Annotated in this window: 53 protein-coding genes and 1 pseudogene (2 of these 54 running past the window's edge); 22 read left to right on the top strand and 32 right to left on the bottom strand. The window is 51.5% G+C overall.

Annotated elements, in window-relative coordinates; translation table 11 throughout:
• Both HB631_RS05475 and HB631_RS05470 read left to right on the top strand, forming a co-directional pair.
• Positions 1-701: the end of an FAD-linked oxidase C-terminal domain-containing protein gene (locus HB631_RS05475; RefSeq protein ID WP_213990114.1), read on the top strand. 709 nt of this gene lie to the left of the window's left edge; 701 of the gene's 1,410 nt are visible here — the last part of the coding sequence; the start codon falls outside the window, past its left edge; it ends in the stop codon at positions 699-701.
• A complete protein-coding gene (locus tag HB631_RS05470; RefSeq protein WP_213990113.1) occupies positions 688-2,022 on the top strand; it encodes a (Fe-S)-binding protein in 1,335 nt (444 codons plus the stop codon). Before HB631_RS05475 ends, HB631_RS05470 begins: the two co-directional genes overlap by 14 nt.
• A 201-nt stretch (positions 2,023-2,223) precedes the next feature.
• Here the strand turns inward: HB631_RS05470 and HB631_RS05465 are convergent, their stop codons facing one another.
• Positions 2,224-2,454 carry a DNA polymerase V gene (locus HB631_RS05465; protein ID WP_213990112.1) on the bottom strand — a complete coding sequence of 77 codons (231 nt, stop codon included), beginning with the start codon at positions 2,452-2,454 and terminating at the stop codon, positions 2,224-2,226.
• 60 nt (positions 2,455-2,514) lie between these two features.
• Positions 2,515-2,679 (bottom strand): ribbon-helix-helix domain-containing protein, encoded by a 165-nt coding sequence (locus HB631_RS05460; RefSeq protein WP_213990111.1) that lies wholly within the window; start codon positions 2,677-2,679, stop codon positions 2,515-2,517.
• A gap of 269 nt (positions 2,680-2,948) precedes the next feature.
• Here HB631_RS05460 and HB631_RS05455 point away from each other — a divergent pair, with 269 nt between their 5' ends.
• The gene (locus tag HB631_RS05455) at positions 2,949-3,239 is read left to right on the top strand and encodes a hypothetical protein (RefSeq protein WP_213990110.1); all 291 of its coding nucleotides are present in this window, start codon (positions 2,949-2,951) and stop codon (positions 3,237-3,239) included.
• A 387-nt stretch (positions 3,240-3,626) separates the two neighbouring features.
• Here the strand turns inward: HB631_RS05455 and HB631_RS05450 are convergent, their stop codons facing one another.
• Positions 3,627-4,394: an alpha/beta hydrolase gene (locus HB631_RS05450; protein ID WP_213990109.1), complete on the bottom strand. Its 768-nt coding sequence runs from the start codon at positions 4,392-4,394 to the stop codon at positions 3,627-3,629.
• Positions 4,395-4,669: 275 nt separating this feature from the next.
• Between HB631_RS05450 and HB631_RS05445 the strand changes: the two genes are divergently transcribed.
• Positions 4,670-5,815 (top strand): helix-turn-helix domain-containing protein, encoded by a 1,146-nt coding sequence (locus HB631_RS05445; RefSeq protein ID WP_213990108.1) that lies wholly within the window; start codon positions 4,670-4,672, stop codon positions 5,813-5,815.
• Entirely contained in the window at positions 5,815-6,048 is a 234-nt protein-coding gene (locus HB631_RS05440) for a hypothetical protein (protein WP_255556818.1), read from the top strand. The genes HB631_RS05445 and HB631_RS05440 overlap by 1 nt, the downstream gene beginning before the upstream one ends.
• 2 nt (positions 6,049-6,050) lie before the next feature.
• On the opposite strand, the pseudogene istB reads toward HB631_RS05440, so the two are convergent.
• Positions 6,051-6,746: pseudogene (gene istB / locus HB631_RS05435) on the bottom strand (IS21-like element helper ATPase IstB).
• Between the two features lie 105 nt (positions 6,747-6,851).
• Between istB and HB631_RS05430 the strand changes: the two are divergent.
• A complete protein-coding gene (locus HB631_RS05430; RefSeq protein ID WP_213990107.1) occupies positions 6,852-7,727 on the top strand; it encodes an NmrA family NAD(P)-binding protein in 876 nt (291 codons plus the stop codon).
• On the opposite strand, the gene HB631_RS05425 is transcribed toward HB631_RS05430, so the two are convergent.
• Together HB631_RS05425 and HB631_RS05420 are read right to left on the bottom strand one after the other, a co-directional pair.
• Complete coding sequence (locus HB631_RS05425; RefSeq protein ID WP_213990106.1) at positions 7,722-8,069, bottom strand: hypothetical protein; 348 nt, start codon at positions 8,067-8,069, stop codon at positions 7,722-7,724. The genes HB631_RS05430 and HB631_RS05425 overlap by 6 nt on opposite strands.
• Positions 8,070-8,165: 96 nt before the next feature.
• Positions 8,166-8,870 (bottom strand): HAD family phosphatase, encoded by a 705-nt coding sequence (locus tag HB631_RS05420; RefSeq protein WP_213990105.1) that lies wholly within the window; start codon positions 8,868-8,870, stop codon positions 8,166-8,168.
• 246 nt (positions 8,871-9,116) lie between these two features.
• Between HB631_RS05420 and HB631_RS05415 the strand changes: the two genes are divergently transcribed.
• On the top strand, positions 9,117-9,983 hold the full coding sequence (locus HB631_RS05415) for a LysR family transcriptional regulator (RefSeq protein ID WP_213990104.1): 867 nt from the start codon (positions 9,117-9,119) through the stop codon (positions 9,981-9,983).
• Between the two features lie 95 nt (positions 9,984-10,078).
• Here HB631_RS05415 and HB631_RS05410 read toward each other — a convergent pair whose 3' ends face one another.
• Together HB631_RS05410 and HB631_RS05405 are read right to left on the bottom strand one after the other, a co-directional pair.
• A complete protein-coding gene (locus HB631_RS05410; protein ID WP_213990103.1) occupies positions 10,079-10,642 on the bottom strand; it encodes a hypothetical protein in 564 nt (187 codons plus the stop codon).
• Positions 10,643-10,781: 139 nt separating this feature from the next.
• Positions 10,782-11,873: a LacI family DNA-binding transcriptional regulator gene (locus HB631_RS05405; protein WP_213990102.1), complete on the bottom strand. Its 1,092-nt coding sequence runs from the start codon at positions 11,871-11,873 to the stop codon at positions 10,782-10,784.
• A 439-nt stretch (positions 11,874-12,312) separates the two neighbouring features.
• On the opposite strand from HB631_RS05405, the gene HB631_RS05400 reads away from it, so the two are divergent.
• The 5 genes from HB631_RS05400 (at position 12,313) to HB631_RS05380 (ending at position 17,397) form a co-directional block, all read left to right on the top strand.
• Positions 12,313-13,053 carry a glucosamine-6-phosphate deaminase gene (locus tag HB631_RS05400; protein ID WP_213990101.1) on the top strand — a complete coding sequence of 247 codons (741 nt, stop codon included), beginning with the start codon at positions 12,313-12,315 and terminating at the stop codon, positions 13,051-13,053.
• Between the two features lie 190 nt (positions 13,054-13,243).
• Complete coding sequence (locus tag HB631_RS05395; protein ID WP_213990100.1) at positions 13,244-14,422, top strand: extracellular solute-binding protein; 1,179 nt, start codon at positions 13,244-13,246, stop codon at positions 14,420-14,422.
• 68 nt (positions 14,423-14,490) lie between these two features.
• Positions 14,491-15,561, top strand: coding sequence for an ABC transporter ATP-binding protein (locus HB631_RS05390; protein ID WP_213990099.1), 1,071 nt, complete (start codon positions 14,491-14,493; stop codon positions 15,559-15,561).
• Positions 15,558-16,457, top strand: a complete 900-nt coding sequence (locus HB631_RS05385; protein ID WP_213990098.1) for an ABC transporter permease subunit — start codon at positions 15,558-15,560, stop codon at positions 16,455-16,457. Before HB631_RS05390 ends, HB631_RS05385 begins: the two co-directional genes overlap by 4 nt.
• A gap of 100 nt (positions 16,458-16,557) precedes the next feature.
• Positions 16,558-17,397 (top strand): ABC transporter permease subunit, encoded by an 840-nt coding sequence (locus tag HB631_RS05380; RefSeq protein WP_213990097.1) that lies wholly within the window; start codon positions 16,558-16,560, stop codon positions 17,395-17,397.
• A gap of 102 nt (positions 17,398-17,499) precedes the next feature.
• Here HB631_RS05380 and HB631_RS05375 read toward each other — a convergent pair whose 3' ends face one another.
• Entirely contained in the window at positions 17,500-18,303 is an 804-nt protein-coding gene (locus HB631_RS05375) for an SDR family oxidoreductase (protein WP_213990096.1), read from the bottom strand.
• Positions 18,304-18,607: 304 nt separating this feature from the next.
• Here HB631_RS05375 and HB631_RS05370 point away from each other — a divergent pair, with 304 nt between their 5' ends.
• Together HB631_RS05370 and HB631_RS05365 are read left to right on the top strand one after the other, a co-directional pair.
• Positions 18,608-19,252 (top strand): TetR/AcrR family transcriptional regulator, encoded by a 645-nt coding sequence (locus HB631_RS05370; protein WP_213990095.1) that lies wholly within the window; start codon positions 18,608-18,610, stop codon positions 19,250-19,252.
• Complete coding sequence (locus HB631_RS05365; RefSeq protein WP_213990094.1) at positions 19,239-19,376, top strand: hypothetical protein; 138 nt, start codon at positions 19,239-19,241, stop codon at positions 19,374-19,376. Before HB631_RS05370 ends, HB631_RS05365 begins: the two co-directional genes overlap by 14 nt.
• Positions 19,377-19,385: 9 nt before the next feature.
• Here HB631_RS05365 and HB631_RS05360 read toward each other — a convergent pair whose 3' ends face one another.
• The 9 genes from HB631_RS05360 to HB631_RS05320 all read right to left on the bottom strand — a co-directional run bounded on the left by HB631_RS05360 (position 19,386) and on the right by HB631_RS05320 (position 29,921).
• The gene (locus HB631_RS05360; RefSeq protein WP_213990093.1) at positions 19,386-20,552 is read right to left on the bottom strand and encodes a metallophosphoesterase; all 1,167 of its coding nucleotides are present in this window, start codon (positions 20,550-20,552) and stop codon (positions 19,386-19,388) included.
• Positions 20,553-20,681: 129 nt separating this feature from the next.
• On the bottom strand, positions 20,682-21,224 hold the full coding sequence (locus HB631_RS05355; protein ID WP_213990092.1) for a chorismate mutase: 543 nt from the start codon (positions 21,222-21,224) through the stop codon (positions 20,682-20,684).
• 201 nt (positions 21,225-21,425) lie between these two features.
• Entirely contained in the window at positions 21,426-23,525 is a 2,100-nt protein-coding gene (locus HB631_RS05350; protein ID WP_213990091.1) for a peptidase domain-containing ABC transporter, read from the bottom strand.
• Positions 23,513-24,706, bottom strand: coding sequence for an HlyD family efflux transporter periplasmic adaptor subunit (locus HB631_RS05345; RefSeq protein WP_213990090.1), 1,194 nt, complete (start codon positions 24,704-24,706; stop codon positions 23,513-23,515). The genes HB631_RS05350 and HB631_RS05345 overlap by 13 nt, the downstream gene beginning before the upstream one ends.
• A gap of 18 nt (positions 24,707-24,724) precedes the next feature.
• Positions 24,725-25,525, bottom strand: a complete 801-nt coding sequence (locus HB631_RS05340) for an aspartyl protease family protein (protein ID WP_213990089.1) — start codon at positions 25,523-25,525, stop codon at positions 24,725-24,727.
• A 4-nt stretch (positions 25,526-25,529) separates the two neighbouring features.
• On the bottom strand, positions 25,530-26,717 hold the full coding sequence (gene xyeB / locus HB631_RS05335; protein ID WP_213990088.1) for a cyclophane-forming radical SAM/SPASM peptide maturase XyeB: 1,188 nt from the start codon (positions 26,715-26,717) through the stop codon (positions 25,530-25,532).
• Between the two features lie 78 nt (positions 26,718-26,795).
• Positions 26,796-26,933, bottom strand: a complete 138-nt coding sequence (locus HB631_RS05330; RefSeq protein ID WP_213990087.1) for a hypothetical protein — start codon at positions 26,931-26,933, stop codon at positions 26,796-26,798.
• Between the two features lie 761 nt (positions 26,934-27,694).
• Complete coding sequence (locus tag HB631_RS05325; protein ID WP_213990086.1) at positions 27,695-29,305, bottom strand: SulP family inorganic anion transporter; 1,611 nt, start codon at positions 29,303-29,305, stop codon at positions 27,695-27,697.
• A 325-nt stretch (positions 29,306-29,630) separates the two neighbouring features.
• Positions 29,631-29,921 (bottom strand): CsbD family protein, encoded by a 291-nt coding sequence (locus HB631_RS05320; protein WP_213990085.1) that lies wholly within the window; start codon positions 29,919-29,921, stop codon positions 29,631-29,633.
• A gap of 126 nt (positions 29,922-30,047) precedes the next feature.
• On the opposite strand from HB631_RS05320, the gene def reads away from it, so the two are divergent.
• Positions 30,048-30,554, top strand: coding sequence for a peptide deformylase (gene def, locus HB631_RS05315; protein WP_213990084.1), 507 nt, complete (start codon positions 30,048-30,050; stop codon positions 30,552-30,554).
• 82 nt (positions 30,555-30,636) lie between these two features.
• Here def and HB631_RS05310 read toward each other — a convergent pair whose 3' ends face one another.
• Both HB631_RS05310 and HB631_RS05305 read right to left on the bottom strand, forming a co-directional pair.
• Complete coding sequence (locus HB631_RS05310; protein ID WP_213990083.1) at positions 30,637-30,762, bottom strand: YmiA family putative membrane protein; 126 nt, start codon at positions 30,760-30,762, stop codon at positions 30,637-30,639.
• Positions 30,763-31,398: 636 nt separating this feature from the next.
• Positions 31,399-31,551, bottom strand: coding sequence for a hypothetical protein (locus HB631_RS05305; protein WP_213990082.1), 153 nt, complete (start codon positions 31,549-31,551; stop codon positions 31,399-31,401).
• A gap of 488 nt (positions 31,552-32,039) precedes the next feature.
• Here HB631_RS05305 and HB631_RS05300 point away from each other — a divergent pair, with 488 nt between their 5' ends.
• The gene (locus HB631_RS05300) at positions 32,040-33,062 is read left to right on the top strand and encodes a hypothetical protein (RefSeq protein ID WP_255556817.1); all 1,023 of its coding nucleotides are present in this window, start codon (positions 32,040-32,042) and stop codon (positions 33,060-33,062) included.
• Between the two features lie 53 nt (positions 33,063-33,115).
• Here HB631_RS05300 and HB631_RS05295 read toward each other — a convergent pair whose 3' ends face one another.
• Together HB631_RS05295 and HB631_RS05290 are read right to left on the bottom strand one after the other, a co-directional pair.
• Positions 33,116-33,721 (bottom strand): NIPSNAP family protein, encoded by a 606-nt coding sequence (locus HB631_RS05295; RefSeq protein WP_213990081.1) that lies wholly within the window; start codon positions 33,719-33,721, stop codon positions 33,116-33,118.
• Between the two features lie 99 nt (positions 33,722-33,820).
• The gene (locus HB631_RS05290; RefSeq protein WP_213990080.1) at positions 33,821-34,165 is read right to left on the bottom strand and encodes a YciI family protein; all 345 of its coding nucleotides are present in this window, start codon (positions 34,163-34,165) and stop codon (positions 33,821-33,823) included.
• A gap of 122 nt (positions 34,166-34,287) precedes the next feature.
• On the opposite strand from HB631_RS05290, the gene HB631_RS05285 reads away from it, so the two are divergent.
• Positions 34,288-35,190 carry a LysR family transcriptional regulator gene (locus HB631_RS05285; protein WP_213990079.1) on the top strand — a complete coding sequence of 301 codons (903 nt, stop codon included), beginning with the start codon at positions 34,288-34,290 and terminating at the stop codon, positions 35,188-35,190.
• Here the strand turns inward: HB631_RS05285 and HB631_RS05280 are convergent.
• Positions 35,150-36,184 (bottom strand): LacI family DNA-binding transcriptional regulator, encoded by a 1,035-nt coding sequence (locus tag HB631_RS05280; RefSeq protein ID WP_213990078.1) that lies wholly within the window; start codon positions 36,182-36,184, stop codon positions 35,150-35,152. The two genes, HB631_RS05285 and HB631_RS05280, sit on opposite strands and share 41 nt — an antisense overlap.
• Positions 36,185-36,643: 459 nt before the next feature.
• On the opposite strand from HB631_RS05280, the gene ascF reads away from it, so the two are divergent.
• Together ascF and HB631_RS05270 are read left to right on the top strand one after the other, a co-directional pair.
• A complete protein-coding gene (gene ascF, locus HB631_RS05275; RefSeq protein ID WP_213990077.1) occupies positions 36,644-38,110 on the top strand; it encodes a PTS cellobiose/arbutin/salicin transporter subunit IIBC in 1,467 nt (488 codons plus the stop codon).
• 44 nt (positions 38,111-38,154) lie between these two features.
• Positions 38,155-39,588, top strand: coding sequence for a 6-phospho-beta-glucosidase (locus HB631_RS05270; RefSeq protein WP_213990076.1), 1,434 nt, complete (start codon positions 38,155-38,157; stop codon positions 39,586-39,588).
• A gap of 327 nt (positions 39,589-39,915) precedes the next feature.
• Here the strand turns inward: HB631_RS05270 and ppk1 are convergent, their stop codons facing one another.
• On the bottom strand, positions 39,916-41,994 hold the full coding sequence (gene ppk1 / locus HB631_RS05265; RefSeq protein WP_213990163.1) for a polyphosphate kinase 1: 2,079 nt from the start codon (positions 41,992-41,994) through the stop codon (positions 39,916-39,918).
• Between the two features lie 654 nt (positions 41,995-42,648).
• On the opposite strand from ppk1, the gene HB631_RS05260 reads away from it, so the two are divergent.
• Positions 42,649-44,475, top strand: coding sequence for a methyl-accepting chemotaxis protein (locus HB631_RS05260; protein WP_213990075.1), 1,827 nt, complete (start codon positions 42,649-42,651; stop codon positions 44,473-44,475).
• Between the two features lie 118 nt (positions 44,476-44,593).
• Here the strand turns inward: HB631_RS05260 and HB631_RS05255 are convergent, their stop codons facing one another.
• Positions 44,594-45,502, bottom strand: a complete 909-nt coding sequence (locus HB631_RS05255; protein WP_213990074.1) for a hypothetical protein — start codon at positions 45,500-45,502, stop codon at positions 44,594-44,596.
• A gap of 160 nt (positions 45,503-45,662) precedes the next feature.
• Positions 45,663-48,977, bottom strand: a complete 3,315-nt coding sequence (locus HB631_RS05250) for a DEAD/DEAH box helicase (protein WP_213990073.1) — start codon at positions 48,975-48,977, stop codon at positions 45,663-45,665.
• A gap of 548 nt (positions 48,978-49,525) precedes the next feature.
• Here HB631_RS05250 and HB631_RS05245 point away from each other — a divergent pair.
• Together HB631_RS05245 and HB631_RS05240 are read left to right on the top strand one after the other, a co-directional pair.
• Positions 49,526-50,827 (top strand): MFS transporter, encoded by a 1,302-nt coding sequence (locus HB631_RS05245; protein ID WP_213990072.1) that lies wholly within the window; start codon positions 49,526-49,528, stop codon positions 50,825-50,827.
• A gap of 21 nt (positions 50,828-50,848) precedes the next feature.
• Positions 50,849-52,021, top strand: coding sequence for an AGE family epimerase/isomerase (locus tag HB631_RS05240; RefSeq protein ID WP_345945689.1), 1,173 nt, complete (start codon positions 50,849-50,851; stop codon positions 52,019-52,021).
• A gap of 155 nt (positions 52,022-52,176) precedes the next feature.
• Here HB631_RS05240 and HB631_RS05235 read toward each other — a convergent pair whose 3' ends face one another.
• The 6 genes from HB631_RS05235 to HB631_RS05210 form a co-directional block, all read right to left on the bottom strand.
• Positions 52,177-53,220, bottom strand: coding sequence for a LacI family DNA-binding transcriptional regulator (locus HB631_RS05235; protein ID WP_213990070.1), 1,044 nt, complete (start codon positions 53,218-53,220; stop codon positions 52,177-52,179).
• Between the two features lie 211 nt (positions 53,221-53,431).
• Positions 53,432-54,394, bottom strand: a complete 963-nt coding sequence (locus tag HB631_RS05230) for an isoaspartyl peptidase/L-asparaginase (protein WP_213990069.1) — start codon at positions 54,392-54,394, stop codon at positions 53,432-53,434.
• A gap of 126 nt (positions 54,395-54,520) precedes the next feature.
• Entirely contained in the window at positions 54,521-55,513 is a 993-nt protein-coding gene (locus tag HB631_RS05225; protein WP_213990068.1) for an oligopeptide/dipeptide ABC transporter ATP-binding protein, read from the bottom strand.
• Between the two features lies 1 nt (position 55,514).
• Positions 55,515-56,540: an ABC transporter ATP-binding protein gene (locus HB631_RS05220; protein ID WP_213990067.1), complete on the bottom strand. Its 1,026-nt coding sequence runs from the start codon at positions 56,538-56,540 to the stop codon at positions 55,515-55,517.
• Positions 56,541-56,558: 18 nt separating this feature from the next.
• Positions 56,559-57,410, bottom strand: coding sequence for an ABC transporter permease (locus tag HB631_RS05215; protein ID WP_213990066.1), 852 nt, complete (start codon positions 57,408-57,410; stop codon positions 56,559-56,561).
• Positions 57,407-57,671: the 3' end of an ABC transporter permease subunit gene (locus HB631_RS05210; protein ID WP_213990065.1), read on the bottom strand. The gene runs 674 nt beyond the window's last position; the window shows 265 of its 939 coding nt (coding positions 675-939); the start codon falls outside the window, past its right edge — the gene reads right to left on this strand; the stop codon is at positions 57,407-57,409. The genes HB631_RS05215 and HB631_RS05210 overlap by 4 nt, the downstream gene beginning before the upstream one ends.

Below are 57,671 nucleotides of genomic sequence, written 5' to 3'. Positions count from 1 at the left end.
CGGTTTCCGGTATTATCAAGGCGCAGGTTATTCCCGCCACCCTGGAAATTATGGATAACATGACTATCCGCACGGTGGAGGATTTTGCCCATGTCGGATTGCCCACGGATGCCGCGGCCTTGCTGTTGATTGAGGTTGACGGCATGGCCGAACAGGTGGTGGCGCAAGAAGCCGACGCGGTGATAAGAATTGTCGAAGAAAACCACGGTACCTTGCATATCGCCAATTCGGATGAAGAGCGTGACAATCTCTGGTCCGCGCGACGGGCGGCATTGCCGGCGTTGGCGTCACTTAACAATACGGTGGTGCTGGAAGACGCGACCGTGCCGCGCAGTCGCGTCACCGACATGCTGCTGGCGTTGGCGGAGATCGGGCGCAAGTACCGGCTGGTGCTCGGCACCTTTGGTCACGCCGGCGACGGGAATCTGCATCCCACCATCCTTGCCGATAAATATAACGCTGACGAGATGTCCAGGGTGCATCAGGCCGTCGAGGAGATCTTTGCCACCGCCATCAAGTTAGGCGGCACCTTATCGGGCGAGCACGGCATAGGCATTGCCAAAATGCGTTTTTTAGGCAATGAGATAGGCGATTCAGGCCTCAAACTCATGCAAACCATCAAAAATGCCTTGGATCCCACCCATATGTTAAATCCTGGCAAGCTCGTTCCCAGGGAAGAGAAAACGCATGTTTCCCGTTGAAAAGCTCATCCCGGTCCAGACCGTATACGACGACCTGGCCGCCATCCAGACCGAACTGGATAAGTGTATGCACTGTGGTTTCTGCATGGCCGTTTGTCCGATTTATAAAACCACTAAAACCGAATCCGGTGTGGCGAGGGGAAAGATCGGCGTTGCTGAAGCCATCCTGGCCGGCAGTTTGCAGATCGAGGATAAAGACGTCGTCGATATGCTGTTCAATTGCCTGGTTTGCAAGTCCTGTATGCAAAATTGCCCCACCAAGGTTGATTTTGGCCGGATCATTCTGGCGCTGCGGTGTGCCGTGGTGCGGGAGAAGGGCTTACCCTGGGTCAAAAAGGCGATATTCAGCACCCTGAAACGTCAGGGAGTATTTGACCTGGGCATGAAAACCGGCGCGCGGCTAAGCGGCGTGTTATTTCGTCAGGCCGGACAACAGGCCATCGCCCCCCGCGCTCCGTTGGCGTTGTTGGGAAAATCGGCGGGCTTTGACCAAAACCGGCGACTGCCGGCGTTAGCCAAAAAGCCGCTACGGGATCGCCTGCCTGATGTCCTTCCTATGGAAAATCCTGTTGCCAGGGTGGCTTTTTTTACCGGGTGTTCGTTTAATTATTTGTACCCTGAGGTGGGTGAAGATCTGGTGTCGGTTTTGCAAGAAAATAACATAGCAGTGGTGATTCCCCGGGAGCAGGGGTGCTGTGGCGTGCCGGTGTTGGTCCATGGAGATATAGAATCCATTCGCCAGCTTGGCCGAAAGAATATTGACGCGATGGATAGCAGTGACGTTGATTATATCGTTACCGGTTGCGGTTCCTGCGGGGGCGCCTGGCAGCATGATTACCCGGAAATATTCAAACTCGATCCGGTGTATGGGCCAAGGGCGGATTTTTGGCGCAGTCGCACTTTTGATATTTCAACGCTGCTGACTGACGTCATCGGCTATCGCATCCCGAAAGGTCAAGTAGATGCCGTCTTAACCTATCACGATCCCTGCCACCTGAAAAAAGTAATGAAGGTTTCCCGTGAACCCCGGGAGATCCTGAAAAATATACCAGGGGTGATATTCAAGGAAATGGCCAGGGCTGACGCTTGCTGCGGCAGTGGCGGTTCGTATGTATTAACGCATTTTAAAACCTCGGTAGCCATCGCCGAAAGAAAAATTAACGATGTCAATCAAACTGGCGCGGAGACTATTACCACCGGTTGCCCGGCCTGCATGATGCAATTATCCGATAACGTCAATCGCTTCGGTCACCAGCAAAAAGTCAGGCATTACATTTCTATTCTTGCTGAATCGTACCGCAAAGAGAAAGAGACGGGTTGATGTGTGGACAGAGGGCAAGGTTAAATTTCAGAAAATTGAGGGGACACTCTGTGGACTCTGATTTCCGATAGGGCGCAGGCCACTACATTCTGCTCCATGGCGGCGGACCAAGCTGCTAGCTCATCGAGATATAGCCTAGAATATTATCCAGGAATAAAAAAGCCCGGCGCGTGGGCAGGCCGTTAGAATCGGGGCAGGGGCTTAGTTTGGGTTGAATCGGGTGTAGACGTTAAAACCGTTCTCGCCTTCTTCATGCAGGCGCCAACCGGATTTGTAGTGGGCAATCCAGTCGTTGGCCTGGCGGGGCGAGAAATGGTGATTCACTTTCTCTAGTTCGTGGACAAAGTCAAGAATTGAACCGGTATAGCGCCCTTGCTTGTCGCGGGTCATGGTGTTTTCGAACGCGGCGGGTAAATCGTACATCCGTGGCATAGTGCATACTCATAGACTTTCATGCCTGGAGTATACCAACTGATGTATATAATTACAGTATCATTCTTTAGATTTATGCTTTTTCAGTAAATCCTCGATGGCCTCATCCAGCAGCCTGCTTTTCGGAATACGCGTTTTTTGCGCCAACTCATTAAAAAGTGGCACTAATTTATTGTCTAGGGAAGAGGTAAACCGTGTTCTGTTTTTCAAAAAAGGCTCAGCCATAACCAACCCTATATGTCTGCTAAAAACCATAGTGTAAACAGCTACCAGATAGATTAAACTGGTTTAAGATAGTGCCTATATAGTGTTTATTAACTTGCGGGCGCTGGTAAGCCTACTGACAAAAATAGGGTTAGCTCTTTTTTAGCAAGATTGATTATTTCACTGAGTGATCACAGTTTTTTCAAATTATTAATTTTGCTATTAAATTTTTTCACTGTTAATTGTTGATTTAAATATAGGTTATATAATTAATATATGGATATACAAATATGTGCCATTACAAATTAACCGGCGAATCATCTCTGGGACCCGTTGAAGTTCTGATAGGCTGGAATCCTGCATTTTCTTTTTTCTATATGTTTATAGAAATCAGTTATTGCCCACCGCTTTATTCCTGTATTGATGATGAGGATTTGGGGTCGGGCGCGCTTGAGCACTATCAAATGGTGCTTGATAGTTTCGGTATAAATAATATCAGTTTGACAAGAGGTAGTGAGCTATACGATAAGCTCATTTTGGATAGCGTGAAAATTGATCTGTTACCAGACGCAGGAGGATGACTTCAGACAATGCGGCCAGTCATATCGGCACCCGCTCATAATTCGTGCCGTGACTGGCTTACACCCCAAATCATTGAGCCAGACCAGCACATGGGGACACAGAGATGCCGTAACCAAATAGATAAATTAAAATTGAGAGCTGTTATTTGTTGATCGCCGAAAAAGAATAGTATTGTTAAATAATGCCCTCGAATATTTACCGAGAATAAAATTATTTATCAAAGACCGATACAGAAATGTGCTCTGAATTAAATCCTTCTGGGATCTTTCGAACGAATGGTCGCAAATGCGGGCAAGACGTTTTGATTACATGTTTGTTGTTCCGGCCTTTCGTCGTTTAGCAACAAACATCCAGCGGCATATCAAATATCTTGCCCAGACCTAGGATTATTTCTGCGCGTTATTCGCCGCCAGTTCGATAAGTTTAGCAACTTTGGGCGCTTGGGAGAGATAAGCAACATGGCTGGACTTCACGTCGATGGTGGTACTGCCGGCGCGCTTGGTCATAAAGCGTTCGAGATCGGGGGAAATCATGCGGTCGGCCGTGGCGACCAAGGCCCAACTCGGCTTGGTCTTCCAGGCAGCGGTGGTAATCGGCGTGCCAAATGTTTGCCCGTTTGGCATGACTTGGGAAGCCGCCATGAAACGGGCCTCGGCGGCGGGAATATCAGCGGCGAAATCCGCATGGAAACTCTTCGGATCGATATACAGAAAACCGTCGGCGGTGGGCTTGATGGCTTGACTCGCGGAGGGAATTTTTTTCGCTAAATCCATCGCGCTTTCGCCGGCATCCGGTTCGAATGCGGCGATATAGACCAATCCGGCCACCTTCGGGTCATTGCCCGCCTCTGTTATCACGGCGCCGCCATAGCTGTGGCCCACCAGGATACTCGGGCCATCATGGGCGTCGACCACGCGGGTTGTGGCTTTCACATCATCCGCGAATGACGTTTCCGGTTCTTGCACCACCGAGACGGTATATCCGTCATGGGATAATATATTCGACACGGCTTGCCACCCTGACCCATCGGCAAAGTAGCCGTGGACCAGCACGATGTTTTTCACCGGGGCGGCGCTCGCCGCGGTGGAACCGAAAGCAACGAGGGAGAAGGTGATGGCTGAAGCGATACGGGTAACGGTCGAAGAAAGTTTCATGTGAATCTCCTGAGGTGGGTCGCCCAATGATGTCGTTGTGAAGCGATGTCGCCATCCCGTGAGTAGGGTGGTTGCTCAAAAATTATCAGAAAATGATTCCCAGGAATCCTCAACATCCGGAAATTAACAATTTTTAACGAATTTTTAACGCAGCTACAAAAAAGTAAAAGTGTAATGCGTACTGACTCGTACTCTATATCTCTTTCTGGGAGGTTTTGAAAATCCAGCCTTGAAGTCAAACTTGACAAAACTTGACTGCTGTATATACTTAGTGCATGCAAAAAAGACTAAATACTGATAAAGCGCAGCAGGCAATCGACAGGGCTGGTCTGACACAGACTGCCGTGGCTGATGCTTTAGGCGTAACCAAAGAGGCTGTTTCCCAGTGGCTTTTGCACAAGTCTTTTCCTCGTCCCAATAAGCTTCTTCACTTAGGCAAGTTACTGAATCTTTCTTTTGATGATTTAGTTATCAAGGAAGACCCGCACGCACCGAAAGTGGCATTCCGCAAAATGCGCGGGACCAAGACAAAGAGCCATCATATCGAGAAGGCGCAGGAAATGGGTCGTTTTTTGCGCCATCTTGTGCCTTATTTGCCGTTTGATACTTTTGAAATGCCGCCGGTGCTCAAGTCACCTAGCTGTGATTATGACTATCTTCGCACTGTAACAGCGAAAGTCAGGGAGGATATCAATCTTGGGTCGGCTGAGTGCGTGGATTTTACGCACCTCATCCGTCGTTTTAGTGAGTTGCAGGCCGTTGTGGTGCCGGTAATGTGGGGAGCCAAACAGCGCCATGAAAATGCAGTGCACATATACCTTCCAGATTCAGGAAGTACTTGGGTATATCTGAATCTGGATACCAATATCCACGACTTCAAATTCTGGATGGCTCATGAACTGGGGCATTGCTTGTCGCCTAGCTTGGACGGCGACGAAGCTGAAGACTTTGCCGATGCCTTTGCTGCGAGCTTGCTCTATCCGCATAAGCTGGCAGAGGGAGCGTATGTTTCCATCAGATTGCAAGCTTCTCCTGCCGCGAAAATCGCCCATGTTATCGACTTGGCAGATCAATTAACGATCTCTCCTTGGACAGTGATTGGGCAAGTGAACAAATATGCCGAATTCACAGGAAAGCCTGAAATACAGCTCAGCAAGACATCTTTCCCCGGCGCTGTCACCAATTTTAATAAGAGATATAAAAGCCTCAGCGAAGCTCTGTTCGGCGATACTGAGCTCGACCTGCACGGTAGGCCGAGTGCTCGTGACTATATCGAGAAGACAGAGGGCGCTTTTGAAACGTCATTTTTCGACTTGCTCCGAAAATACTTAAAAGAACACGATAAGGGGCCGGGTTATGTTCAAACTGTGCTGGATATACCTCTACTTGATGCACAGAGTATCCACGCTGAGTTGACCTAATGCCTCAATCGAAAATCCTCGTTGACACCAACGCCTACCTAAGGCTGGCCAAAACCATACGCCCCTTACTGTTCGTGCCCTTTGGTGACAACGAGTATTGCCTGTACATTCTGCCGGAGCTTAATGAAGAACTGGCGGGAAGGAAACTGCAAAGTAAATTTCCTTGGGTAGATGAAGATGCGTATTTCGGTGATTCCGATCGCACTTTTCTCGCGCGTTTTTTCTCTTCTTAGTTTTACTCGCCATGATCGGATTGCGCCACTTTTCTCAGTGACTCTCCGCTCAGTTCTAGTCGATGACTGTTATGCACCAGCCGATCCATTAGGGCATCCGCCACCGTCGGATTACTCACCATTTTGTACCATTCAGTCACCGGCAACTGGCTTATCAGGATGGTGCTTCCTCGTCCATATCGGTCTTCCACCACGTCCAGCAGATCCGCTGATTGCCGCGGTGACAGCTTTTCCAGACCCCAGTCATCCAGGATGAGCACCGTTTTTTTCGCCAACTGTAGCAGTTGCTTGCGGTAACTGCCGTCCGCATGCCCCGTGTTCAGGTCATCCAGCAACCGGGGCAGACGCCAGTAACCCACCGCCACATGCTGCTGGCAGGCTTGTTCACCCAGTGCGCAAGCCACATAGGTTTTCCCGCTGCCAGTGGGGCCCGTTATCAATACGTTTTGTTGCCGCTAATACCAGCCGCCGCTCAGCAACTCCGCTATCTGCTGGCGTTTGAGTCCCCGTTCTGGTCTCCAGTCCAGCCCTGACGCCGGTGCCGACAGCCTCAGCCGCGCTTGTCGTCGCAGTCGGGCAACTTTGCTCATTTCCCGCTGCAACAACTCATGTTCAAGCAGCAACCCGAGCCGCTCCTCGAAGCCCAGCTCCTGATAGGTCCCCGGCTGGGTACGCTGAAGCTCCGAGGGCTGTGGCATGGGTTTACAGGTTCTTTAATCGTCATTTCGGTATAACCAAGGGCTTGGGAAACGTCTAGAGTTAAGAGATATCCATGAACCAACAGCGGTTACAGGAGAAGCGTGATGACAATTCTGGTAACGGGCAGCACCGGCATCATTGGTCAGCAAGTTCTGAAAAATCTGGTGGGACGGCAGGTGAATGTTAGGGCCCTGACTCGCGCCCCTGAACGAGCCTCTTTTCCCGAAGGCATAGTTGCCGTCAAAGGAGATTTAACCGATCCGCAAGGTATGCGCGCCGTTATGGAGGGAATTGAAACGCTATTCTTGCTGGTTTCCAACGTGCCCGATGAACTGACCCAGGCCATTCAGGCGGTGAATATCGCCCGGGAAAAAGGCGTCAAGGGACTGGTGTATTTTTCCGTCATACGAGCGGATGAGTTTGTGGATGTTCCGCATTTTACCAGTAAGTATACGGTGGAGCGGATGATTGAATGCTCCGGTATTCCAGCCACCATTTTGCGGCCGGGTTATTTTATGCAAAATGATAGTCGTCAGCGAAGCCTATTGCTGGATAAAGGATTATATGCAATGCCGGTAGGTGAAAAGGGCCTGTCCATGGTTGATGTCCGTGATATTGGCGAAGCCGCCGCCAACGCGCTGATAAGCAGGGATAGCGATACACAACCCGCACCGAATGAAATAGTCGAATGTGTTGGTCCCGATGCGCTGACGGGACAGGGGTTGGCAGGCTTGTGGAGCCACGCGCTTAATAAAGACATTCATTATGCCGGTGACAGCCTCGATCAGTTCGAACAGCAAATGGTACAGGCCGGGCAGCCCGGCTGGCTGGCATATGATATGCGTCTTATGTTGCAACGCTATCAACAGGATGGCGCAGTCGCTGATATGGCGGCTCTTGAGCGTTTTTCCCGGTTGCTGGGCCACCCTCCCCGGCGTTATGCCGATTTTTGTCGGGAAATGGCCGCCGATTGGTCATAATGGTTTCTTTAAAGAGAGTTTACCGTTAACCTCGGACAGGCTATTGGAAATCCCTTGTAATTGTGTAGTAATTGCCGCGTTGTCGGATTTTGATTCAAGCCGGGTCGCTGCAATATAGGCGCTTGTCTGGGCGGTAAGACTGTCAATTTTACCGTCAAATTCTAGGCGAGAAGCGTCAATCTTTGATTCTGTGGTGGTTTTATACGTATCTAGTTTATTATCGAGATGGGTATAAATAATCCATGCTCCGATATAGGCAAGAGCAAGGAAACCTAAGCCCAGCCACATCGCTGATTGAAACGTAAGAGGGGCTTTCAGGTACTGCGCTGGCGTTACGTTCATATCGTTCCCCTTTATTTCAAGAGTTTCTCAGCAATATACGTGGTATTGCCGTTTGCTTCTCAAGCCTGGCATCTATTTTAACATCTTTCTTGCCTTTCACCGCGCAGTCCGCTCCACGATCACCTGGTGCCCGGGACCGAACGAAAGGATCGAGCCGTCGCCACCGTTGGCCAGCACCTTCACGTCCCGGAAGTCGGGGATGATGAATTTTGCGCCGCAGGGCAGCAGGTCTTCATCGCCGATGCCGACGCAATAGGCGCCGGCGGCCACGGCGGAGATCACGCCGCTTTTAGCGTCTTCGAATACCACGGTTTTCGCCGGGGGGAGGCCCAGACGCTCAGCGCCGAGCAGATAGGGATCGGGGTAGGGTTTGCCGCGAACCACGTCATTCCGTTCGACGATAACCGAGACGTAGGGCTGTGCCTGGAGCAATGCTATAACGCGATCGATCTTCAGGCGCCAGCCGCTGGTGACGATGCCCACCGGGATGCGGGCCGCGCCAAGGGAAGCGATAAGCTGCGCCACGCCCGGTATGGGCGCGCAGTCGGCGGTATTTTCCACATGGATGATGTGCGCCTGAATCCTCGCCTGGTCGGCAAGCGGCAAATCATGGAACAGGGCGCGGATGGTGTGGGGGCCGGGCTGGCCGTGGACGTATTTGTTGATTTCTTCGTTGGTTATCCGGCGCCCGTACATCTGTGCCGCCTCGCGCCAGGCTTGCTCAATGACCGCTTTGGAATCGATCAGAACCCCGTCCATGTCGAACAAAACCGCCGCTACCCTCGTTACTGACTGATTCATCTGTTTCTGCTCCAATATGCAATAGCGCTTCGCGCCTGATAAGGGCGGCAGCTACCGCCCCCTGGTCCAGGGGAATACCGCCATCAATGGGCGGGTAACAATCGACGTCAAGAATCCTTGAGGATCCGGTAACCTTCCCCATGACAAATGTGAAGGGAATGCCAATTTCGCAAACTCCTGCCACTATCTCCTGAATAGCGCTAAGCTGTATAATTCCGATTTCTCCCTATTTGATTCCCGAGCGGAATGGATATAAAGCTGTTGCGCGCATTCGTTACATTGGCTGAGCAGGGGAATTATCACGCCGCTGCGGAAGCCCTGTACCTGACGCAATCTGCTTTGACCAAGCAAATCCAGGCACTGGAGCATTTGACCGGGGTGAGCCTTTTTCATCGTGGCAGACACGGCGCAAAGCTCACCGTCACCGGCCGGCAGCTTTATGGCAGAACCTGCGAGTTGCTGAAACATCACGAAGAGTTTCTGGAATATACCCGAAGCATAGAGAAAGGGAATGCGGGTAAGCTGGCGCTTGGGTTTGGCATATCATCATTTCGGCTTGCCCCGGCCCTGGTAAATCTTTTTCGTGAACAATTCCCCGAGGTGGAAGTCTCCCTTAGCGACATTCCCTCCAATGTGCAGTGCCGCATGTTAACTGAGGGGCAACTTCAGGCAGGCTTTATCCGTTTGCCGATGACCGAACCGCTGCAGGTCAAGGTTTTGATGGATGAGAACCTCGTGTTGGCCGCCCCGTCAGGCGCTAACGTGGATCCCGCTGATATTCGGTCTTTGTTCAAGAAGCACCCGCTGTTGCAAATCAATCCGCGCCGCGGGCCCTGCCTGGCGGAACAAGTCACTCGTTTTCTTGAGGTCAATCATCTGAGCGCCAAACCAGCGTCTGCCGCTGATGATATTCATGCCCTGCTGGCATTGATCGCCGCGGGAAATGGCGTGGCGTTGCTGCCCTCGGGCATCAGCCATTTTTTGCCGGCCGGTGTGACCGTTGTGCGGCCAGAGGGAATGCACACCCTTTGGCAAATTGGCGTCGCCTGGAATCCGAAGATAAAGGATGCGCTGCGGGATAAATTTTTGCAGATGATGTCGGAGGCGACCTGAGCCTGGTCTGGCGGTGTGAATAAAACCGCCCTTTTGCCGTTATAATAAATGGGTATAACAATTTCACTTATAAGTTTTAACAGCAATCTCTTTAATTAACGAAAACGCTTTCCTAAACGGCTTAATTCTTTCACTATTTTTCCAGATGAACGCTCGACCTCATTTTCTCCGCTTACTATAGCACGAGGTATCTCTTGTTGTATTTGTTCGCCAATACGCTTTGCCTCTTTTTTTAGTTTTTCTTCAATGGATAAAGGTGCTTTTTCATTGGTCTGAATGCTAATATCCCGCTGTAATCGATCCTTCAGTGATTCCAACGCCCCCTCCAATTTACCTTCTTCCTGAAGGATATAGGGCATATTGCCATCACCTACATTAATTTCATCTTTAATAATCAGGCATAGACGAGAGGCTTCTTGTATCAACTCCACCACCTCTTGCGGATTACTTACGCTCATAAGTGAAGAATTGATTTTTTCATGGTTTTCTTTTGAAAAATTAATAAATTCTTTAATGCTGGCTTTATCGGTATGATTACTGACTGATTCCAAATTTGAAATAAGCGCTGCAAATCTTTTGGGCAAATGACCGTTGAGGCTGATTATGGCGCTAGCTTGGCCTGGCGCATTGTTGCTAGTGGAACAATTATTGATGTCCATAGTGTTATTTTCCTGAATTAAAGTGGCTTATTGAAAATAACAGAATGCGATTAAATGTGACCTATACCGTTATGATGTCGCTTAAACTTCCTGAACGATAAGCGTCCGGCGAACCGGACGTACTCTTTTTTCCCGTGGGTCACTGCTGTGATACGGCGCTGAATGCCGAATCACTGTCACCCGCGCTGTGTGTCTCATCCTCCGCGGCCGGAGCGCAGGAATCACGCCGAATAAACTGGGTTGGCATCATCAGCCGCCGGGGATCCAGTTCAGGATTGGCGATGCGCTCCAACAGCAGCTCCGCCATGTGCCGCCCCATCTGCTCGGGGAACTCGCGGATGGTGGTCAGGCTGGGATAAAGCAAATCCCCCACCGTATCGTTGCAGCCCACCACGCTGATGTTTTCCGGGATGCGCAGTCCCTGTTCCCGCAGTCCCTTATACACTCCGCAGGCGGTGGAGTCGTTGCCGGCGAAGATGGCTGACACGGGTTCATTTGTGGAAAGCAGGTATTTGGTTCCCAGATAGCCTATTTCGGTGTCATCTTCTGAATCGATACTGCTCAGCCTGGGGGTCAGCGACGCCTCTTCCATGACCCGGCAATATCCCTCGTAATAGCGGGCAAACCAGGGCAGGCGGGTATTGCCGACAAACCAGATATCCCGATGACCGAGGCTGGTGAGATAACGGGTCACGTCTTCGCCGCCGCGCATCTCATCGGAGAAGACCACGTCGTTTTTCAGCGTGGGAAATTCACCGAGAATGTTGCTGCCGAGCACCACATAACTGATGTTCTTTTGCTCCAGCAGTTCGATGAGGTTCGGCGAGGGGTTTCCCGCCAGGATGACGCCACGCACCATTTCGCGGCGTTGCAACAGCTTGGGCAAGTGCAGCTCCCGTGGGGTGGCGTTGGGGGGATAGCTCAGGGAAACAAAAAACAGATCCCAGCCATGGGCGGCGCAATAGGACTCGGCGCCCGCCAGGATGCAGGCATGGAAAGGCGGCAGCATCGTCCGGTTACTGAGAAGAAAAACCAGGGCGCCGGTCTTTGCGGGCTGTGGGGTGTCGATATTCAGTCTGTCAGCCGCTTCAAGAACCTGTTTGCGCATGGCCGGGTCGACGTGGGCATTGCCGTTCAACACCCGTGACACCGTGGCGATACTGACGTTTGCCTCGGATGCGATCTGACGAAGGCCGGGACCTCCATGTTTGGACTTACGCGTTTTGGTCATGACTCTACATCCTTAAGCCGTTTTTTCCCCAATGAATGATTATGTGCGGGTCTGCTGCATTTTGAGAAATATTACTTATCGTGAAAGTAAATTGCAAACGCAAACATACTATGAATTTCTTATCAGTCGTGCGGTAAGGACGTATTGCGTAGGGCGTACAAAAGTTCTCGGTCCTTTTGATACCGGAATATGTGCCAATGAAATGGCGGGTTTAATTTTTAAGTCTATGAAACGAGTCGTTTAGTGATGTTAGTAATATTTATCATGTAAATTTACTGAATATGATAAGAAAAACGTATCTTAAATGAGTAATTTTACCATTGACGACTTCTGTATCCGATCATACCTTAGTTTAAAATTCACACAAACGATCCTTTTCAGACCTGCGTCCCTAACAATTCAGTCGGAAAACAGCGGTGTTAACCCAAAAGAGGAGCGAATGATTAAAATCCATAAATTTGCCACCAAGGAACAAGCCGCCATCGAGGCCGCATCGGCCGGGGCGAGGGCAATCGTCGAGGCCATCGGGAAAAACGGCAGGGCGAACATTGTGCTGGCCACCGGCGCCAGCCAGTTTGAGGTGATCGCGGCGCTTATCGGGCACGAGATCGACTGGTCCCAGGTGACCGCGTTTCATCTCGACGAATATATCGGCATGCCGGAAACGCATCCCGCCAGCTTTCGCCGCTATCTGCGGGAGCGTTTCGTCTCCAGGTTGCCAACGCTTGGGGCCTTTCACTTCATCCGGGGCGACGCTGCGGATGTGGACGAAGAACTGCGGCGCATTGGCGGCTTGCTTGATAAACATCCCATTGACGTCATGTTCGCCGGCATCGGCGAGAACGGCCATCTCGCATTCAACGATCCGCCGGCGGATTTTACCTCCACGATGGCATATAAGGTGGTGGATTTGGATGAGCGCTGCCGCCGGCAGCAGTTTGGCGAGGGCTGGTTCGCTACCCTGGAGGAGGTGCCCTTGCGTGCCGTCTCCATGACGGTGCGGCGCATTATGGCCAGTAAAGTCGTCATCCTGACGGTCCCGGACGAACGCAAGGCCGAGGCGGTGCGCGACGTTCTGGAGGGGCCGGTGACCAATGCCTGTCCCGCGTCCATTTTGCAGCAGCATGAGAATTGCCAACTGTTCCTTGATGGTCCCGCGGCAAGCAGGCTGACACGCTAACCTTGGAGCAGCCTGACCGGACCTGATTATGACGTATCAAGCTTGATCGTGCTGACAGTCCTCCCTGTACCTGACTAAGCCGGACTGTGCCGGACCAAGCCGCACCAAGTTGAACTAAGCCGCACTAGGCCGGGTCCCGGCGCGGAAGAAACGAAGAACCTGATTTAACACTGATAAAAGGAGTGGAGTCGTGAAAAAAAGCAGCATTGCCATTTGCCGTCTGGCCGCACTGACGGCTACCGTGGTTCTCTCGTCTCTCGCCGGATCATTTCAGGCTTTCGCGGAACCCGTCACCATCAATGTCATCGATGTGGCCGGCGACCTGCAGATAAGCCAGCCCGCGTTCGACAAGTTCAAGGCCGAACATCCCGAGCTGGTGAAGAACTTTGTCTTTACGCAGGCCACGGCTCCCGAACTGGCCGGCAAGCTGAAGGCGCAGCAGGATGCCGGACGCGTGGACATCGACTTTGTCCTGACCGGGAACGATGCCCTGGCCGCCGGGATGGGGCAGGGACTGTGGATGCAGATCCTGCCGAAATACCAAAGCATGTTTCCGAACATGGAGCAGCTCTATCTCCATGGTGCCTACCTGATGCAAGAGATGGCACGGGGACAAGCGTTTGTGGTGGATTGGACGCCGTCCGGCCCGCTGCTGGAATACGCGCCGGATCGGGTGAAAGTTATGCCGGACACGGCGGCAAAATTGCTCAGCTGGTGCAAGGCCAATCCCGGCAAATTCATGTACGCCCGGCCGTCCAATTCCGGCCCGGGCAGGACCTTTGTGATGGGGCTGCCCTATTTGCTCGGGGACAAGGACCCCCTCGATCCGGTCAACGGCTGGGACAAGACCTGGGCCTATCTCAAGCAGCTTGACGGCTGCATTGAATACTACCCCGGCGGCACCACGGCAACCATGAAGGAACTGGCCGAGGGCACCCGCGACATCATCGCCTCGACGGGGGGCTGGGATATCAATCCCCGTTACCTGGGCATTGTCCCCGCGGAGTATAAAGTCGGCACCCTGAAGGGATTCCATTGGGTAGGCGATGCTGATTACATGGCGATTCCCAAGGGGATCGCGAAAGAGAAACTGGATGTGGCGCTGCAATTGATGGCGTTTATCCTGAAGCCTGAACAGCAGGCCCTGATGTACGATCACGGCTATATGTATCCCGGTCCGGCCATCAAAGGCGTCACCCTTGCCATGGCCCCGGCCGACAGCCAGGAGACGATCAAGACCTTCGGCCGGCCCGAATACGCCGGGCTTATCGCCAACAATCCGACGGAACCGCCCCTTGACGCCAAGCAGCTGGTGGCGATGTTCGATAAGTGGGATCGCGACATCGGCGCGGCAAAGATGCAGAAATAAGGAAAATGCGGGAGCCGGCGCGGGTCCGGCGACCGCATGATGTGGACATCGTGCTGAGGCAGTGAACAATGGCAATAACATCCAGGGATTTTCGTGAACTGCGGCTGGAGCATATCAGCCGCGCCTTCGGTAGCCATAATGCGCTGAGGGATGTGACGCTGACGGTGAAACGCGGGGAGTTCATCGCGCTGCTCGGCCCGTCGGGCTGCGGAAAATCCACCGCCCTGAATTGTCTGGCGGGCCTTTTGTCCTTGAGTGGGGGCGGGATCTGGCTCGACGATCGCCGTATCGACATGCTGAAGCCGGAGGATCGGGGGTTCGGCATGGTGTTCCAGAACTATGCGTTGTTCCCCCATATGACTGTCCGGCGCAATGTGGGTTTCGGCCTGCAAATGCAGGGGATGGCGAAAGCCAAGATTGACCTGAAGGTGGAGGAATCCCTGAACGTTGTCAGGCTGGCGCAGCAAGCCGATAAATTACCGGCCCAGCTCTCCGGCGGGCAGCAGCAGCGCGTGGCCATTGCGCGCGCCATCGCGGTGGAGCCGCCGCTGGTTCTGATGGACGAACCCCTTTCAAACCTGGATGCCAAGCTGCGGCTCGAAATGCGCGGCGAGATCCGCCGTATACACCGTTTACTGGGTTCCGCCACCATCTACGTGACGCACGATCAGGACGAGGCCCTTTCCCTCGCCGACCGGATCGTCGTTTTGCGCGATGGCGGCGTGCGTCAAATCGGCACGCCGCACGATCTCTACAATCGGCCGGCCCATCTTGATGTGGCGGAGTTCATGGGTTTTCGCAACGCGCTGCCCGCGCGGATCCTGCGCAAGCAGGGCGATGAAGTGGAAATGTCCCTTTCGGGTGCAACCCTGTGGGGCCGGGGCATGGATGCCACGGATGCGGGAGAGGTGGTTGCCGCCATCCGTCCTTCCGACCTGGTTCCGACGCCGGATGGCGCCATCGGCGCAACGGTGACCGGGATGGAGTATTCCGGCGAACATTTTCTCGGGTCCGGCCGCACCACTGACGGATACGAGGTCTTTTTCCGGGCGCGGGACACTATTGCCCCAGGTGCTACGGTGCGTCTGGGGGCGCCCGCTGACCGTGTTCTGGTTTACCCACGGGAGACCGGACAATGAAGCCGGTCGGCGCCGAAATAGTGCACACCCACAGACGTCGCAGGCTGGCGGACTATGGTTTTGACGGGGTGACGCTTCTGATATTGCCGGCGGCGCTGTTCCTGCTGCTGCTGTTTATTTACCCGTTTTTCTATGGGCTGGTACATTCTTTTATTCCCAAGAGCGGGCAATGGTATGCCAACTACGCCAGATTTTTTTCCGATCCCTATATTTATGAAACGATTTGGCTGACCTTGCAGCTCGCGCTGCCGGTCACGCTGGTGAACGTTGCGCTGTCGGTGCCCATCGCCATGCGCGTGCGCCTGATGCGTCATCAGCGGGTGCTGACCACCATTCTGGTGATTCCCATCACCCTCGGCACCGTGCTGGTGGCCGACGGCCTGTTGAACTATCTCGGTCCGCAGGGCTGGTTTAACCGGGTGCTGGTGACCGTCGGCCTTATCGATCATCCGGTGCGCCTGGTCCACAACTATACCGGTGTCTTCCTGTCCCTGATCATCACCGGATTTCCTTTTACTTTCCTGCTGGCCCTGTCGATGATTTCCGGCATCGATCCGGCCCTGGAGCAGGCCGCCGCCACCCTGGGCGCCCGTGCGCGCCAACGCTTCCGGCATGTGATCCTGCCGCTTATCCTGCCCGGGCTGGCGGTTATCTTCTGCCTGTCTTTTGTGGATGCATTTTCGGTCTTCCCCTCCGCCGTGATTCTGGGGGCGCCGGCGGGAGAAACGCGGGTTATTTCCATTGCGGCCGCGCAGGCGGCGTTCGAGCAATACGACTACTCATTCGCATCGGCTATCGCCATGATTATGGCCATCGTCCAATTCGGTATCGTCGGCATCATACTCACGGCGCGCGGCCTGTTCTATAAAGGGCCGGCGGGCGGGGGCAAGGGATAGACCATGCACCTGGAAACGTCATTTGGCTTGGAAACCATACTATGACTGTGGAAACCGTCATTTGCCTTGTAAGCCATAACATAAGCGTGGAAAGCATAATATGAACCTGGAAAATATCCTGGACCGGCTGTGGAAGATTGCCATCTGGGCTTTTGTGATCTTCTTCATCCTTAATCTGTTGGCTTTGATCGCCACCGTAGTGGTGAATTCATTCGGCACTCGTTGGCTCGGCACCTGGCTGCCGGCCGGCTACACATTCCGCTGGTACTTCTCCGCCTGGCGGGAGTTCCAGTTGGGGGACGTGTTGATAGTGACGTTCCAAATCGTCGGCACGGTGGTTGTGCTGTCGGCGCTGATCGGTGTGCCTGCCGCCTATGGGCTGGCACGACGTAATTTTCCCGGCAAATCATTGGTGATGGCGCTGTTTCTGTTGCCGCTGCTGGTGCCGCCCATCACCTTCGGCATTCCCCTCGCAACCTTGCTTTATCGCCTTGGGCTGGCCGGCACCATGAACGGCGTCATTCTGGCCAATCTGGTGCCCACCGTTCCTTTTGTCGTGGTGCTGATGATACCGTTTATCGAGCAGATCGATCCGCGAATCGAGGCGGCGGCCCATGTCTTCGGCGCCAACACGGGCAAGCTTTTTATTCATGTGCTTATCCCCATGCTGTTGCCCGGCATTCTGGCGGCAACCCTGCTGTCCCTGGTCAGGACCATCTCCATGTTTGAACTGACCTTCCTCACCGCCGGCCCCAGCAGCCAGACGCTGGTGGTCTCCCTGTATTATTCCGTTTTCGCCGCCGGGGTGCGGGCCGGCCAGTCCATTGATGCCATGGCGGTTATTTACACCGTGAGTTCGCTTATCTGGCTTATCGTGGCGCTGCGCTTCGTCAACCCGACGCAAATCGTGGCGCGCGCCCGTAAAAGCCCGACGGTTTAAAACCAGGATCCCCTGCGCTGATTAACGATAATGGCGGCAGCCTTCAGACTTCAGCATTCAGATCTGATTATCCCATGCCGCCAGTCGCTGGGCCTTCAGCATTCAGATCTGATTATCCCATGCCGCCAGTTGATGGGCCTTCAGCATATTCTCGACCGCCAGGGGTACAACGTTGCGGAATTTGCCTGTGTCGGCGGGGACTAACTCGATCATGCAGTCAATCATCTCCTGCGCGTCGAGGTGACCGAGAGGCGACGCAAGCGCCTCGTCGAACTGCGCGCGCAGGTCATCGCGGCGGGTGATATTTTTTGCGTCGTCGAGCCAGCGGAACGGCGTGTCGGCCATGGTCTCGTTAAAGCCGGTGTAAAAGGCGCCGGGATTGATGGTTTGGACCTTGATGCCGTAACCGGCCAATTCTTGCTGCAATGCTTCAGCAACCGATTCGAGAGCGTGCTTGGTGGAGGCGTACACGCCCCAATTGGCCGGGGAGAACAGGCCGCTCATGGACGAGGTGAAGACCACTTTTGCCTGTTTCTTCTGGCTGATCCACTTTTTGACAAAGCCTTGCGTCAGGGTGAGGGGGAGAAAAACGTTGACCTCATAGTTCCGGCGAACGAGATCGAGCGGGATCTCAAAGACCGGGCCGCCTTCGCCCATGCCGGCATTGTTCCAGAGCACGTCGATATCCCAGCTCTGGGCAAAAGCCATGTCGTGGGCATCGAACAGGTCGAGCTTCTCAACCCGCAGATTGGCGAGCCCGAGCGCCTTGGCTTTCTCTCGCAGCGGCGTGACTTGGGGCGAGCATTGCACGGTGGCAATAACGTTGTGGCCCTTGCGGGCGAGGCCGATTGCCGCCGCCTCGCCGAACCCGGAGCCCGCGCCGGTGATGAGGATAGTCTTTGACATTTAAAATCCCTCCTGATGATAGGTTAGCGCAGGAAGATTGGGGCAGGAACGCCGATGCCCTGTTCTTTAGCGTCGATGTGAACTTTCACGGTTGAAGCCTTTATAAGGTTTATTCCAATGACCTGCCCATGGCAGCTTTTTGCGACGCGTTAAACATCCCCATAGCGGAATCCGTGTTTATCGTCACAGCCACAACCGCAGCGGGGTGCAAACGATGGCCCGCATCGCCTGAATGCTGTATGGTATAATCCTAGCTGTTGAAATAGGTCCATATCCAACATTTGTCATTTTATGAAACTAACATATGTCAGATTTTGATGCAAGCTCCGCCAAGGAAAAGCGTACCCGCCGTCCTATTCAGGAGCGTTCACTGGAGCGCATGACCCGGGTTATCGAGGCGGCCGAGCGCATGCTCGAAGAACTCGGCCCTGAAAAAACCTCGATTCCCGCTCTTGCGGAAGTTTCGGGGGTGCCGCGGGCCAGCATTTACCCCTTCTTTCCAGATAAGTACGCGCTGTTCGCCCATATTGCCCAGATCCATATGCGGCACCTCAGCGAGGCTATCGCAAATTCAGGCGCTGCGCGCACGCGCACGCTGCACACCTGGGTGCGTACCGTGCTTGATACCTGCGTGGAGTATTACAATGCTCATCCGGCAGCGGGCGTGCTTCTGCTAAACGGTTCTTTTAGCGACGCCGACCGTGCTGCCCATGCCGGCAAGAACACCTCCATCGGACAACAGTTACGCGACGCGGCCGTGGGATTTGGCGAACTTACGACGTTGCCGGTGTCACCAGACGTTGCGACCATTGCCGTTGAAATAGGTTTTGCCTGCCTGAAATTCGGCTACGCACAAGAAGGACACATTGATAACGCGGTTCGGAACGAGGCATTCCGGGCGGTCATGGCCTATCTGGATCACTGGCGAGAGGCCCGTGAACCAAGGTAGTTCAGCGGCGCGCATCGCCACTTCAACCACTTCAATTTCATCGTGCCTGATGTCCGTATTGCCGGCCTGGCACGATAACTTCAACATTATCGTGCCCGATGTCCGCATTGCCGGCCTGGCATGATACCTGCCGTTACACCGCGGGCGAATCCGCCACCAGCCGCAGGAGAGTGACTTCAGACGGCGCGCCCAGCCGTATCGGCGGCCCCCAATAGCCCGTGCCGCGGCTGGTGTACACCCAAAGATCGTTGAGTTTGCCCAGCCCGTGAACAAACGGCTGCTGAAACCGAATGAAGAACATCCACGGCAGAAACTGGCCGCCATGGGTGTGGCCGGATAATTGCAGCGTGAATCCCGCCTGCGATGCGGCGGCGGCGCTGCGCGGCTGATGGGCAAGCAGCAGCCGGAACGGGATATCACTCGGCGCGCCGTGCATGGCTTTCGCCGGTGAGCTCATGTGCGCCGGGTCTACGTTGCCCGCGCCGTAATCCGTTACGCCCGCGACGACGGCATGCGCGCCGTCGTGGTTCACCACCACATGTTCGTTCATTAATACGTTGAAGCCCAGCCGGCGAAACTCGACAATCCATTCATCCGCGCCGGAATAGTACTCATGATTTCCGGTGACGAAGAAGGTGCCGTGCCGCGCCGATAACGCGCCAAGGGGCTGCGCATCGGCCGCCAGTCCAGGCACTGTCCCATCGACGACATCGCCGGTGACGGCTATTAGATCCGCCTTGAGCGCATTCACCGTCGCGACGATTTTCTCCACATAACCGCGTTTAATGGTCGGGCCGATGTGGATGTCGGTGATTTGCACGATTTTGAAGCCATGCAGCGCCGCCGCCAGTCCCGCGATGGGAACATCGATAACCTTCACCGGCGCATTCCGGCGCGCGTAATAGACGCCCAGCAACGTGAGCAGTATGGCCAACACCGGCACGCAGAGCGCGCTCAAGGAGATTAAATCGTAAGGGGCCGAAGCTACGCCCCGCAGGCTGTTCACGGCGTAAAGCAACAGCAGCAGGATATCGCGCAGCACGGTCAGTACCAGCAGCGACGAGAATAAGCCTATGGCGAGATAGCCTATCCACGCCAGCAGGTCCGACAGCGGCTGCTTTTTGATAGTGCGCGCGGCCATGCCCAGCGGGATCAGCAAAACCGATACAACCAGCAGCAGCGCTCCCAGCCATTTGAACGGGGCGCTGATCGGCAGGTCAGAAATAAGCCGCACGCCGATATACACATGCAAAAGAGTGATGATGCTGATGAGGCGAATGAAAAATGCGGAGCGAAGCATAGGTGATTTAACCTTAAAAGGTATCCTGGTAAGAGTTTATGTGCCCTGGACTGCAATTGGTATCGTGGAAACTCCGATGTTATGGCCGCGCACCGGTGGCTACATTGCTCGATGGAAAGACATCGTTTTCTATGTCCTATGCTTGATCAGCAGCAATGCGTTAACCAGGTGAGACTTGTCCGTATCGCTTAAATTAGGCGCATTCAATAAGCTAGAAATTTCCAATTTATCCTTTTCGCTGAAACTACCGGCACGTAAGCGCTGGCTGATGGAGCTCAGTATCACCCTGTCTTGGTCGGAAATCGTTTTCCTGACGTCATCAAGATGTTTAGGTCTCCAGTTCTGCTCAGGGCTGGATAACCAATCAGCAAGGTAACGGTATTGAATCGCCTTTGCAACGTCCATCTGTGCCTGTATAAATGGCACCACGGAGTGTGGATCCAGACCTGTGTCCTTCGCCTCTTCCTGTGCCAAGGAGACGACTTTCTGTTCCCTAACCAAATCTTCCACCGGTAAATGATGTTCTGCCTTGTAGCCTGCTACATCTTTCATTATAAGCATGCGCTCATTCAAGGCCGACGATAGAGATAAAATTGAATTAGCCAAGACCGGGCCGGCAAAAACCGAGCCGGCTAAAAATAACGATGACAATAACAAGACGATTTGACGCATCACTTCCTCAGCAACAGTTCACAAAAAGGGAGAGTATAATCAAGATATCGCTGAATTTAAAAGATATTTAGCGTTCTGTTCTCCATGTTTGAAAAATTAGATCGGCTATGGTTGTCGTCTAATGAAGCCATAACGCGTAATTATTAATGCCAAAATATGTGTAAGCTACTGAACCGGGTTGCTCAGTTTATGAAAGCCGCATCACCGTTTATTAATCACTTTATTATCAGGTAGACTATAAATTTTGTCTGCAACCGCGATTGCATCCGGCCTGTGTGCGGCGAAAATACGGGTTATTTTCATTGATTTTATCGCCTCATTAATCTTCCGTTCGTTTTCCACATCTAGTGCGGAGGTTGCCTCATCAAGAATTAAAATAGTCGGTTTTCTATAGAGCGCGCGAGCCAAAGATATCCGCTGTTTTTGGCCGCCTGATAATGAGCTACCCAACTCACCAATTAATGTTAGATAGCCAAGAGGCATAATCTCTACTTCTTCATGAATGGATGCCGCCTTGGCGCACTTTTTCATATGTTCAATATCAGGTCTATCAGAAAAAGAGGTGATGTTTTGCTGCAATGTGCCGGAGAGAAGCAAATCTTCTTGCATAACAAAAGAGATCATGGAACGATAATCATCAAGACCTAAGCGTTGAAGTGGAACACCATCAATCAAAATAGAACCTGAAAGACTTTCGCGTAGCGATGCCAGCACTGAAAGTAAAGTGGATTTACCGCAGCCGGAACGGCCAACGATTGCAAGACTTTCGCCCGGTGAAACGCTAAAGGTCACGTTTTCGAAAATGGGCGGCTCGGAAGGTGAGTAAGTAAAACAAAGATCTTTCACTTCTACCAAACCTACAGGTGCAACCATGCAATAATTATCTTCACCAGAAAAATTCTCGCTTTTAGCCAACGCGATATCACCCAGTCTTCTTGTGTGGGCAGGCACGAGGCGGAATTGATAAAGTGCATCACTAAAATTGATTAAACGCGACATGAATAGATCGGAAAATTGCATAAAAGCAAATATACCCCCGGTCGTAAAGCCGCCGGTATCGACGACATGAGCGCCAACATAAATGACTATGCCGGCAGTTATCCCGGTAATGGTAAGAGAAAGAACCTGTGAAAAAAAGTCTATCTGAAATAAACGAATATTCGCTGAAGCCGTATAGGTACAAAGATTAAGCCATCTCAATTTTCGTATATCAGCAATTCTCAGGATTTTGATAACAGAAATAGCTTTTACTGTTTCCATGTAAAAGCTATATTGCGCGGCTGAACTTATTATCATTTCATTAAGCGTAGAGCGGTATCGCGAAAAGCTAAGTACCTTAAATGAAATATAGATTGCAGCCAACAACAGCACAAGGACAAAAAGTAGAGTGTTATAGGAAAACATTATAACTGAGAGAAGAATGATCAGTACCAAGTCGAGAATGGCTCCTATGGTCCGCGCGGTGAAAGTCTCTTTGATTTCATCAAGAGAGTGCATTCGCGACGCCATTTCGCCGAGGTTTCTTTTTTCAAAAAAGTTCACTGGTAGGCTAACAAGCTTCGTAAATAACCCTTCAGACCAATGCAAGCCGATCGCATATTTTGTTGACGCAATAGCCCATGCTCTACACCAGGATAGAATAGAACGGATGAATACAAGCGAAATAAAAAGAGCCATTAATAACGTTAGTGATCCTATTTCACTGTTTTGTAACACGGTATCAATGACAAATTGAATGAATATCGGTATAAGTAAGGTTAAGCTTTCTACGGCGCAGGAAATCAGCAACACTCTGAACAAAAGCCGCAGTTTCCCGTCTATGCCAGAAAACATGTCTCGCAACGTGAAACATTGATGGGTCCGTTTTTTTTCAAAGCGAGCCCCCGGCTGCAATTCGATAGCAATGCCTGTAAAGCAATCTGAAAGTTCAGCTAGGCTAATCTTGCGACGACCGCAGGCAGGATCATGTATAATGGCATAAGTGCGTTTAATAGTTTTGAGAACGACAAAGTGGTTAAAAGACCAGTGCAAAATGCAAGGAGCCTTGACATTATATAGCTCCTGTAACTGAGCACGAAATGGCCTACCTGTAAGGCCCATTTTTTCAGAGATTTCGATTATCTCTTTTACGCTAAGCCCTGCGGCAGGAATATTAAATTTTTCACGTAAACTATTAAGAGTGATTAGGTGGCGATGATAGTTAAGAATCATCGTTATACAAGCGAGCCCGCACTCTATAGCTTCATCTTGTATTATGTCGGGCAGTCGAGGTTGTAGATTCAAATTTTTTAACTTTTCCATTTTGCCGCAATGAAATTGTAAAGCAACTGATAAACGCGTTTTTTGTCCGTCGTGATATTGGCGGTAACTTCCATACCTTGGCGTAATCGAAAATTGGGGTTGTGTTCGGGTTCAGCTGTCACAGCAAAAAACATACCTTCTGGTTTACGTATTGCCGCGGGAGATACAGTTTTAACGATACCGTTAAGTTTCCCATATCTGCGCCATGGAAATGAAGAAACACGGATTTTTACGGTTTGCCCCGCGTGAATTCCACCCATTGCAGCTGAAGGAATGTTAAGCGTTATCGTAGGCAGCGCACCTTCCGGCAGAATGAGCGCTATTACGTCACCTTCTTTGACAGCATCACCGGGGATTACTGTTGAGTAACCGAGTATTCCCTGCGAAGGAGCGATTATATCAGCAGATGCCGAGCTGGTGGCTTCCAAGAGTTCTTGATGAGCATCTGCTAACCATCGGGTATATTCCGCTTCTTTTGTTTTGAAGGCTTCCAGCTCTTGGTTTAGGGATATGTAAAGCATTTTTATTTCATAGTTAATCTGCGATATTGACACCTTTATACGTTGAGTTTCTTCCTTACCCTCCAGAAGTTGCCGCGCCGCTTCTTGCAGCTCAATTTTAGAAATAATACCGTTTTTACTGTGCTTTAAAAACAAAGCGTTGCGTTTTTCTGCAAGCTCAAATTTCTTTCCTTGAGTAGTCAAAAGTTGCTGATAATAAGAAAGTATCTCTTTTTTTAACACTTTTTTTTGCCCATAATCGCTTTTAATCCTTGCTATTGACATCGTTATGTCTATTTTGATTGCCTCTAAGTTGGCTATTTTTTCACGAATAAGAAATTCTCTTTTCAAATGTTTTTCTACGCCGCCGAGAATTATTTTTCTGGCTATTGTGTAAAGAGTTTCACCTCGGCTGACCTGCTCCCCCCCGACATTCTTTGCAAAAGTCACCACGCCTTCCAGAGGAGAAGTTAAGGTGTAAATACTCGGACGAAATGACACCTGGCCTGATGCCTCTACATTGATCTCATATGAGCAGAAAATCATGAGTCCGGCAATCACCCCAATAGTTGCCAAACTAGCAACTAATGGAGATAAGGGTGGCTTAGCAAGCGTTAGAGAATGCCTGCCTATCCAATCCAGGCTGTGACTTTCAATCGCCTCTTTGCGGAAAATATTCAATTTAACCCCAAGTGTGGATTAACGGGTTGATACATAAATATTTTTTTTGTCTATTATTAACCGTTTACCTTTAAAATAATCGCATCCAATTACGCCATCTATACCCCCTCTAGCTAGCTCGGGCGCATCAAATCCATTACGCATAACTTTAATTACCACGTTTTTTCCGGTTACCACTTCGGTTATACTTTTCCTATTTTTTCCAGACTCCTTCGCAAATAATACACTTCGGTTTGCACCTGTATCTAAAACTAGTCTCAAACGCCTGCCAGCGTCACCGATGGCATAAAGCTCTATACCATATTCAGTGCGTGTAATTGGCAATTCATCCCATTCTCTTTGCTTGTCAAGCTTGACTCTGGTGGTGACTTCGAGCGTCAATTTTTGCAGGTCAATGATGAGGACATTATCGCCAAAAGTATCAAGCCCGATAACGCCATTGATTGGCTCAATATTCTGCCGCTCATGCTGATTGCCCCACAAATTGAAAGTGGTTAGGGGAACATTATCCATACGAGCGCCATTTATTAGCAGCTGTGGTGCTAGGAAAAATTTCGCATGCCTGACAATTCCAAAGGCGTCTGAATATCTCTCTATTTTTACATAGTTAGCGGGATGGCCTGGCAGGCTCTTTATGACACTTTCTCTGAGGTGAATGCCGCCCGTGGCACCGGTATCAATAAGTAAACGCTCAACTTTTTTGCCATTGATATTCAACGAAGTTAATGGTTCACAAGTATCAGTAAGCCTTATTTTGCTTGTCAGAGCATAACTATCATGCTCTATGAATAACAACATTATTAGCAGGGTAATTTTCATGCATTTATTTATCATTTTCTATTCCTAAATTTATTACCAGCTCTTCAATACTGACGCCCATCTCGTTGAGTATTGACGCGCAGCGGCCTAAAAACATCTTCATAGCATCGCAGTAAATGGTTTTCCCTGTGAATCCATCGATAGACGAATAACGATTTATCGGCCTGCCACCCGCGCATATGTTACGCCAAACACATTCTGAACATTCTCTTGGTATTGTGTCTTGTATGATATTGAGTGCAATAAGCTGCCTGCTAGCGAAAATCTCTTCAAGAGAGGTATGCGTGATATTACCTATAGATGTGAAAATATCTGAATGGGTAGAGCGCAGCGTGTCATCAACGTAGATCTCGCCTTGCGAGGTTACGGTAAAAGCTAAAGCCAGGGCATTTTTATTTACATTAGTAACTCCCAGTACAACGTTTTTTTTATTCCCGGCCAGATGCGCCATATGGGCGTTTACAATACGTACGACACAGTCGGGATCGTTTTGTGCATACCATTTATCGCATATTTCAATCAAACTGCGTCCGATGGCTGCAGTATCAATCGGATTATCGTAGTTGCAATCAGGCAACAGGAAATCAAAGTTGCGGCATCCCATCACATCATATAGGTGGCTGAAAAGTTCTGAACCGTTGGCCTTTGGTGTAAGAACAGACAAGACCGGAGCGTTTATCTCTTTTTTGCCGTCGGTAGAGCGTGTCGAAAGTAACTTATATCCGCGAAGTGTTTTTTCATAACTGCTGCGGCCTTGATGATCGAGCCGATGAATATCGTTAACGTGTTTCGGGCCATCTATTGAGATGCTGACGGAAACATGATATCGAGAGAAAATTTCAATCCATTCCTCATCAATCAGTGTGGCATTAGTCTGAATTCCTATTTGAACGGAAGCTCCATTATAATCACCCTCGCGTATTAATGCGCAAAGAACTGCCATTCGCTCTTTTTTAAGCATCAGAGGTTCACCGCCGTGTAAATCTATTTGAATAACATCAATGCTGTATTCTCTGACTGATCTTTCGAGGAAATTTTTAAGGGAATTAATTGTTGCACGTGATATTACTGGTGCGCTATTCAATGCCAAATCGCTGCCCATATTAAATACATAACAGTAGCTACAATTCAGGTTGCAACGTTCACTCACTTTAAGAATTATTTCAAGATGTTTTGGCTGCTTATCCTTCATATTATACTCTAGAATGGAGTGTGATAAGGGCAATGAATTAAAAGCGATGCGAGGCATCGCTTTGGCTATTAATTTTTCCTAGAATTTCTTTTTCCAACCGAATTTAACCCAGCCGTCGTTACCTGCTCCACCGCGAATAGATTTCAGTAAATCGCCGGTGTCTTTTGCCAGTGGTGTTTTAGTGTTATTTTTTATTGCATCTCGCAATTTATCCATAGTATAGCTCCTCCTTTAAGGCTGTATTTTTAACCATTTAGAACATAGAATAGTGCATTTATTAAAAAACAAATTAATTGGCAATGAATTAATTATAACCTACAGATCGTTAGCGTTGTGGAGCATTATGTGTCCAAGTCGAGGTGGCCGCTTATTTACACTACATAATTTAATTTTTAGTTAATATTCTTTGCTAAGAAATATCTAATATCACCTAAAATCATAGAGCTTTCTGGAATGCTTGCAATTTTACACGAAATTTCCCTATAGTAAACTACACTTTATGCCAGTATACAATACGCATTCGTTGATATTAAGTCCTTATAATCCTGTGATGGTGATGTGCTTCTTTAGATGTGACCGATTTGCTGTTATATATTGACTAACAGTGCAACAATTGATGCGATGAATAATTGGTTACACACCGATGTATTAGGTTTTTTCAACGAATTTAAAAAACTCTCTGCATTGAATAGCGATCCCTATAAAAATTTATTATCGCATTCCGCTAGCCTAATGATGTTTATACCTAGAATGTTTTGGTGCCATTTTTTGCGCCAATGAAAGCTATGAAAATGGCAGGGGTATGTTTATTATTGGCTAATGCCGAGCGCCTCAGACAGGTGGCATTGGAGAGGGCACATCGCGCAAGTGGGAGAAATCACACTAAAGGGGCCGGCGTTGGGGCTGGTTCTCACTACCCTTGAATCCCCCCGGATCGAGCAGTAAAGAACCGGCCGCCCTGGAAGACCCGTCGGCGGCTACTGCCTCTTTAGCGCAGCTTTAAACGCATCAGACACGCTCCAGAAACAGCAATCGTCACCCGCCAGCCACGCTGAACCGGCGATGCGCAACAGGTCCCGTAGATCGTCCTTGACCCGCGCCAATAAGAGCGTTCGCCCGGTCTTTGCTAAACGCGCCTGGAACTCAAGCAATGCGTCAAGAGCGGTGCTGTCAAAATCCTGGCTCTCTTCAAGGGAAAGAATGACCACCCTGGTGACCGAGTCCGCTTCGGCCCACTGTGCCACCACCGCCAGCACCCGCTCCGCATTGGCGAAGAACAGCGGCTCCATCGGTCGCACCACCAAAATCCGCGGGTCGGTCTCGGTTTTCAGGTTTCTGGCCAAATCGACAAAATCATGGGTGTCGGGGATTCTCCCAAGTCGGGCGATACGCGCGGCGGAAAATCGTTGCAGCAGGGCCAATAAAGATAAGCCAACCGCTATCAGCATGCCGTTGAGAACGCCAAAACCAATCACGGCCAGGGCGGCGACCGTGGCCACGACCTCGTCGCGCCGGATATGCCATAAGCGCACGACGGGGCCTGGATTGAGCGCGTGGAACAACGAGGCGATCACCACGGATGCCAGCACGGGTGCCGGCACCAGCGCCACCAGGGAACGTCCCCATAGGCTGAGAATAATTAACACCGCCATGGCGGCGAGGCCGGCATATCGGGTGCGCGCTCCGGCGGACTCCGCCGCCGAGGAGGCGGAAAACCCCGCTCCCACCGGCATGCCGTGCAGCAGCCCGGCGGCAACGTTGGCGAAGCCCAGCGCCACCAGCTCGCGGTTGGCGTTGACCTTGTCGCCGTGCAGCAGCGCAAGGCCACGTATCGACCCCCAGGACTCGGCGAAAAGAATTAAAAACAACGGCACCGAGAGTTCGATGACCCGAGACCAATCGTCCAGGGAAAGTCCAGGCCAGGAAAGGTGGGGAATCGCGATGGCGATGCTTCCCACTAAACCGACGTGGTGCGCCGGCAGGTCCACCAATGCCGACAACAACACGCCGGCGGCAAGCACTAGCGCCGAGGCCGGAAAGCCACGCCATCGCCGCAGTATCGCCAGACTCAACAGCGCCAACGCGCCGATGGACACCGACGCAATCTGGAATTGCGGCAAAGCCTCAATCATATGCCAAATTAACGGCACAATACCGCTATCTCCGCTTGGGGGCAGGGTGATGCCGGCGATGGCGGGGATTTGCTTGATGGTGATGGTCAATGCAATACCAAATGAAAAGCCGCTCAGCACCGGGCGTGAAATAAAACTTGCCAACGCGCCGGCACGCAGCGCGCCGGCGATAAGAAAGCAGAGTCCGGCGGCAAGAATGGCCGCATCGGCCACCAGGGCGCCTTGGGGTATCTGGCGCTGCATTGAAACGATGAGCGCGGCCAGAATCGCCGCGGATGAGGAGGTGGGCGCGACCATTGCGAACCGGCTTCGTCCCGTCAGGGCATAAATGCCCAGACCGACAATGGTGGCGATGATGGCATGGTCCGGCGAAAGGCCGGCAATGGCCGCATAAGCGATGGCCGATGGCAGCAAGAGACCGGCCACGGAAACCCCCGCTAAAACTTCCTGCTTCATTTTGACTCGGCCAGATGGATACGCGGTTCAGGTGCAAATGCCATGCTACCCTCATTTTTTCAGGAATTTTTTGCCAAAAAGGGAGATTTAGTGTTGCCGGCCAATCCCAACAACCTGATCCAGGGGCAGACTGAAACTATCAAAGTGTGTATCACATCGCGGTATATGAAGCCATCCGATAATGGTTTCCAGACCGCAGAACCCTATCCTATACCGGCGTTTCATTTACCGTCTATAAAGGTATAAAGAGGCGCTCGAAAACGGCTTGGCAGGATGTGGAAAAGAATTGCAGAAGGGAAAAGGGGCATTCAATCGCCCCGGGATATTATTTGCGGCCAAGTATGAAACCCAGCAAAAGACCGATAGTACCGATTGCGGCAAGTCCGACGAGCGGGTATTCACGGACTTGGTCTCGGGCGCCGGTGACCGCGTCGTTAAAGACTTCGGAGACCTTGGCGGTAGCCTGCCTAGCCGCGCCTTTGGCCTGTTGGTCAGGGGAATCCACCGCTTCGCCGAATTTTTTCTGCGCGGCGCCGGCAAGTCCTTCTGCTTTGTTTTTTGCAGAGTTGGCAAAATCATCGAATGCTTCGTCATTTGGTTTTGTAATGTCAGACATAACTATTCCTCTTTTTATTATTCACAAGAATAAGGATAGTTAAGATTAGCCAATTGTACTAATTGACAATATATCCGGGCCATGGAAGGATAAAAAAAACGGCCTAGTAAGAGAGGAAAAAAATAAATGGCTGATTACTCTTTGATTTATGAGCCTGATCCTCTACTGCGGGCCAAAGCCCTGGCGGTCACTGCCTTCGGGGCGGATTTGCAAGAGCTTGCGGATAATATGGCGCGGGTGATGCGCCAGGAAAAAGGGGTGGGATTGGCGGCACCCCAATTGGGCGTACTGCGGCGCGTGATCGTTGTGGAAGTGGCGCAGGCCATAGAGCGTGACGGTGATTCCATTGACCCGCTTCCCTTGACCGTGCTGATTAATCCGGAGATCTCACCGGTAGGGAATGATAAATCCGAGGGCTGGGAGGGATGTCTCAGTATTCCCGGTTATCGCGGCTATGTTGAGCGCTGGCAGCACATCGCCTATACGGCGCAGGATATCAATGGCCGCCCATTGCAAGGCCGGGCCAGCGGCTTTCATGCCCGTATCATTCAGCATGAAGTTGACCATTTAAACGGCATATTGTACACCGATCGAACTGACCGGATAGAAACCTTCGTTCGTCCCGAGTCCTGATCTACCACGAGGGAGTGTCATCTTCCGGAAGGGGGTAGCGTGACGTGTACGGTGGGAATCCCTCACCAAACGTCAATAACCTTTACGCGTTATGCTTAACCAGGAAGTGAAAAAGGATAAGTCCGACGGCAATCCAGAATGTGGCGGATATCAGGAAAACCGCAAGCCACGCCTTGCGCTTGAGTTCATGGTCGGTTTTGTTATCCATTAAGTCACCTGATGAGTCAGAAAGCCATACTGATTTATCGGTAACTGGCTGAAAAACCTTTAATGTGAAGGCAATTATGCCGATTTGAGGCAGAAAAAACCGTCCAAGGTAGGAGCCCAGACGGAGTTTGGAGGAATAACGCTCTCAGAGCCAACCTTGAGCATTATATAATTAGTATAGTAATAATTTCGCAATGTAACAAGTTTCAGTGTTCGCATAAAAAAAACCGCCAGAGCGGTTTGTTATCATAACAAAATGCTACAAAGGGACTCCGTATCAAGAGGTTTTCTCCTGACGGTATGTTTAAGGCTAGTTGAGCTAAGAATTACTAAACATATAATTGTTAATAAATTTAACAAAAGGCGAAAAAATGCCCGCACTAAGCCGAAAAAGTCAAAACAAAGATAATGACGACAAAAGCAATGGCGGCTGCGATTTCAAGATCTTCAATTGTCCATGTCTTGATTAAATACTTAATCTCGTTCATCGTCTCCCCCGCTTATCTGGTAAGGAGGGTGAGCGCTTTTGACCTGAAAAATTGTGACTCGCCGTTCAAATTCAACAGGACGCGAGCAGATGTGTTGTTTGCGCTTGGTCTCCTCAAACCATGGGGCAGAAGATAAGTGCTCCCCGGCATCAGCCTGGACCGCCGTGATTACCGTTAGTCGGCTGGTTCACTTGTCCCGGGTCGGGGCCGAGTTCATCGCTCCAAAACGCGTTGTTCCAACCGCAGCCGCTCAAGGCCACGCTTAGCGAGATAATGCTGAAAATCTTGATAAAACGTCGCATATAACCTCCAATAAATACACCAGAAGCGCCACGGTTAATTCGACAACTCTTCGGCCGCTAGATTCCCGAAAATTGTGGAGCCGCTCTTGGTGAGTATGAATATAGATCTGCAAAGATTCATTCAGAATTTTTTTCAACACATTGCTGTCAGTGCCATTAACGTCTTTTTGTTTGATCACACTGGCTGTGTCTTTAGAGTGGCTAATATGAATGGACTGAACATCTCTTTTTTCCAGTTTTGGCGGGGGCTAAGGTTGGATTGAATTTCTGGGGAAATAGCGATGATTAATATGAACTTTTAACGCAACTTTTCACCCAGATTACAGTAAGTAAAGATTTTCTGGTGATTTTCAATTCTACGGCTAATATTAGTTAAGCTAATGTCAGGCTGTAATTAAATGCCGCCGTTAGCGATAAGGCGCAGGGTTTTGCTTTAACTGAACTGCGATTCGACGATATCAAGTCTGGGATTATATGGAGATTTCAATATGATCGAAAATTCAACCACTACACCCGGAAATTACCACGAATCATTGGTTGAGCCGTTAAATGGCATTCCGCTGAAGCGTATTTCGTGGAGCGCCATTTTCGCAGGTGTCATTATTTCAATGGTAGTTTATTTACTGTTGTCCATATTAGGTACCGCCATCGGCGCCAGCACCATCGATCCGTTGAAAGAACAAAATCCCCTCGCGGGTTTAGGAACCGGCGCAGCCATCTGGACCGGCGCCAGTATGCTTATTTCCATCGCGGCGGGTGCTTACGCCAGCGGGCGTTTGGCGCAACGCGAAGGGGCGTTGCACGGTCTGTTGATGTTCGGCGTGAATACCTTGATTTGCGCCTGGTTCCTTATTGTGGTGGTCAATAGCGCCATGAGCGGCGCAATGAGTGTGGTGGGATCCGGATTACAGATTCTCGGCAAAGGAATATCCGCCGCCGCGCCGCCGGTCACTCAAATGGTTAAAGATAAACTCGGGGAAAATAATATTAACCTCGACAGTTTACAGAACCAAATCGAAACCACATTGCGCCAGACCGGTAAACCGGAACTACAGCCGGAGAATCTGCAAAATAAGGCACAGGGAGAAGCCGATAATGCTCAAAATCAGGCATCCGATACTGCCAAACATCCCCAGACCGCTGATACCGATGTGGCTAATTTTATTCAAGGCCTGATTCAGCGTAATCAAGATACCTTCCAGGCCGCCGACCGCGATGCGTTGAAAAATATCATCAAGGCGCGAACCGGTAAGAGCGATCAGGAAGCCGAGCAGATTGTCGACCAAACTGAAAAAAGCTATCAGCAGGCCCGTGCGCAATATGAACAGTTGAAACAACAGGCTGAGCAAAAGGCCCGTGAAGCGAGTGACAAGGCGGCGGCCGCTACCGCGAAAGCCAGCTGGTTCACCTTCTTTATGCTGATTGTCGAGGCCGTTCTGGCCGGCGCAATGGGCATGGTGGGACGTCGTACCCAGCCCAGTCCGGTAGTTGCTCAGCAGCGTCCGCTGTAAGTTTTCATCGCCACGACAAAGGGGGGAGATAACAATATCTCCCCCTAATGATTTTAGCTTTGAATAATGGGCAACAGGATGCTGTTTGTGGCGTGATCGATCTGTTCCGGCCCTCCGCGGGGCGGCCACAGTTTCAGGGAGTAATACTTCTCACGCAGCCTGGCGCGCTCTTCCAGTGATTCAAATGCCCAAAGATGTACGATGCGTGGTAAACCGTCCAGGGCATACATGTTGATAATAAGGTGCGAGGTATATTCCTCAGCGGGCCGCAGCGCTTTTTCCCAGGCGTCAATGGTGGGCTGAAGTCCGCCGGGTTTAAGGTAATAGGTGCGCAGCTCGAAATAATTTCCCGCAGTGAACGGTTTGACCTCCGGCAAGAACGGAAATTTTTTAAAGCTTTCCCTGGCTACCGTGATGCCTTGATTGTCCCCGGCAAATTCACCTGGTCCGGTCAATGCCCGTTCCCGGGCTTCAACATGCCGATTCAGGTCAGGATAGGCCCGCAACAGGATGACCTGAAAAAGATCGCCGATTTCTGTCCGCCATGCTCCCAGTAACTGACTTTCCCCGCTATTGTCACGGGCAGACTGAACGCATCGGTCCGCCGTTTGTTTCAGATTCAGTGCCGTCGCGCTGATTCGGCAGAGTTCATACATCATATGCGCCTCCCGTATTATAGGGTTCTGGTAAACTATCTTGCATTCAAAGTGAGCTCTTGCACTGCATGTATTGCACTTTATTTATTACACCGGGCGTGGTTATTTACCGCCATCCTCTTCAAAAAGCGCACGCAATTCTTCAGGTGGAATTTTACTGGATATATCCGACAGCAGGCCAAAGAGGGGATCCCATTCCTGAATATCAAGCCGCGCAATAAGATTTTCCCGGGCGAAGGGATCGCCGGCCACCAAGGCTTTTACCTCCTCTAACTGGTCTGTCCGAAAGATAAGAAAACCGGCGCGCAGGGGTGTCCCTTTCAGCGGACCCGAGGCAATGAGTTTCCCCTCATCGATCAGTTTTTTCAAATACAAGACATGTTCCATCACAAAGGTATTCCACTCCGGGCCATCAGGATGGTCCATTCTTACCACGTAGGTATTCATCGTTTCCTCTTTGCCATTGGCTTATCTTAAGTTTTAAAACATACTTCAAATTTCACTGTAATAACTCTTGCAGGTATTTAAAATGGTCCACCAGTAGATTGAGTAACAACCAGGAGTTGTTAATGCTGGATAAAATCACGGGCATGAAGGTTTTTGTCACGGCGGTGAAAGAGGGCTCTTTTGCCGCCGCGGCGGCAAAACTGGCAATATCGCCACAGATGATAGCGCGTCATGTGGCGACCCTTGAAACAGGACTGGGGGTTCGTTTGCTGAACCGTACCACCCGGAAACAAAGCCTGACCACCACGGGCATCGACTACTACAAGCGCTGCCTGCACATTCTCGGCGCGATAGAGGATGCCGAACGTATCGCCATGGATAACGCATTGCAGCCGTCGGGAACACTGCGGGTAAATGCGCCGGTGGCCTTTGGACGCTATGCGCTGATCCCTTTTGTGACTGATTTCTTGCAGCGCTACCGGGAAATCCGCATTGAGTTGACGCTTTCCGATGTGCTGACCGATCCGCTGGAGCAGGGATTTGATGCCGTCATCAGAATCGGGGCGCTCAGCAATGATTTGCGCCTGGTTGCCAGACCGCTGCCGCCATACCGTCTGGTGGTCTGCGCCGCGCCGTCTTATCTGGAGAAAAATGGCACCCCGGAGAGTCCGGTTGATCTTGCCAGGCATGAGTGCCTGGAGTTTTCACCCTGGCACGCGGGATTGACCCGTCATTGGACTTTCATCAGGGAGCAGGAAATGACGGATGTGGACGTCAATGGGCGCTTTGCGGTGAATGACTGGGGGGCGATGCTGGAAGCCGCTTTACATGGCGCCGGCATCCTTATCGGTTATGAGAAAGCGGTGCGGGAAAACATAAGCCGCGGGGAGTTGCTACCCGTTATGCCAGGCTATCATTTCATCGAAAGGCCCATGCATGTGCTTTATGGGGAAGAACGTTTCACTGACACGAAAGTGCGCTGCTTTATTGATGATCTTGGCAAATGGTTCCACCGGGCCCTTTAGCCACAGAATCCCGAATCATCAATTCCGCGATGAAGGTCTGACGCTTGTTGATTTCCCCGCCGTCCAGGATGTCGACGAGTTTATCAACGATGGCGGTGATCATTTCGGATACCGGGATGCGTACGCTGGATAACGCCGGCCGGCAATAAGGCGCCATGGGGATATCGTCAAAGCCCAGCAGGGAGACCTGATGGGGTACGTCGATACCGGCATCGCTCAGCGCTTTTAGCGCACCGATGGCCATATCATCATTGCTGGCCACCATTGCGCTGAAGGACACCTGTTTGTCGAGCAGGCTGCGCACCGCCGCGGCGCCGCTGGCGGGGGTCCATTTCCCCTGGTAAATGCGATCGTTGTTTAACGGGATACGATGCCGTTCGAGGGCCTCTTTATAACCGGACAGGCGCTGCAGCCCGGTGGGGGAATCCAGCGAGCCGGTAATAAACGCGATATCGTGATGGCCTTGCTCAATAAGATAATTCACCGCGCGGAAACTGGATTCTTTATGGTCGGTATAAATACAGTAGCTGTCATTTTTAAGCAGCTTGCGGTTAATCACCATGATGGGCTGTTTGTGCTGGTGAATAATCTCATCCAAGGCATCAATACTGATAAAACGCGGATAAATAATAATGGCGTCGCAGCGCAGATCCAATAAGAACTGGATCGCCGCCCGTTCCTCTTCGGCGCTGTGCTTGCCATCCGCCAAAATAAGCTGGCGACCGTGATCTTCCGTCATGCGCGCCACCTGGAACAGCAGTTCGCTGAAATAGGTGCCATGGTAAAGGGTGTTGGTCACCACCAGGCCGATGCTCTGCGATTTGCGGGTGGCGAGGTTGCGCGCCAGCAGATTGGGGCGATAGCCGCTCTCTTTGATGGCGTTGAATACGCGCTCTTTGGTGGCCGGACTGACATAACCGTTGCCTGACAATACCCGCGAAACCGTCGCTTTGGAAACACCCGCCTTGTGCGCCACTTCAAGCATTGTCGTCATATCGTCTCTTTCGCCATTTCGGGCATTGTCGTCATATCGTCTCTTTCGCCACTTCAGGCATTGTCGTCATATCGTCTCTTTCGCCACTTCAAGTATTGTCGTCATATCGTCTCTTATGCCACTTCAATTATTGTCGTCACAGGTATCGCTTGCAGCCGAAGACATGCGGCTCAGTTTACGTGATTTATGTCAGTGTTTCAGTACGCTCGTCATATCGACCCGTTTGCTGCATTCAGGGTACATTGCTTTTAGCGTACTGTTTTTTAAAGTAAAAATACAATCCAAGGTGCAGGTCGTTAATTTAGTGATTATGTTCACAAATTTAATATTTAGTGAATTTTTTCTATTGCCAATCTATAACTAATTAATCATTATTTTGTGAAACCGGTTTCTTATCTGAAACATTTCATATTGAATCTTTCATCGAGAAATCTCCTGCCACTGCGAGATAACAATTCAATGGCGAAGAACTACGCAGCAACCGCAAAATCCATTATCGCTGCCCTTGGCGGTTTCAATAATATCGAGGCGTTAACCCACTGTATGACGCGCCTGCGTTTTGTGGTGAAGGATCAAAACCAGGTGGATGCCGCGGCGCTCAAGACCATTGACGGGGTGATGGGCGTGGTGCATAACCAGCGGCAGTGCCAGGTGATTATCGGCAACAACGTCGCGCTGGCCTACGCCGAGGTGCTCAAGCTCGGTCAGCCGGGCGGGAGCGGGCCGGCGGCTGGGCCGGAGAAAAAAAGCAAAATCACCCTGAAACGTATCGGCGCCGGCATACTTGATGCCTTGATCGGCACCATGTCGCCGCTGATTCCCGCCATTATCGGCGGCTCGATGGTCAAACTGCTGGCGATGATCCTGGATATGGCCGGGGTATTCGGCAAAGGTTCGTATACGCTGGCCATTCTGAATGTCATGGGGGACGGCGCTTTTTTCTTTCTGCCGATTATGGTGGCCGCCTCCGCCGCGGTGAAATTCAAAACCAACCTGTCGCTGGCGATAGCCATTGCCGGCGTACTGGTTCATCCGGCGTTTATCGATCTGATGGCCAAAGCGGCGCAGGGGCAGCCGGTGGAGTTCGCGTATATCCCGGTAACCGCGGTGAAATACACCTATACGGTGATCCCGGCGCTGTGCATGACCTGGATACTGTCTTATATCGAAAAAGGCATTGACCGCATTACGCCGGCGGTGACCAAAAATTTCCTGAAACCAATGCTTATCGTGCTGGTGGCCACCCCCATCGCCATTATTATCATCGGCCCGCTGGGTATCTGGATTGGCAGCGGCATTTCCGCGGTGGTCTATACCGTGCATAGCTATCTGGGCTGGCTGTCGGTGGCCATTATGGGGGCGCTGTGGCCGCTGCTGGTGATGACCGGCATGCACCGCGTTTTCACCCCGACCATTATCCAGACTATCGCGGAAACCGGCCGGGAGGGGATGGTCATGCCGTCGGAAATCGGCTCCAACCTGTCCCTGGGCGGCTCATCCCTGGCGGTGGCTTTTCGCACCAAGAATCGAGAGCTGCGTCAGACCGCGCTGGCGGCGGCCGCGTCGGCGATTATCGCCGGCATCTCCGAACCGGCGCTGTACGGGGTGGCGGTGCGTCTGAAGCGCCCGCTGGTTGCCTGTCTCATCAGCGGTTTTATTTGCGGTGCGGTGGCCGGCGTCGGCGGGTTGGCAAGCCATTCCATGGCGGCTCCCGGCCTGTTTACCAGCGTGCAGTTTTTTGACCCGGCCCATCCCATGAGCGTGGTCTGGGTGGTGGGCGTGATGATACTGGCGGTGGTGGTGTCTTTTATTACCACGCTGCTCCTCGGCTTTGAGGATATCCCCCAGAGCGAGCCTGCGCAGGCGCCCGCCAACCCACCGAGGACTGAATCGGAAGTGAATGCGCTGAAAGGCCACGCCTCCTGAGCCGGAACAGGCAAAACGCGAAATTGACCAAAAAGAGGTATTGCATGTCGGACAGCAGGTTTCCTGAGGGGTTTTTATGGGGGGGCGCCCTTGCGGCGAACCAGTGCGAAGGCGCGTATCGCGAAGGAGGAAAAGGCCTGGGGACGGTGGATGTCATTCCCCACGGTCCTCACCGCATGCCGGTAAAGCTGGGGCTGGAAAAGCGTTACACATTGCGCGAGGATGAGTTTTATCCCAGCCATGACGCCATCGATTTTTATCATCGTTATAAAGAAGACATCGCCCTGATGGCGGAGATGGGGTTCACCGTCTTTCGCACCTCCATCTCCTGGAGCCGTATCTATCCGAAGGGGGATGAACTGGCCCCCAATCAGGCCGGCATCGACTTTTATCGCGACCTGTTCCTTGAATGCCGTAAGTACGGGATCGAGCCGCTGGTCACCTTGAGTCATTTTGATGTGCCGATGCACCTGGTCATTGAGTATGGATCCTGGCGCAACCGGCGGATGGTGGAGTTTTTCACCCGTTATGCCCGCACCTGTTTTGAGGCTTTCAACGGGCTGGTGAAGTACTGGTTGACCTTTAACGAAATCAACATTCTGCTGCACAGCCCTTTTTCCGGGGCCGGATTGGTGTGCGAAGCGGGGGAAAATCCGGAGCAGATGAAATACCAGGCGGCCCATCATGAGCTGGTGGGCAGCGCCCTGGCGACCAAAATCGCCCATGAAGTCAACCCCGCCAATCAGGTGGGGTGCATGCTGGCGGGGGGCAATTTCTATCCTTATTCCTGTAAACCGGAAGATGTCTGGGCGGCGCTGGAAAAAGATCGGGAAAACCTGTTTTTTATCGATGTGCAGGCCCGCGGCGCCTATCCGGCCTATGCCGCCCGCCTGTTCCGGGAAAAAGGCGTCAGCATTGTGAGCGAAGAAGGGGATGCGGCGATTTTACGCCAATACAGCGTGGATTTTGTCTCTTTCAGCTATTACGCCTCCCGCTGTGCGGCCGCGGACATGAACGACCGCAACAGCAGCGCCGCCAACGTGGTGAAATCGCTGAAAAACCCTTATCTCGCCGCCAGTGAATGGGGCTGGGGCATTGATCCCCTGGGGCTGCGAATCACCATGAACATGATGTACGATCGTTACCAGAAACCGCTGTTTCTGGTGGAGAACGGCCTGGGCGCGCGGGATGCGTTCAACGATCAGGGGGAAATCATCGATGACTACCGCATCGGCTACCTGCGCGAGCATATCAGCGCCCTGGCCGATGCCATCGAAGACGGCGTTCCGGTGATGGGTTATGTCACCTGGGGCTGTATTGACCTGGTGTCCGCCTCCACCGGGGAGATGAGCAAGCGTTATGGCTTTGTGTATGTGGACCGGGACGATAGCGGCCACGGCACCCTGGCCCGCACCCGGAAAAAATCGTTTTACTGGTATAAAAAAGTCATCGCCTCCAATGGCGGCGATCTCACGTGATGCCGGCCCGCGGCAGTTTGCTGCCAGGCTGTCACCCTTTCAGCGCGCCCCTAAGGGCGCACGATAATCATTATTTAATGACGGACACCATGGCATCGCCACGGCCACCGTGACCACCGTGATGGCCATGCCACCAAGGACAACCATTCAAGGACACGGTGATTGCAATAATACCGATACACATTAGAAAACGTCGCATAGTTAACTCCTTTTAAAGGTAGTTCAAGTATTATCCATAAAGCGGATTAATCAATGCGACCCGCTTTTTTATTAAAGAATTGTAACGTGACCAGCGGCAACAAGCCGCGCGGATGTCCGATATAATCTTCATTCAACGGCGGATTTACTCGAGACATCGGCCTCCACGTCATCACTCTCCTCGCGGTTTTGCAGGTAATGATAAACCGCATATTGCCCGCGCACCTTGCGCCGCCCGCCACGGGGGACATAGCCGTTACTCATGTCCTTATCCAGGATGCGCGCCTTTACCGTGTCGCTGAACAGCAGGTCGAGAATATCGCTCACTTGGTTGCGCAATTCTTCACTGAGCAGCTCCACGCCCACCTCGATACGGTTATCGATATTGCGGGTCATCCAGTCGGCGGAGGAGAGGAACAGCCTGGGAACGCCTTTATTCTGGAACTGATAGACCCGGTCATGTTCAAGGAATCGGTCGAGGATGCTGATCACCCGGATAGAGTCGCTGACCCCCGGCAAGCCCGGCACCAGAGTGCACATGCCGCGCACCAGCAGGCTGATGGGCACGCCGGCGGCGGAGGCGGCATACAGCCGCTCTATCAGTCCGGTGTCCACCAGGTTATTGACTTTGAGCCGGATCCCCGACGGCAGGCCGGCGGCGGCGGCGGCTATTTCGGCATCGATTAATCGGTACAACCGAATGCGGGCATTTAACGGGGAAACGATAAGCCAGTTGAATTTCACCCGCCGGTAGGGGTTCTCGATAAAACTGAACACCTGTCGCACCTCGTTGGTGATGCGTTCATCTTTGGTTAGCAGCGCATAATCCGTATACAGCCGGGCGGTGTTTTCATTAAAATTCCCGGTGCCCAGATGGGCGTAGCGCACCAGCTTGCCGGCCTCGAGTCGGCTGATTAAAAACAGCTTGGAATGGATTTTCAGCCCCGGTACCGAAAAAATGACCTGCACGCCGGCGCTTTTCAGCCGCCGCGACCATTCCAGATTGGCCGCTTCATCAAAGCGGGCCTGGAGTTCCACTACCACCGTCACCTTTTTGCCGTTGCTGGCGGCGTGGATCATGGCGTCCATGACCCGGGAATGCCGCGCGACCCGATAGATATTAATTCGGATGGTCACCACAAACGGATCGAACGAGGCATGTCGCAGGATCTCAAGGGTGTGTTCAAAGGTATGGTAAGGGTAATACAGTAGAATATCCCGCACGCTGATGGCGTCGAACATATTGCGGTAGCCGGCGAAATGCGGGTGCTGCAACGCGGGCAAGGGTTCATTCACCAGCCGCCGTTTCCCCATATCGGGAAAGCGGATGAAGTCGCGGAAATTGTGATACCGCCCACCCGCGATCACCGAGTCGTGATCTTCAATGCCCAGTTTGTCATACAGCATCTTGAGCATATTCGGCGGCATATCGCGCTGATAGGTCAGGCGCACCGGTTCCGCCTTGAGACGCTGCCTGAGTCCGGAAGACATCATTTCGGGCAGGCTGGTGTCGGTCTCCATGGACAGATCGAATTCCGCATCCCGGGTCATTTTCATCGAATAGGCTTGAACAGTATCGTAATCGAAGAAAACGCCGAAAATATCGTCCAGGCACAGGCGCATTACGTTATCCAGCAGAATAAGCGGCTTGCGGCGCCGCGAGCCGGGATCGGCAGGCAGGGAAATAAAGCGCGATGTCTTGTCGGAGGGAATTTCCAGCATGGCATAGCGCACCGACGAACCCTGGATCATCTCCACCACCAGGTAGGTATATTCATCCCGCAGAAAGGTCACCAGACTGGTGTCGGGTTCTATCAATATCGGGAAAAGCAGCGTTCGCAGCGATTGGCGAAAATAGCCTTTCAACCAGTGGCTTTGCGCTTCGGAAATCTGGCTTTCATTCAGCAGGTATATCTGGTTGCGCGCCAGCTCGCGAAGCAGGTCATTATATAACGCGTCGAACTTTTCATTACTTTGCCGGATACGTTGTTGCACTTCGTTTAAAAGCCATATATCGGTATCCACCTCAAGGGCCTCGCTGATGAGCCGCCGCCGCCGCAAATCGGCAAAGCGAACCTTATAAAACTCATCGCGATTGCTGGAATAAATGCCTAAAAAACGTATGCGCTCCACCAGCGGATTGCTGGCATCCTCGGCTTCCTGTAGCACCCGTTCATTAAAGGCGAGCCAGCTTAACTCCTTGTCCATATGAATGTTATGGGGCACGGTAACTCCTTGTATATACCCTTCAGCGTGAAATCTATTGGGTATAACAGACAATAATCATGGCTTAGTATGGGAGCTGTTGATGACAAATATTCGTGCCTGAGCTCAGATAAAGAGAATTTTTTCCCTTGAGGCGTCAGAAAGACGTTTTGGGCAAGGACGTTGTCATCACGGCTTTCTTGCCTATCCGGCGCGTGATTCGGCTCTTTCGTGGGCACGGTTCAATAAATGGCCAGACGCACCACTTCAACCACCACGCCCCAATCCTTGGCTGTCGCTGCGTCCAGCTCCTGCCGGGTGAGCAGGAAATAATAGCCGCGTATGCTGCCGATGATTTCCGGTTAAAGCAGATTGACGCCATCGCCTGGCACGATGCCGAATTCAAAATGGGGCGTATCCTGAAATTCCCCACGGGAGGGTAGGTCAATAAATTGGTCAATCCTGTATTTGAAGCTGATTAATGAATTGTCGGCTTAAAGTTTATTGGATAATTGCCATATTGTTTATGGGCAAATGTACAGGAACCTCAGCACCAAATGACCTAAAGAACCCGGTGGAATTGCCGATAGCTATGCTGAGCATATTTCTCACGTATTACACATTTGGAATAAGTGAATTTATATATGGAAAGTCATTATGATCAATATAAAAAGTAAAATAAACAGCATTAAATTATCCCATAAACTTTACTTAGGCTTTGGCATCATTTTACTGCTGGTGGTTATCTCATCAGGTCTGAGCGTCCAGCGGTTTAAGTCGATACGTGATATTTATGAAAAAACCAATTTAATTTATAATATAAATATTGATGTTTTTCAGGTTAAAGTCAATCGCGTTAAATATCTCTATTCATCCGATGACAGCGTGCGCAAAGTGATGGCCGGGTTTATCGATCACGCCACCACGCTGACCCACCAAGCACAGGCGTTGCCGTGGGATCAAAGTTCCCGCGCCAATCTGGATGATATTGCCCGCTATCTCGGTGATTTCCATCGATCGCTGGAAAATATGAGCGTTTACGCAAAAAAAATGGTTGGGATTAAAGCTCAATTAAACGATCTGTATAATGAGAATGCCCTTGAGCCCTTTAGAACCGCCTTGCTCAGCCAGACGCTGAATGCGGATCAGGAAAATAAGCTGAACGACTTCGCTTTATCCTTTATCGAAATGAAAGAAAGCACCTACAATCTGCAGCTGAACGGCAGCGACGATGCCTTGGCGCTGCTGCAGAAAAACTATGCCGCAGATGAGAAAAAATACCACGATTTGGCCGCCAGCTTAACCCCGGAACAAAAACCGCGGCTTGATACCCTATGGGGCTATTTTGGTCGATATAACGATCTCAGCGAAACTTATTATACTAATTTTAAAAATTTAAATGCGGCGGAAAACGATGTTAAGACCGCCGGTGATAAGAGCAGTGCCGCGGTTAAAGTGATCATTAATACCGTGCAGGCAAAAAATGATGCTCTGGCCTATGGCTCTGCGAGTATTACTATTATTATTGGATTAATCGCGGTCATTTTTGGCATTGTGGTTTCCTGGTATATCACCCGACAAATCACCCGTCCGGTACTGCGCAACCTGGCGGTTTCCGAGCGCATCGCCGATGGCGATCTCAGCGGGTCCATAACAACCGATCGTAATGATGAGCTGGGCCAGCTCACCGCCTCCATGGCGCGCATGAATGCCAAACTGCGCACGATTATTTCCGATGTGCGTGACTGCGTCGGCACCGTCGCCTTGTCGGCGGCTAAAATCGCCACGGGCAATAACGATCTTTCCTCGCGCACCGAGCAGCAGAGCGCCGCCGTGGTGGAGACAGCCGCCAGCATGGAGGAGCTGACTTCGACGGTGAAAAACAATGCCGACAACGCCAAACATGCCAGCCAAATCGCCGGTGAAGCCACTCAAAATGCCCATCAGGGCGGTGAAGTGATGAAAAACGTGGTCAAGACCATGGACGATATTTCATCGAGTTCAAAGAAAATCAGCGATATCACCGCGGTCATCAACAGCATTGCTTTCCAGACCAACATCCTGGCGCTTAACGCGGCAGTGGAAGCCGCGCGTGCCGGTGAACAGGGGCGCGGATTCGCGGTGGTGGCCAGCGAAGTGCGCAGTCTGTCGCAGCGCAGCTCCCAGGCGGCGAAAGAGATAGCCACGCTCATCGGGGAATCCGTTTCACGCATTGACGCGGGTTCCGCGCTGGTGGCCCAGGCCGGCGATACCATGCAACAGATTGTCGCCTCGGTAACGCGGGTCAATGACATCATGGGCGAGATTTCGTCGGCCTCGGAAGAGCAAAGCCACGGTATTGAACAAATCGCCCGTGCCATCGGCGAGCTGGATAGCACGACCCAACAGAACGCCGCCCTGGTGACCGAGTCCTCCATTGCCGCCGGCACGCTTGAAGATCAATCGGCGGTACTGGAAAAACTGGTGGCCAGCTTTATTTTATAATGGCCGCCCTTTCAGAGCGTAAAGTCGCCGGAGCGGCTTTGCGCTTCGGGCGCTGGAATAGGGCGATACTGGTGTCCTACAGAATCATATTTTTGTACAAAAATGGGCTTCGGCAAGCTCACTTTTGACCCCATTTTAAGAAATACAGGTGTATCAAATTATCAAGCTTAAAATTGATGTAATCGCCGTCATTTTTTTTGACAGGAGGTAACTCACTAAAAATGAATAAGTATAATGGTTTCAGTGGTTTAGCCATAGCGATCTTGTTTAATGTTTCTCTGGAAGTTCTTTGATAATCAGAATGATCGACAAGGCGTTCAGGTATAAAGAAAGAGGGTTTACATTTCAGTTTTCCTATGCGCATTTCATTATCGAAACGGACGAGATAATAATTTTTCTTAATATAAAGCCAGGCTTTACCAAAATAAACCCTCGGTTCATCCAAATATTCATCCAGATTTTTTTTATCACTGATCTTGATAAAAAAATCTCTAAGATGGAGATTTCCCTCGACAGTATTAAGGATTAAATTTTCTTTGGCTATAAACGCTTCCACGAGTCCGGATAAACGCTTTCGGGAGTGGCGGCGTTTGCTGTTTTCATCATCATCTTCCTTATCGGCCCGTTTACCTCGTTTTGTTGAATCTTTATCCTTCTCGGTAGCGAGGATATCATGCGTGACGCGCTTATTCGGAGCAGATAAATCAAGGTCGACAATATCTTCGCGTATAAACGGAAGGGCTTCTGGATCAGTTTTTGAGTTTTGGATTCGGCGAAATTCTTCATCAGATTGCTCTTCCAAGGGGCATCCCTGGGCGTGTTCGGAGACAAATTTAAAGTAAGGCTCTCGTTTGCGCAGGCGTCTGGGCTTGTCAAGATTGGCGCATGTCACTTGAGCATGACAGTTCGGCCCGGGACATTCGAAAAGGTGCTTAGATAAGAGAATCCCCTGAGCATATAACCTGTCCGCTTGTTCCGCCGAGATCTCTCTATTAAGCGACAGACTTAATGCCTGCTCTAATTTCATTACTCCTCCTATTTCAAGTTTGGAATTTTTCTTGTTTCGATAGCACTTTGGCTTGGGTCAGCATAATGGTTCCCGATTCCGTTGAATGTAAGCATAAAGCGCGATGGCTTTTCGCTCTAAGCAAAGACAGAGCAGGGTTTTGGATTGCCATGATGCAGCATTAAACACCCACCGGAACCTCGGCTTCCTGTGTTGCTACCAATGAAGGCAGTCGCGACAGCAACGCATATGCAACATTGAAATAGTTACAGCTAGACCAGATGTCCGGATCGCCTATGATATAGATTCGCTTTTGTGCACGGGTCACCGCGACGTTCAACAGATTAGGTTTTGAAGACGCCCACTTTGCCGCACCACGGCTTTCATCGGACAGTCCAAGAACAAAAATAACATTCTTTTCTTCTTTCCCTTGAAAGGTATGAACGGTGCCGATGCGATCCCTTAACCATTTATCGCCCCCGTCAACACCCGTCAGCTCCTCTTTCAAAAAGTGCCTCAGTCTATTTTTAACTTGTTTGAACGGCGTGATGATGTAAGCATCCGGTAACTTTTGATAACGATCGATATACGCCTGGAGTAAGTGCAGAACATGCCGGGCCTGTGCGGGAACAAAATGTTTTCCTTCCGTTTTTCCCCGGACATCGAACCAGCAACTCGGCCCCCAAATAAAATTTTCGTCACTCACTATATCATCCCGGCCGTGCAGCATTTTGTTGTTGTAGGCAATGGCATTTGCAATGCTGAACATCGGCTCATCGCAACGACGGTGAACACGTAACGGACTTCCCAGCCAGGTTCCTTTAGCAATCTGATAAGTACCGTACGGGTTCGCTCGGTCAGCCAGGTTTTGAACTGATTGCACCGTTGGAGACCAGAGGAGCCATTGCTTGCCAAACTCACGCCGTGCGATGGCCTCGACGAAAGTCGGAGGAACGGTGAACACCGGTTCTATTTGTAGCGGATCTCCCACGACGACTGCACGTTTTGCTCGCCAAAGCGCGCCGGCAGCTTGCTGTGGTGTGGCCTGGCCCGCTTCATCAATAAACAGCCAGCCGATGTCTCCAGACCCCAACGCGGCGAACTGGCGTGCCACGGAGGCAAAGGTGGAAGAGATGACGGGCACTATCATAAACAGTAAATGCCATAACGCTTTGGCGGCTTTTGGGTCTGCCACTACTCCGTTTATGGCGTGCATGAGAGCAAATATTGATTGCGACAGATAGCTCTCTTTGTAGGCAGTGGCAAGCCATGCCTGATGCAGGTCAAGAGCTTTGACCATAAGATGAGTGCGAGCTTCATTCAGTATTGGACATTGGCCGAAGGCCGTACGCTGAATGGCAGCTGCTTCAAGGTCGGTTTCCCATGTCGGGAAAATAACGCCCGCATACTTTTCTTTAAGCGCCGCGCAGGAACGCTGTTCATCAATCCACGCCGAATGGAGAAGTTCCCATTTATTAAACTCGATTTTGTATTGAGCTTCAGCTGTATTTTGACGCAGGTTTAAGCCCTTGATAATTGAATGTGCACGGCACCATTGACGGATATTTATGAACCGCCATGCGGGTTTATTTTCTCGCCGCTTTGCCAAACGGGCATCCAGTCTGAGAAGACGAGCGTGTTTTTGTTCCGATTTGCGTTTTTGTAGCCAACACTGCCCTTCATGCTCGGCCAATGTTTCAAGTTTAGATAACTCTTTTAGCCGTTCTTGATACTCAGTTTTGGCTTTGATAAAGGCTGATTTTGCATCGGAGAATGAGGGAACGGCTAAATTTTTATCTTTAATAGCGTCTGCCAGGGTAGCGTAGTCATCGGCGGGGGGAGTGGCAAAGCAGTCTTTCATTGTGTGGTAAAACACTCGACCTCCAAAAATATCCCGATTTTCTTGTTTGCCCAGTGCAGCGGCAATCAACCCCCAACACTCCGTTTCTTTCGTTAGTGGCTCGATTTTTCTTTTTTTCCCCTCGGCCTTTTCCTCTGAGTGCTCATGCTCTTTCAACGGCCTATCCACCGCAGCCAGCTTTTGTGCGACAGGTTTTAGATAGTTGATGCCTTCCCAGGATTTACCGAGACTTTTCAGCTGAGGCAATTCTTGGGATATATTCTCCACGGCCGCGTTATTGCTGGAAACCACCACCATTTCAAAACCTGTCAGCATCGGCGACAGACATTTCACGTTATAGAGTTTATTGCCCAATGTAATGGTTATTTCGCCGCTAAAAGCATCGCTGGCGTTGTCAAGACCGGCCAATACCCCAGCGCGTTTCACTAGATTACCGGCGATAAGATCGCGAAGCATGGTTGTTTTACCCGTCCCCGGAGGCCCGTTGACGGAATAGAGACCGCAGTGCGCTAATTCTTCTTCGATATTATTAATTGCAAACTGTTGCATCAGGCTCATCCCATGCGCTGTTTCTGCCGGCCAGCGCCCGGCGGGGAGTTTGCTTAACCGAAGCATCTTTATGAGGATAGGTTTTCCTTCGGGAGCCAGCAGGTCCGGCTGCTTTTCTCCTTCACCGCAAAGATAACGCCCTAAAGGCGAACAGAGATCTATCCCTTCTTTTTTTATATCTTTAATAACTCGTTCGATATCTCGAATATAAAAGCTATTTAGAATAGTAATTTTATTATTTTCATAGGGTTCAGTAATTTCATTTTTAGCCGTGATCGGTTTTTCGGTGTTTAGTTTGTGAAATTCTTTTTTTGTGATAATTTCCGGTAATCGGCTTAGGTGATAGAGTGAATCAAGCTTCAATTCAATTTTTTCTTGGAGTTGGCCCTTTACTTTAGGCTTAGCCTCGGTGAGCTTTACGTAAAGGGCGGGTGTTGAGATTTCAGGGATAAAATCGGTCCATGCCGCCATGGATTTTAAAAACTCAATAATTTCGTATCCTGTCAATACCGGCTGTAATCCATGCTGCTGCTTCAAATTGCCAGCCACCATCATGACTTCCAGAAAACGCTGGCGTACATTTTCCGTCTCAACCTCATAATTATCCAACGAGATGTTTTCCAACCCGCTTTTTTCAAGTTGTCCCAGGGCCCAGGTGACGGTGGAGAACTCGAAGCTTTCGCCATCAGCATGCCCATCTTGATCGACAAAGAGCGTAATTGAACACGTCCGCCCTTCGTCTTGGTTTTGTTCCTGTTTGTCGTTGGCGAGTTCCGGATAGGCTCGTTTCGCCCGATCAAAGATTTCGTTACGATCAAAAATGCCGAAATAGAGCTTGTAATTGTATTTCTTGGAAGGCAAATAATTCTTCCCCGCGCGTCTGATTTGCTCGGGATCAATCCATGGAAGGCAAGCGGGCTGCTGTAACTGCTCGGCGGTGTATCTCAGGACGCCTTCAGCCCCATCTTCCAGGTCCTTGATATCGGTGGATTCAAAGAATTCAATCTTGTGCCAGTAATCCAATACCTGTAATGCCCCATCGATTGTGCTGCTCAATAAGGCGTCGTTGTTATGTTTATCATCCATTGAGTTAAGCTGCCCTTGGCGGAAAATGTAGAAAATCTATCTCATAGTAACTCTATAGGTGAAAGGCGTTCAATGGTAAAAATAGGGACTAACTAACTTATTTATAAGGTAATGATCTAAAGTTTTCCATTAAATGTTAAATGATTATCCGCCGGTGGAGAAAGCCGGCCAAACTGATAACAAATGCTCAAAATTCACATTAGGCGAGGCCGGCCTCCCCTTCATGTAGCGGCGCATAGTGGCGCACATCGCGGTCAATCTCATCACGTATCGAAAAACTTCCGCACGAAAGTTTCGTAATCCTCATCCAGCATTGTCGTTAGGTTCGAGGCATAACGCCTATAGCGAAAATGAGATCACGATCAAATATAAATTAGATTCATTACTGTATCGTTTTACTAAATCGATACAGTCATCCGCTAAAAGTGAGCTGCTTATGGATAACTAAAAATGATTTTTGAAAAAAATTGCTAAAAATTAATTTTATCTTTGATCTAAAAGTCGAAGCGGGTGCCTATTCCCGGAAAAATCTATTTATAAGGGTAAGCATGAAAATAAGAAACTTAAGATGGTTCATCGTAATGCTGATGGCGTTCGGTGTCGTTTTAAATTATATCGACCGTAATGCGTTAGCGGTCGCGGCCTCAACAATTAAACAAGATCTGAATATTACCACACAGCAATATTCTTATATCATAGCTACGTTTCAAGCCTGCTATGCCATTATGCAACCCATTGCCGGGATAGTCATTGATTCGCTGGGGGTAAAGATCGGTTTGGCGATATTTGCCATCGCCTGGTCTGTTATAAGTCTGGCTCACGGTTTTACCCATGGCTGGCTTTCGCTCGCTTTTCTTCGCGGTGCGCTGGGATTGAGCGAATCGGCGATTATCCCTTCCGGCGTCAAAGCCGTGCAGGAATGGTTTCCCGCCAGAGAACGTTCCATTGCCACCGGCTGGTTCAACGTCGGCACATCGTTGGGGGGCGCGGTGGCACCTCCCGTTATGGTTGTTCTGATCCTGTCTTATAACTGGCGTATCGCGTTCTTTATCATCGGTTCACTGGGTATACTCTGGTCCCTGGCTTTCTTCCTGTTGTACCGCAAGCCCGAACAAGCCAGTGCCCTGACCGAGGATGAAAAGAACTACATCCTGGCGGGACAGGAACCGGATAAGCGCCTTGATTATCCCAAGCCGAGCTGGAAAGACATCCTGACCTGCCGGCAATGGTGGGCATTGGCCATACCGCGTTTTCTGGCCGAGCCGGCACAGGGGACCTATAACTTCTGGATCCCGCTTTATCTCATGACGGTCAGGGGGCTGGACATTAAACAGGTGGCCATGACGGCGTGGGTCCCGTTTGTGTGCGCCGATTTGGGTTGTATCGTGGGGGGCTATCTGGCGCCGTTCTATCAGCGGATTTTCCGGATATCCCTGATAACCTCGCGCAAACTGGTGGTTTGCACGGCGGCGGTTCTTATGACGGCTCCCGCTTTTATCGGCATGGCGGACAATATCATTGTCGTGGTCATGCTGCTGGGCATGGTGGGGTTCGCCCATCAGATGCTGGTAGTAGGCGGCATCTTGCCACTCAATACCGATGTTTTCGGGCATAAAGAGGTAGCAACCGCCAGCGGATTGAATGGCGGCTTGGGCTGGCTTGGAACCACCCTTTTTACACTTGTGGTCGGCGCCTTGGTGACAACCATCGGTTATAACCCCATGTTTATTTCCATTGCCTGCTTTGATGTGTTGGCGGCGATTATATTATGGGTATTTCTGAAGGATCAACCCGCCAATTTGGGTACAAATAAAACTGAAGGAAAAATTTCCCCCATTATATCTCATTAGCCAATATATTAATAATTGAGAATGACGATGAACTTTAAAAGCAAAACATTTCTAATATCGCATATAAAAGATATTATGCAATTTTATGAGCCTCGATGCGTGGATCCTGCGGGCGGCTTTTATCATTGCTATATGAATAATGGCGAAGTCTATGATGCTAAGACGAGAACGCTGGTCGCTTCCTGCCGGTTTATTATTAACTATTGCCATGTTTATAAATTGTTTGGTGAGGATATTTATTACCAACGAATCATTCACGGACTGGATTTTTTACGCCAGCGCCATTTTAACCCGGATAATAAGGGGTATACCTGGCGTTTATCGGAACATCACCGCGCGGACAACGCCAACCACTGCTACGGTCTGGCGTTTGTTCTGCTTGCTTATGCCCGCGCCTGGCAGTGCGGTGTCCCTGAGGCCGAACGCTGGATGGAGGAAACCTGGCAGTTGATGGAACAACGCTTCTGGTTGCCCCTGGAAAGCAAGTACGCCAATGAAGCCGATGAATATTGGAACGTCAGTGATTATCGTGGCCAGAATGACAATATGCATGCCTGCGAGGCGCTGATCGCCTGCTTCGAAGCCAGCCATGACGACAAATACCTGCATCGGGCCATCCTGATCGCCGAGGGTATTACCGTGGTATTGGCCGATAAGTTGAACGGACAAATATGGGAGCACTATCATCGGGACTGGTCGTTGGATTTCGACTATGCCCGGGGAGAGAAGGAAAACAATATCCGACCCTGGGGCGTGCAAACCGGACATCAGACGGAGTGGGCGAAGCTGTTATTGATATTGTCCCGCCATTCGGAAAGAGACTGGTATTTACCCAGGGCGGAAGCGTTATTTAAAACGGCGGTTGAAAAAGGCTGGGACTCTCGGTTTGGCGGTTTGATTTATGGCTATGGCCCCGACGGCGGAATTTATGACACTGATAAATATTTTTGGGTTCAGGCGGAAAGTATCGCCGCCGCCGCACTGTTGGCTAAACGCAGCGGGCATGATTATTATTGGCAGTGGTACGACAGGCTGTGGGGCTATGCGTGGGACCATTTTGTGGATCATGAATATGGCGCCTGGTTCCGGGTTTTACGGGAGGATAATAGCCATTACGACCAGCGCAAGTCTTATAACAACAAAGCGGATTATCACACCCTAGGTGCCTGTGTGGAAGTGCTCCAGGATCTTTGAGAGCCATGTGAATTTGCCGCCTTGCTGTATCCGGGCGGCATTTTACCTTGCGTGTCAGTTAACGTCGTTCAGCAATGGGAAATATGACCCATAATTACGGTTCAAACGGAAGGCAAGGACAAGGCAAGGGGTTTGGCTAGTGTAATGCGTGAGATTTATGCCGATGTGATGATCTGGCTTGAGTCACGTACGATCAATTTGGGGCTGATTTTGATATTTTGTATGGGCAGGGAAGGGTTATCGATTCTTTTTAGCAGGATATCCATGGCGGTTTCAGCAATCTTATCGAAAGGCTGGCGCATGGTGGTTAATGTGGGTGTGATCAGGCTGGAGAAATGGATATCGTCAATGCCCAAAATGGAAATCTGCTGAGGAACGCTGACGCCATTTTCCCGCAGGCGAGTCATGATGCCGATTGCCACCATGTCATTCATGCCAATTACTGCCGTGGGGAGGGTGGGTAAAGAAAGAATGTGCTCCGCCGCAATGCCGCCCATTTCAATCAGATCCGCATCCCCGTAATAGGAATGGTGTAAATGACCGGTGTTGATTTTCAGCAGATTTTCATCCAGCTGATGCGCGGCGATGGCGGCGCAATAGCCACTGATACGCTCTTTCCGGCTTAACGTCAGCGTATCTGAGCACACATACATGACAGCCCGGTGGCCCGAGTTGATGAGATATTCGGTCAGCATCTTTACACATTGGTAGTTATCAATAGTCACCACGTCGGTAGCTGAGCTGTTTTCCGCGGCATCAAACGCCAAAAAGGCAATGCCGTCCCGAATGAATTGCGTCATGGTCTTCTTGCTTAACTGCCCTGAGACGGTGAGGATTCCGCGCACGCCGTGGGCAATCAGATCCTGGATACAGCGCTGTTCCGTTTGGGCGTCACGCAGTGTATTGCATAGGATTAAACGATAGCCCCGATTATTCGCCGCCTGTTCAACGGCCAGCGACAGTTCACCGAAGAAGGGATTGGCGACGGTGGGAATAAGCAATCCAAGCATGGATGAATGGCCAATCTTGAGATTCCGGGCGGCGACATTCGGCACATAGCCCAATGTTAAAATCGCATCAGCAATTCTTTTCTGAGTATCGTTGCGCATCAGGCCGCGACGATCGTTGAAATAATTTGAGATGGTTGATGCGGATACCCCTGCCAGTCTGGCAACGTCTTGAATGGTTATTTTTGACAAAATGATTCCCTGTATGAGTCTCTACGCGATCTGATACCGGACTGTACAGGCGGGGCATTGCCGGTTTTGCAAGGGACGGCCAAATCCTTGTTCAAAACACCATGCCGCCCTCCTGTTCGTCCTCACTATCCTATCATCAAACACGGGTCATGATTCTGCAAGGGCAGCTGTTTTATTGGTGGCCGGACCCAGAAGTTTGGCTAAGCTTCCTTTACAACGCCACCGGGTAGAGTTCGGCATGGCTGCCGACATATGCCCGTCCGTCAGGCAATACCCAGCCCCTGAACATCCCCAATGTATTGAAGGGCGCGGTGATATTGCCTTTTGCATCAATGGCGACGGCGCCGGCGCCAACGCCCAGCTGTTTGAAGTCGCCCATGATATGAAAGGCTGTCGCCTGCTCGATGCTTTCTCCGACGTAACGTATCCTGCTGGCGATATCGTGGGCCAGTACGTTGCGGATGAAATATTCTCCCTGGCCGGTGCCCGATACTGCGCAGACGCCGTCCCGGGCGTAAGTTCCCGCGCCGATTAACGGGCTGTCGCCGATGCGTCCGACGGGTTTGTTATTGTAGCCTCCCGTGGAGGTGGCGGCGGCAAGGTGGCCTTGTCCGTCCAGGGCCACCGCGCCGACGGTCCCGTGCTTTTCAGCCTCTTTCGCCGCTTTATAGGTGCCCGCAGTCTGATGGCGGCGCATGGCAGCAAGGGCCTCGACCCGGCGCGGGGTGGTAAAATAATCGGCATCGACACAGGCAAGCCCATTGGCCAGGGCATAGTTGTCCGCGCCGTCGCCGGCCAGTAATACGCTGTCGCCGGCGTCCAGCAGATGGCGGGCCGCCAGGATGGGATTGCGGATATGCCGCGCCCCGCATACCGCTCCGGCGGCAAGGGTGGCGCCGTACATGATGGCCGCGTCAAGCTCATGCCCGGCGTCGGCATTCAGGGCCGCGCCGTAACCGGCGTTGAACCAGGGGGAGTCTTCCATGACCACCACCGCGGCCTGTACGGCATCCAGCGAGGAACCCTGACCTAGCAGTACTTGCCGGCCGGCGGCCAGCGCCTGTTTGAGCGCTTCGCGCGCGGCACGCCACTCATCCTCAGTCATTTCATGTTCCGCCATAACGCCGCAGCCGCCGTGGAGGGCCAATGCTATCGGGGAAACCGTCTTAGCCATTCTGTTCACCTTATTTTTGCTTCAATAGCTTCACGCCCTGTGATGAACGGATTCATCATGCTTCCCGCCCAAAGACAGAAGAATTTATTATGCTTCGCACCCCGTGGCGGGCGTAATCATTGTGGTTCAAGCCCAGTGACAGGCGACCTTTAGCCCCGATGATTTCACCGCCAGTATCGGGCGTTCGACCCGACAGAGATCGGTGGCCTTGGGACAGCGGGTATGAAACCGGCAGCCGGATGGGGGAGACAGCGGACTGGGCAACTCGCCGGTCAGGCTGACATTTTTACCCCGGTCGGCGGGATCCAGGGTCGGGGCGGCACGGAGCAGTGCCTGGGTGTAGGGGTGAAGAGGGGACTCATACAGGGTTTCGGTATCGCCCACTTCCACCACTTCCCCGAGATACATCACCGCCACGCGATGTGAAATATGGCGTACCAGCCGCAGATCGTGGGCGACAAACAGCACCGTCAGGGACAGCTTTTGCTGCAGATCCAGCAGCAGGTTCACCACCTGGGCCTGGACGGAGACATCCAGCGCCGACACCAGTTCGTCCGCCACCAGGACTTCCGGCTCCACCGCCAGCGCGCGGCTGATGCCGATACGCTGGCGCTGTCCACCGGAAAATTCATGGGGATATTTGTCTATGGCATCCTCGGGCAGGCGTACCAGTGCCATCAGTTGCCGGATCCGTGCCGGGATATCTTTCTTCGGGCAGACATGGTGCACCGAGAGTGCTTCCGTCAGCATCTGGCCGACGGTCATTCTCGGGTTCAGCGAGCCATAGGGATCCTGGAAAATCATCTGTACCTGGCGGTTGAAGCTGCGCCGGTATTGACCGCGCAGTTCGGCGATATCCTGGCCCTTGAAACGAACGCGTCCGTCGGTGGCATTTTCCAATCCCACCAGCGTACGCGCCAGGGTGGATTTTCCGCAGCCCGATTCACCGACAATGCCCAGGGTCTCACCGCGTTTTATCTCGAGGCGTACGCCGTTCAGCGCCTGAATGTATTTCTTCGGCTCGCCTTTCAGATATTGGGTGAGGGACTGTTTAACCGGAAAATGCACCATCGCATCTTCCACGCTGATAATAGGTATCTCGCGAGGTGGATTGCTCATTTCAAACTCCCTCCAACTGCTCGGCCAGCTGTTGCTGAATATGCTGATGGTGATGGCAGGCTACCTGTCTGTTGTCAGACAATCGGATCAGGGGCGGAACCTGTTGCCGGCACACTTCAGTGCTGTAGGGGCAGCGGGGATGAAAGCTGCAGCCCGCGGGTAAATTCAGCAGCGAGGGCGGCGTGCCTTCAATGGATTGCAGCGAGGTGCGCGCGTCACCGGCCTGTGGCACCGACGCGATAAGCCCTTGGGTATAAGGATGCCGAGGGCGTTGAAGAAGGTCGGCCACCGGCGCGGTTTCAACGATGCGTCCGGCATACATCACGGCCACCCGATCGCAAAGCTGTGCCACCACGCCGAGATCGTGGGTGACGAAAATGATCCCCATGCCGAGCTGGTCACGCAGATTAAGCAGCAATTTGAGAATTTGTTCCTGGATGGTGACATCCAGCGCGGTGGTGGGCTCATCCGCCAGCAGCAGCTTGGGATTACCCGCCAAGGCGATGGCGATCATTACGCGCTGGCGCATCCCGCCGGAAAACTGGTGCGGGTAGTCGTCAAGGCGGCTCTCCGGCGCGGGAATGCCCACCTGATTCAATAACTCTATAGCGCGCCGCCGCCTGGCTTTCCGGTTCAATGTGGTATGGGCATGCAGGCTCTCTTCAATCTGCCGCCATACGGTAAGCACCGGATTGAGCGCAATCATCGGTTCCTGGAAAATCATGGCGATTTCACCGCCGCGCACCGAGCGCAGGGCGGCGGCATCGAGTTCGGTCAGCTCGCGACCCCGCCATTTTACCGATCCCGTTACCTGAGCCGAGGCGGGCATCAGCTTTAACAGAGAGCGTAGGGTCACGCTTTTTCCCGAGCCGGATTCCCCCACCAGTCCCAGAATTTCCCCCGATTGCAGCGTCAGGCTCACCTCCTGGATGGCGGGCAGCTCGCCACGGGAGGTGTGGATGCGGGTATTGAGGTTGGTGACCTCCAATAGCGCTGTGCCGCGGCTGTTTAATGGCGTGTTCATCATTGTCGCTCCGCTGTTTGGCTAACGGCTGCCGGGACGTAAATATTCTGCCAGGGTATCACCGAGCAGGCTGAAGCCCAGCCCGGTAATCACGATGGCAAAGCCGGGAAATATGGTGATCCACCAGGCGGTATCCATGAAGTTTTTACCCGAGGCGATCAATACCCCCCATTCCGCCGTGGGCGGTTGTGCCCCCAGACCGAGATAGCCCAGGCTGGAACCGAGCAGAATCGCCAACGCCATGTCGGTCATCCAGTACACCAGCGTGGTGGTGACTACGTTAGGCAGTAAATGGCGAAAGATGATGCGCAGGTGGCTGTATCCCATGACCCTGCCGGCGGCGACATAATCCAGGCGTTTTTGCACGCTGACCTCTCCGGCAATCAGGCGGGCGTAAAACACCCAATAGATGATCCCGACCGCGATATACATGCTGTTCAAGCCAGGACCGAGAATGGCCACAATGGCAATCACCAGCACCAGCAGCGGGAAGGTAATCACGGCGTCCACCACGCGCTGGAACAGGGTTTCCACAATACCGCCGTAAAAGCCCACCAGTAGTCCCACCAGGGTGCCGAAAATCATCGGAAACAGCGTGGTGAACAGGGCGATTTCCAGATCGATGCGCCAGGCATAAATCACCCGGCTGAAGACATCGCGGCCGAAATTATCGGTGCCGAACAGATGCTGGACGGAAGGGCCCTTGAGTATGGCCCGGTAGTCGAACCGCAAGGGATCAAAGGGTGCTATCCAGCCGGGGAAAAACGATGCAACCAGACCGAAGGCCAAAATCAGCAGGCTGAGCAGGGAAGGCCACGGCAGGCGGTTACGCCATGAACGGGTCAATGAGCGTCGCAGCGGCAGAGTTGTCATCGTGCCCTCCTGGGGTCGAGCATGACCTGAATGATATCGGTAACAAGAAAGATCAGCGAAACCAGCACCGCCAGGACAATCACCAGTCCCTGCACCATGGGGTAGTCCCGGCTGAATATGCTGTCCACCATAAGCCGGCAGATGCCCGGTACGGCAAAAACCGTTTCGGTTATGACCGCGCTGCCGATAATGGTGCCGATATTAAGCGCGAACAGGGAAAGCATGGGAATCAGGGAGTTGCGCAAGACATGACGTAGTAGC

The sequence above is a fragment of the Sodalis sp. dw_96 genome, from assembly GCF_018449575.1.
GTDB lineage: Bacteria > Pseudomonadota > Gammaproteobacteria > Enterobacterales > Enterobacteriaceae > Acerihabitans.
The sequence above is the reverse complement of the archived record's forward strand: the minus strand, read 5'-3'. Positions and strand labels throughout refer to the sequence as shown.

Excerpts from the sequence above, each read along its gene's own strand:
- HB631_RS05470 (WP_213990113.1), top strand. The coding sequence starts at position 688 with ATGTTTCCCGTTGAAAAGCTCATCCCGGTCCAGACCGTATACGACGAC.
- HB631_RS05465 (WP_213990112.1), bottom strand. The coding sequence starts at position 2,454 with ATGCCACGGATGTACGATTTACCCGCCGCGTTCGAAAACACCATGACC.
- HB631_RS05460 (WP_213990111.1), bottom strand. The coding sequence starts at position 2,679 with ATGGCTGAGCCTTTTTTGAAAAACAGAACACGGTTTACCTCTTCCCTA.
- HB631_RS05455 (WP_213990110.1), top strand. The coding sequence starts at position 2,949 with ATGTGCCATTACAAATTAACCGGCGAATCATCTCTGGGACCCGTTGAA.
- HB631_RS05450 (WP_213990109.1), bottom strand. The coding sequence starts at position 4,394 with ATGAAACTTTCTTCGACCGTTACCCGTATCGCTTCAGCCATCACCTTC.
- HB631_RS05445 (WP_213990108.1), top strand. The coding sequence starts at position 4,670 with ATGCAAAAAAGACTAAATACTGATAAAGCGCAGCAGGCAATCGACAGG.
- HB631_RS05440 (WP_255556818.1), top strand. The coding sequence starts at position 5,815 with ATGCCTCAATCGAAAATCCTCGTTGACACCAACGCCTACCTAAGGCTG.
- HB631_RS05430 (WP_213990107.1), top strand. The coding sequence starts at position 6,852 with ATGACAATTCTGGTAACGGGCAGCACCGGCATCATTGGTCAGCAAGTT.
- HB631_RS05425 (WP_213990106.1), bottom strand. The coding sequence starts at position 8,069 with ATGAACGTAACGCCAGCGCAGTACCTGAAAGCCCCTCTTACGTTTCAA.
- HB631_RS05420 (WP_213990105.1), bottom strand. The coding sequence starts at position 8,870 with ATGAATCAGTCAGTAACGAGGGTAGCGGCGGTTTTGTTCGACATGGAC.
- HB631_RS05415 (WP_213990104.1), top strand. The coding sequence starts at position 9,117 with ATGGATATAAAGCTGTTGCGCGCATTCGTTACATTGGCTGAGCAGGGG.
- HB631_RS05410 (WP_213990103.1), bottom strand. The coding sequence starts at position 10,642 with ATGGACATCAATAATTGTTCCACTAGCAACAATGCGCCAGGCCAAGCT.
- HB631_RS05405 (WP_213990102.1), bottom strand. The coding sequence starts at position 11,873 with ATGACCAAAACGCGTAAGTCCAAACATGGAGGTCCCGGCCTTCGTCAG.
- HB631_RS05400 (WP_213990101.1), top strand. The coding sequence starts at position 12,313 with ATGATTAAAATCCATAAATTTGCCACCAAGGAACAAGCCGCCATCGAG.
- HB631_RS05390 (WP_213990099.1), top strand. The coding sequence starts at position 14,491 with ATGGCAATAACATCCAGGGATTTTCGTGAACTGCGGCTGGAGCATATC.
- HB631_RS05385 (WP_213990098.1), top strand. The coding sequence starts at position 15,558 with ATGAAGCCGGTCGGCGCCGAAATAGTGCACACCCACAGACGTCGCAGG.
- HB631_RS05380 (WP_213990097.1), top strand. The coding sequence starts at position 16,558 with ATGAACCTGGAAAATATCCTGGACCGGCTGTGGAAGATTGCCATCTGG.
- HB631_RS05375 (WP_213990096.1), bottom strand. The coding sequence starts at position 18,303 with ATGTCAAAGACTATCCTCATCACCGGCGCGGGCTCCGGGTTCGGCGAG.
- HB631_RS05370 (WP_213990095.1), top strand. The coding sequence starts at position 18,608 with ATGTCAGATTTTGATGCAAGCTCCGCCAAGGAAAAGCGTACCCGCCGT.
- HB631_RS05360 (WP_213990093.1), bottom strand. The coding sequence starts at position 20,552 with ATGCTTCGCTCCGCATTTTTCATTCGCCTCATCAGCATCATCACTCTT.
- HB631_RS05355 (WP_213990092.1), bottom strand. The coding sequence starts at position 21,224 with ATGCGTCAAATCGTCTTGTTATTGTCATCGTTATTTTTAGCCGGCTCG.
- HB631_RS05350 (WP_213990091.1), bottom strand. The coding sequence starts at position 23,525 with ATGGAAAAGTTAAAAAATTTGAATCTACAACCTCGACTGCCCGACATA.
- HB631_RS05340 (WP_213990089.1), bottom strand. The coding sequence starts at position 25,525 with ATGAAAATTACCCTGCTAATAATGTTGTTATTCATAGAGCATGATAGT.
- xyeB (WP_213990088.1), bottom strand. The coding sequence starts at position 26,717 with ATGAAGGATAAGCAGCCAAAACATCTTGAAATAATTCTTAAAGTGAGT.
- HB631_RS05330 (WP_213990087.1), bottom strand. The coding sequence starts at position 26,933 with ATGGATAAATTGCGAGATGCAATAAAAAATAACACTAAAACACCACTG.
- HB631_RS05325 (WP_213990086.1), bottom strand. The coding sequence starts at position 29,305 with ATGAAGCAGGAAGTTTTAGCGGGGGTTTCCGTGGCCGGTCTCTTGCTG.
- HB631_RS05320 (WP_213990085.1), bottom strand. The coding sequence starts at position 29,921 with ATGTCTGACATTACAAAACCAAATGACGAAGCATTCGATGATTTTGCC.
- def (WP_213990084.1), top strand. The coding sequence starts at position 30,048 with ATGGCTGATTACTCTTTGATTTATGAGCCTGATCCTCTACTGCGGGCC.
- HB631_RS05310 (WP_213990083.1), bottom strand. The coding sequence starts at position 30,762 with ATGGATAACAAAACCGACCATGAACTCAAGCGCAAGGCGTGGCTTGCG.
- HB631_RS05305 (WP_213990082.1), bottom strand. The coding sequence starts at position 31,551 with ATGCGACGTTTTATCAAGATTTTCAGCATTATCTCGCTAAGCGTGGCC.
- HB631_RS05300 (WP_255556817.1), top strand. The coding sequence starts at position 32,040 with ATGATCGAAAATTCAACCACTACACCCGGAAATTACCACGAATCATTG.
- HB631_RS05295 (WP_213990081.1), bottom strand. The coding sequence starts at position 33,721 with ATGATGTATGAACTCTGCCGAATCAGCGCGACGGCACTGAATCTGAAA.
- HB631_RS05290 (WP_213990080.1), bottom strand. The coding sequence starts at position 34,165 with ATGAATACCTACGTGGTAAGAATGGACCATCCTGATGGCCCGGAGTGG.
- HB631_RS05285 (WP_213990079.1), top strand. The coding sequence starts at position 34,288 with ATGCTGGATAAAATCACGGGCATGAAGGTTTTTGTCACGGCGGTGAAA.
- HB631_RS05280 (WP_213990078.1), bottom strand. The coding sequence starts at position 36,184 with ATGACGACAATGCTTGAAGTGGCGCACAAGGCGGGTGTTTCCAAAGCG.
- ascF (WP_213990077.1), top strand. The coding sequence starts at position 36,644 with ATGGCGAAGAACTACGCAGCAACCGCAAAATCCATTATCGCTGCCCTT.
- HB631_RS05270 (WP_213990076.1), top strand. The coding sequence starts at position 38,155 with ATGTCGGACAGCAGGTTTCCTGAGGGGTTTTTATGGGGGGGCGCCCTT.
- ppk1 (WP_213990163.1), bottom strand. The coding sequence starts at position 41,994 with ATGGACAAGGAGTTAAGCTGGCTCGCCTTTAATGAACGGGTGCTACAG.
- HB631_RS05260 (WP_213990075.1), top strand. The coding sequence starts at position 42,649 with ATGATCAATATAAAAAGTAAAATAAACAGCATTAAATTATCCCATAAA.
- HB631_RS05255 (WP_213990074.1), bottom strand. The coding sequence starts at position 45,502 with ATGAAATTAGAGCAGGCATTAAGTCTGTCGCTTAATAGAGAGATCTCG.
- HB631_RS05250 (WP_213990073.1), bottom strand. The coding sequence starts at position 48,977 with ATGGATGATAAACATAACAACGACGCCTTATTGAGCAGCACAATCGAT.
- HB631_RS05245 (WP_213990072.1), top strand. The coding sequence starts at position 49,526 with ATGAAAATAAGAAACTTAAGATGGTTCATCGTAATGCTGATGGCGTTC.
- HB631_RS05240 (WP_345945689.1), top strand. The coding sequence starts at position 50,849 with ATGACGATGAACTTTAAAAGCAAAACATTTCTAATATCGCATATAAAA.
- HB631_RS05230 (WP_213990069.1), bottom strand. The coding sequence starts at position 54,394 with ATGGCTAAGACGGTTTCCCCGATAGCATTGGCCCTCCACGGCGGCTGC.
- HB631_RS05225 (WP_213990068.1), bottom strand. The coding sequence starts at position 55,513 with ATGAGCAATCCACCTCGCGAGATACCTATTATCAGCGTGGAAGATGCG.
- HB631_RS05220 (WP_213990067.1), bottom strand. The coding sequence starts at position 56,540 with ATGATGAACACGCCATTAAACAGCCGCGGCACAGCGCTATTGGAGGTC.
- HB631_RS05215 (WP_213990066.1), bottom strand. The coding sequence starts at position 57,410 with ATGACAACTCTGCCGCTGCGACGCTCATTGACCCGTTCATGGCGTAAC.